Below are 57,671 nucleotides of genomic sequence, written 5' to 3'. Positions count from 1 at the left end.
GGCCCTGCGGGCCGGGGAAGAGGTCGGCTGCGGCCACCTGCAGGAGCTGATCGGCGAGGCGCCGCTCGTCCTCCCGGAGGACGGGGCGGTACAGCTCCGGCTCACCGTCGGCGGGGCGGACGACGACGGGCGGCGGTCCGTGCAGGTGCACAGCCGCCCGGAGACGGCCGAGAGCGACGGGGCGAACGCCGGGTCCTGGACCTGGTCCCGGCACGCCACCGGCTGCCTCACCGACAGCGAAGCCGGCAACATCGCCGACATCGCCGACAGTGGGGCCTGGCCGCCCGCCGACGCCGAGGAGGTCTCCGTCGAGACGGTCCGCGAGCGGCTCACGGCCGCCGGGCTCTACCACGGTCCGGCCCTGCGGACCCTGACCCAGGTCTGGGTGCGGGGCCAGGAGGTCTTCGCGCAGGCGCGTCTCACCGATGAACTGCGCGCCACTGCAAGAGGGTTCGCCCTTCACCCGGCGCTGCTCGACACCGCGGTACAGGCGTTGGCGGCGACAGGTGACACGGGACGGGAGTCGTTCGCCTGGCGCGGCGTACGGCTGCACGCGGTCGGCGCGGACGCCCTGCGCCTGCGCATCACCCCCGGTGATGCGGACACCGTGTCCGTCGAGCTGGCCGACGAGCAGGGCGTGCCCGTCGCGTCCGTTGAGGCCCTGGTCACCCGGGAGCTCGAGGTCGAGCGGTTCGCGGTGGCCCCGGCCGCCGGGGTGCACGACTCGCTGTTCCGGCTCGACTGGGTGCGTACGACGGTCCCGGCCCGGCCGGCCGCCACGACGCTCGCGGTCATAGGCGAGGGTCGGGAATTCCTCGCCGCTGCCCTGGGGCGTGTGGGCGTGCCCGTTGCGGCGTACGGGGATCTTGCCGCGCTGGACGAGGCCGTCCGCTCTGGTCGGCAGCCGGTGCCCGACACCGTGGTCGTGCCGTTCATGGCGGACTCCCTTCGCACGGAGGTCGGTTCCACGGCGCAGGAGGTGCGTGAGGTCACGCACCGGGCCCTCGCGACCGTGCAGGGCTGGCTGGACAACGGCCGGTTCGCCGGTGCGCGGCTCGCCGTCGTCACCCGCGGCGCGGTGGCCGCCCACACGGACACCGAGGCCAGGGATCTCGCCCACACCCCGGTATGGGGTCTGGTGCGGGCCGCACAGACGGAGCACCCGGACCGGTTCGTCCTCGTCGACCTCGACGCTGACGACGCTTCCGGTAGGGTCCTGCCCGCTGCTCTCGCCTCCGATGAGCCCGAACTGGCCGTACGAGGCGGGGCCTTGTACGTACCCCGGCTGGCCCGGGTAAGCGCCCGGGCGGAGGCCGCCGGGGGTGCGGAGAGCCGTATCGACACCCGCGGCACGGTCCTCGTCACCGGAGCCGGCGGCGGACTCGCCGGCCTCCTCGCCCGCCACCTGGTCGCCGAACACGGTGTGCAGCACTTGCTGCTGACCGGCCGCAGGGGCGCCGAGACGGACACCGCCGCCGAACTCACCGCACAGCTCACCGCGTTGGGAGCACAGGTCACCTGGGCTGCCTGCGACGTTGCGGACCGGGACGCGCTGGCCGCGCTCCTGGCGTCCGTACCCGCCGAGCGTCCGCTGACGGCGGTCGTCCACACCGCGGCCGTCCTGGACGACGGGGTCGTGGACCTGCTCACCCCCGACCGCGTCGACCGGGTCCTGCGGCCCAAGGTCGAAGGGGCGCTCCACCTGCACGAGCTGACCCGTCACCTCGACCTGTCCGCCTTTGTCCTCTTCTCCGCCGCCGCCGGTACCCTCGGTGCCGCGGGCCAGGCCAACTACGCGGCGGCGAACGTCTTCCTCGACGCCCTCGCCCGCCACCGGCGCGCCCACGGACTCACCGCCCTGTCCCTGGTGTGGGGCATGTGGGCGGAGGAGCGCGGCATGGCGGGCCGGCTCACCGAGGCGGAGCGGGAACGCGCCGCACGCGGCGGAGTCGCACCGCTGTCGGCGGCGGACGGCCTGGCGCTCTTCGACGCCGCCCTCGCGGCGGACGACGAGCCGGTGCTGCTGCCGGTCGCGGTCGACCTCCCGACCCTGCGGGCCCGGGCCGCGGACGGCGGGATCCTGCCCGTGTTCCGCGGCCTGGTCCGGACTCCGGTACGGCAGCAGCAGCGGCGGTCGGCGGCGATGACCTCCGGCGCGACCCGGGCGGAGGACACGGCCGCGACCGCCTCCGCCGGCGCGGGTGAGCAGCCGCTCGCGCAGCGGCTGGCCGACCTGTCGGCCGCCGATCGGGAGCGGACCGTACTGGACCTGGTGCGCGGCCAGGTGGCCGCCGTACTCGGGTACAAGTCGGCCGAACTCGTCGGCGAGGAGCAGGCGTTCAAGGAGCTGGGCTTCGACTCGCTGACCGCGGTCGAGCTCCGCAACCGGCTCGGCGCCGCCGCCGGGCTCCGGCTGCCCGCCACCTTGATCTACGACTACCCGAACCCGGCCGCGCTCGCCCGGCAACTGCTGAGCGAGGTGGCCCCGGAGGGCACGGCCGGGCGCACGTTCTCCGTACTGGAGGAACTGGACCGCATCGAGAGCACCTTCTCCGCGCTGGACCCGGCGGAACTGGCCGCCGCGGCCGGCGACGACGCGGCCCACGCACGCGTGGCGGTGCGCCTCCAGGCGCTGCTGGCGCAGTGGAACGAGGCGCGCCGGCCGGACGGCGAGACCGCGGCCGGCGAGATCGAGGACGCGAGCGACGACGAACTGTTCGCCCTCATCGACAAGAAGTTCGGCCAGGGCTGACCCCAACCCCGACCCCATCCCCAACCCCACCCACCCCCAGGCCGTACCGCCGGAACCCCTGTTCCGGCGGTACGGCCACCGTCTTCCCGGAATTGCTCAATATCCTCGGGTCCCCTTGAACTCCCCTGAACTCCCTTGAATTTCCCTGAGTCCCTCCGCGGTCTCGATCACGCGAATAGGTGAAGCGCCAGTGGCGACGAACGAAGCAAAGCTCCGCGAATACCTCAAGAAGGTCACAACGGATCTCGACGAGGCGTACGGACGTCTCCGGGACATCGAGAGCCAGGCCCACGAGCCCATCGCCATCACGGCCATGAGTTGCCGCTTCCCCGGCGGCGTACGGTCCCCCGAGGAACTGTGGGACCTGCTCGCCTCCGGCGGTGACGCCCTCACCGAATTCCCCACGGACCGGGGCTGGGACCTGGACCACCTGTTCTCGGACGACCCCGACGACCAGGGCACCTCCACCACCCGTGAGGGCGGCTTCCTCAGCGGCGCGTCCGCGTTCGACGCCCACTTCTTCGGGATCTCCCCGCGCGAGGCCATGGCGATGGACCCGCAGCAGCGGCTGCTGCTGGAGACCTCGTGGGAGGCGTTCGAGCGCGCCGGAATCGACCCGCACGTCCTCCGCGGCAGCCAGTGCGGGGTGTTCGTCGGCATGAACGGCTCGGACTACCTCACCCCGCTGCTGGAGGCCGCCGAGGACTACGCGGGCCACCTCGGCACCGGCAACGCGTCCAGCGTGCTGTCCGGCCGGCTGTCCTACACCTTCGGCCTCGAAGGCCCCGCCGTCACCGTCGACACCGCCTGCTCGGCCTCGCTCGTCGCCCTCCACCTGGCGGTGCAGGCCCTACGGGCCGGGGAATGCGCGCTGGCCGTCGCCGGCGGCGTGCACGTGATGTCCACCCCCGGGCTCTTCGTGGAGTTCAGCAAGCAGCGCGGCCTGTCCGCCGACGGCCGGTGCAAGGCATTCGCGGCCGGAGCCGACGGCTTCGGCCCGGCGGAAGGCGTGGGCGTCCTGCTCCTGGAGCGGCTGTCGGACGCGCGGCGGAACGGGCGTCCGGTGCTGGCCGTGGTCCGGGGCTCGGCGATCAACCAGGACGGTGCGAGCAACGGGCTGACCGCCCCGAACGGGCCGTCGCAGCAGCGCGTCATCCGGCAGGCCCTGGCCAACGCCCGGCTCTCCACCGACCAGGTCGACGTGGTGGAGGCACACGGTACGGGTACGTCGCTGGGCGACCCGATCGAGGCGCAGGCGCTGCTGGCGACGTACGGCCAGGAGCGGGCGGCCGGGCAGCCGCTGCTGCTGGGATCGGTCAAGTCCAACATCGGGCACACCCAGGCCGCCGCCGGTGTCGCCGGCGTGATGAAGATGGTGCTGGCCATGCAGCACGGGGTGCTGCCGGCCTCGCTGCACATCGACGAGCCGTCGCCGCACGTGGACTGGGAGTCGGGCGCGGTCGCCCTGCTCACGGAGCAGACGGCATGGCCCGAGACGGCGCACCCGCGTCGTGCGGGTGTGTCGTCGTTCGGGTTCAGTGGGACGAACGCGCACGTGATCGTGGAGCAGGCGCCGGAGGCGGAGGCTTCTGCGGCCGAGTCTGACGTGCGCTCTGGCATGCCGGTGGTGCCGTGGGTGTTGTCGGGCAAGAGCGCGGGGGCGTTGCGGGCGCAGGCGGAGCGGCTGGCGGGCTGGTCGGCGGATGCGGATCCGCTGGATGTGGGCTGGTCGCTGGCGTCGACGCGGGCGGGTCTGGAGCACCGGGCGGTGGTGTTCGGTGATCACGCGGCGGGTGTGGCTGCGGTGGCGTCGGGTGCGCTCGCCGCGGGTGTGGTGACCGGGTCCGTGGTGGGTGGCAAGACCGCCTTCGTGTTCCCGGGCCAGGGCTCGCAGTGGGTGGGGATGGCTGCGGCGCTGTTGGAGTCGTCTCCTGCGTTTGCTGCGCGGGTTGATGAGTGTGCGAAGGCGTTGGAGGCGTTCACCGACTGGTCGTTGGTGGATGTGCTGCGTGGTGCCGATGGCGCGCCGTCGCTGGAGCGGGTGGATGTGGTTCAGCCTGCGCTGTTTGCGGTGATGGTGTCGTTGGCGGAGGTGTGGCGGGGCGCGGGTGTGCGTCCGGGTGCGGTGATCGGTCATTCGCAGGGCGAGATTGCCGCCGCGTGCGTGGCGGGGATCCTGTCGCTGGAGGACGCGGCCCGGGTGGTGGCGTTGCGGAGTCAGGCCATCGGCCGAGTCCTGGCGGGTCTGGGCGGAATGGTGTCCGTACCGCTGCCCGCGGAGGAGGTCCGGGAGCGGATCGCGGTGTGGGGTGAGGAGCGGATCTCCGTCGCCGCCGTCAACGGCCCGTCCTCTGTGGTCGTCTCGGGCGAGGTCCAGGCCCTCGAAGAGCTCCTGGTCACCTGTGAGGCGGACGGAGTTCGGGCCCGGCGGATCGCGGTGGACTACGCCTCCCACTCCGCGCAGGTCGATCTGCTGCGGCAGGAGCTGGCCGAGCTTCTCGCGCCGATCGTTCCGCGGGCGGCCGAGGTGCCGTTCTTGTCCACCGTCACGGGTGAGTGGGTGAAGGGGCCTGAGCTGGATGCCGGTTACTGGTTCCGGAACCTGCGGCAGACCGTGGAGCTGGAGCAGGCCACCCGCAGCCTCCTCGACCAGGGCTTCGGTGTGTTCATCGAGTCCAGCCCGCACCCGGTCCTGACCGTCGGCATGCAGGAGACCGTCGAGGACGCAGGCCGCGAGGCCGCCGTTCTGGGGTCGTTGCGTCGTAATGAGGGCGGGCTGGAGCGTTTCTGGCTCTCCCTGGGTGAGGCTTACGTCCGGGGCGCGACTGTCGACTGGGATGCGGTGTTCGCGGGTACGGGTGCTCGGCGTGTGGATCTGCCGACCTACGCCTTCCAGTCGCAGCGGTACTGGCCTGAGGCCGCGCTGGTCGAGGCGGATGTGCTGCCGGCGGAGAGCGCGGTCGATGCCCGTTTCTGGGACGCGGTCGAACGTGAGGATCTCGCCGCGCTCACAGCCGAGCTGCGTATTGAGGGCGACCAGCCGCTGACCGCCCTGCTTCCCGCGTTGTCCTCGTGGCGGCGGCAGAGCCGCGAGCAGTCAACGGTCGATGGCTGGCGCTACCGGGTCACCTGGAAGCCCCAAGCCGAAGCCACCACCGCCACTCGTCTCTCCGGAACTTGGCTGGTCGTCGTGCCCGAGGCCCTGGAGGGCCCGGCCGGTGACACAGCTACCGCCGTCCTGCGGGTGCTCGCCGACCGCGGTGCGGACGTCCGTACCGTCACCGTGACCCCGGACATGGCCGACCGTGACGCGCTCACCGCCACCCTGACGGCGGCCACCGATGACGGGACTGCCCCCGCCGGCGTCCTCTCCCTCCTCGCCTTCGCCGCCGGGCTCGCGCTGTCTCAGGCACTCGGTGACGCCGGCGTGGCCGCACCCCTGTGGTGTGTCACCCAGGGCGCGGTCGCCGTCGGGCGGTCCGAGCGGGTCGAGGACCCGGAGCAGGCGCTGATCTGGGGTCTCGGCCGCGTCGCCTCCATGGAGCAGGGGGGCCGTTGGGGCGGTCTGGTCGATCTGCCCCCGCAGGCCGACGACCGGACCCTCGACCGGCTCGTGGGAGTCCTCGCCGGTGACGGAGCCGAGGACCAGGTCGCAGTCCGCGCCTCCGGGGTCTTCGTACGGAGGCTCGTCCGCGCCCGCCTGGCCGAGACGCCAGCGGTGCGGGAGTGGCGTCCGCGCGGGACGACGCTGGTCACCGGCGGTACGGGCGCCCTCGGCGCGCACGTGGCCCGCTGGCTGGCCGAGAACGGCGCCGAGCACCTGATCCTCACCAGCCGGCGCGGCCCCGACGCCCCCGGCGCAGACGGGCTGCGCGACGAACTGACCGCGCTCGGCGCCCAGGTCACCCTCACCGCCTGCGACGTCAGCGACCGCGATGCCCTCGCCGCGCTCATCGCCTCCGTACCCGCCGACCAGCCGCTCACCGCGGTCGTGCACACGGCGGCCGTCCTCGACGACGGCGTCATCGAGGCGCTCACCCCCGAGCAGATCGAGCGGGTCCTGCGCGTCAAGGTCGACGCGACACGCCACCTGCACGAGCTGACCCAGGACCTCGACCTGTCCGCGTTCGTCCTCTTCTCCTCCTTCGCCGCCACCTTCGGCGCTCCCGGCCAGGGGAACCAAGCGCCCGGCAATGCCTTCCTCGACGCCTTCGCCGAGTACCGGCGCGCCTCTGGCCTGCCCGCGACCTCAATCGCCTGGGGCCCTTGGGGCAGCGCGGATGGGGACGACAGTGCGGCGGGCGACCGCATGCGCCGCCACGGCATTCTCGCCATGGCGCCCGAGCGGACCCTGGCGTCGCTGCGGCACGCCCTCGACCGCGACGAGACCACCCTGACCGTGGTCGACATGGACTGGAAGCGGTTCACCCTCGCCTTCACCGCCGACCGGCCCCGGCCGCTGCTCCTGGAGCTGCCCGAGGCCCGGCGGATCATCGAGAGCGCGGAACGGGACTCCGCCGAGGACCTGGCCGGGGGAGTGCCGCTCACCCAGCAGCTGGCCGGGCTGCCCGACGTCGAGCGGGAACGCCTGCTGCTGGACCTGGTCCGGACGGCTGTCGCCGCCGTTCTCGGCCATGCCGACCTCGCGGCGGTGGAGGCCGGCCGGGCCTTCAAGGAACTGGGCTTCGACTCCCTCACCTCCGTCGAGCTGCGCAACCGGCTCGGCGCGGTGACCGGGCTGAAGCTGCCGGCCAGCCTGGTCTTCGACCACCCCACCCCCGCCGCCGTCGCCGCGTACCTGCTGGCCGGGATCGTGCCCGACGCGGTGGCGGGCGGGGCCCCGCTGCTGGAGGAGATCGACAAGCTGGAGACCGTACTGGAACGGGGCACCTCCGACAGCGTCGTACGGGCCCGGGTGACGATGCGGCTGCAGTCGCTGCTGGCGAAGTGGAACGACAGCGAGGACCCGGCCGGGAGGCAGGCCGGCCCGGGTGCCGGGGACGGCTCCGTGGCCGGCCTCGGGCTCGGTGGGGCGGCAGCCGCACCGGACGCCGTGCTCGACGAGGTCGAGCAGCTCCAGGACGCCAGCGACGAGGAGCTGTTCGCCTTTATCAACAAGGGCCTCGGGCGTTATTGACGGCTTGCCGATTATTGGTGAAGATGGCCAGCCCCCTGAGTAATTCCCTGGGGGTCACTGCCCCCTATGAACTGCCCCCTACGCATTCCTCCACCCAGGGGTGCGTAGGGGGCAGTTAGGGGTTGTCGGGGGGATTGAGCGCGAAATAGCCTGCCGCCGAGCAGTCGCTTCGCCCGACGGATGAAGCGATCGCATTTCCCGATGTCAATTCTCGGCTCTGCACACAGTTTTCCGATGCCGTCTGCTGCAAATGGGTGGTTGCGTTAAATGGCGAATGAAGAGACGCTGCGGGACTACCTGAAGCTGGTGACGGCGGATCTGCACCAGACGCGTCAGCGGCTTCGCGACGTAGAGGCGAAGAACCAGGACCCCATTGCCATCGTCGGCATGGGCTGCCGCTACCCCGGAGGCGCAACCTCTCCCGAGGAACTGTGGCAGCTGGTCGTCGACGGCGTCGACGCCATCACCGGATTCCCCGCCGAGCGCGGCTGGGACATGGAGACCGTCTACCACCCCGACCCCGAGCATCCGGGCACCAGCTACGCCAACCAGGGCGGCTTCGTACGGGACTTCGCGCGGTTCGACCCCTCGCTCTTCGGGATCTCCCCGCGCGAGGCCCTCGCCATGGACCCCCAGCAGCGGCTGCTCCTGGAGACCTCCTGGGAGGCGTTCGAGCGCGCCGGCATCGACCCGACCTCGATGCGCGGCAAGCAGGTCGGCGTGTTCGTGGGCACCAGCAACCACGACTACCTGACGGCGCTGCTGAGCTCCTCCGAGAACGTCGAGGGCTACCTCGGCACCGGAAACGCGGCGAGCGTGGCCTCGGGCCGGCTGTCGTACACCTTCGGTCTCGAGGGCCCGGCCGTCACCGTCGACACCGCCTGCTCGTCCTCGCTCGTCGCCCTGCACCTGGCCGTGCAGGCGCTGCGCAACGGCGAGTGCTCGCTCGCCCTCGCCGGCGGCGCCACCCTGATGGCGGCGCCCGGCACCTTCATCGACTACAGCAAGCAGCGCGGCCTCGCCGTAGACGGCCGCTGCAAGGCGTTCTCGCCGGACGCCGACGGCTTCAGCCTCGCCGAAGGCGTCGGTGTCCTCCTCGTGGAGCGGCTCTCCGACGCCCGCCGCAAGGGCCACCCCGTCCTCGCCGTCATCCGCGGTACCGCCGTCAACCAGGACGGTGCCAGCAACGGCCTGACCGCCCCCAACGGCCCGTCGCAGCAGCGCGTCATCCTCCAGGCACTGTCCAATGCCCGGCTCACGCCCGACCAGGTGGACGCCGTGGAGGCGCACGGTACGGGAACCGGCCTCGGTGACCCCATCGAGGCGCAGGCGATCATCGCCACCTACGGCCAGGACCGCCCCGACGGGCGGCCGTTGTGGCTGGGCTCCCTCAAGACCAACATCGGCCACGCGCAGGCCGCCGCCGGCGTTGCCGGAGTCATCAAGAGCGTCATGGCGATGCGGCACGCGGTGCTGCCGCGCACCCTGCACGTGGCCGAGCCGACCCCGCACGTCGACTGGTCGGCGGGCGACGTGTCCCTGCTCACCGAGGCGCGGCCCTGGCCGCAGCACGACGGGCCCCGCCGGATCGGAGTCTCCTCCTTCGGCATGAGCGGCACCAACGCGCACATCATCCTGGAGAGCGCCGAGGAACCCGCCGAGAATTCGGCCGAGGAACCCGCCGCCGAACCGGCTGCCGTCCTGCCGGTCGTCCTGTCCGGCAAGACCGAGGCTGCGCTGCGGGCCCAGGCTGCCGCGCTGCACGCCCACCTCACGGCCCGTCCCGAGTACCGCATCGCGGACGTTGCCTACGCGCAGGCGCTCACCCGGGCCGCCCTGGACCGTCGTGCGGCGGTCGTCGCCGAGGGCCGGGAAGGCCTGATGGCGGGACTCGCGGCGGTCGCGGAGGGCCGCCCGTCGGCCGACGTGGTCGAAGGCGCCGCCACGGAGGGCAAGCTGGCGTTCCTGTTCACGGGACAGGGGAGCCAGCGCCTGGGCATGGGCCGGGAGTTGTACGAGACGTACCCGGTGTTCGCGGACGCGCTGGACGCGGTGTGCGAGCGGCTTGACCTCGAACTCCCCTTGAAGGACGTGCTGTTCGCGGCGGACGCGGAGCTGCTGGACCGGACGGAGTTCACCCAGCCGGCGCTGTTCGCGGTCGAGGTGGCGCTGTTCCGGCTGGTGGAGAGCTGGGGTCTGCGGCCGGACTTCCTGGCCGGGCACTCCATCGGTGAGATCGCCGCCGCGCACGTTGCGGGTGTGCTGTCCCTGGAGGACGCGTGCACCCTGGTCGCTGCCCGTGGCCGGCTGATGCAGGCGCTGCCCGCCGGTGGTGTGATGATCGCGGTGGAGGCCTCGGAGGACGAGGTTCTGCCGCTGCTGACCGACCGGGTGAGCATCGCGGCCGTCAACGGTCCGCGGGCCGTCGTCGTGGCCGGTGACGAGGACGCGGCGGTCGCCGTTGCGGAGGCCTTCCCGGATCGGAAGACCAAGCGCCTCACCGTCAGTCACGCCTTCCACTCCCCGCACATGGACGGCATGCTGGACGCCTTCCGCGAGGTCGCGCAGGGGCTGACGTACGAGGCCCCCCGCATCCCGGTCGTCTCCAACCTGACCGGCGCCCTCGTCACCGACGAGATGGCCTCGGCCGAGTTCTGGGTCCGGCACGTCCGCGAGGCCGTCCGCTTCCTCGACGGCATCCGTTGGCTGGAGAGCCGCGGAGTCACCGCGTACGTCGAACTCGGCCCCGGCGGCGTCCTCTCCGCCCTCGGCCAGGACTGCCAGACCGCGGCCGGCCCCCGCGCTGCCGCCTTCCTGCCCGCGCTCCGCACCGGCCGCCCCGAGGCGTGGTCCCTGACCGCCGCCGTCGCCGGTGCACATGTCCGGGGGCACTCCCCGGACTGGGCCGGCCGCTTCGCCGGGACCGGCGCACGCCGTGTCGAGCTGCCGACGTACGCCTTCCAGCGCGAGCTGTACTGGCCGCGCGACCCCTTCACCGATCTGACCGACCCCGCCGACGGCCGCGAACTCGGCGCCACCGACGCCAAGTTCTGGGAGGTCGTCGACAGCGAGGACCTGGCCGCGCTCGCCGACACCCTCGGTGTCGACGGCGACGAGCCGCTCAGCAGCGTGCTCCCCGCGCTCTCGGCCTGGCACCGCCGGCACCGCGACCGCGACACCGTGGGTGGCTGGCGCTACCGCGTCACCTGGAAACCGCTCACCGACGCCGCCCCCGGGCCCCTGGCCGGGCACTGGCTCCTGGCCGTGCCCGCCGGATACGAGGACGCCCTCTGGGCCGTCGCCGCTGCCGAGGCCCTGGCCGCCCGCGGCACCACTGTCAGCACCCTGGCCGTCAACACGACGGCCGACGACCGGGCCGCCCTCGCCCACCGGATCGCCGAGACCCTGGCCGGGGCGGACGCGCCCGCCGGGGTGCTCTCGCTGCTCGCCCTCGACGAGCGTCCGCACCCCGAGGACCCGGCGCTGCCCGCCGGCCTCGCCGCCACCCTGGCCCTCGTCCAGGCGCTGGGCGACGCGGACGTGGACGCCCCGCTCTGGGCCGCCACCCAGGGCGCGGTGTCCACCGGCCGTTCCGACCGGCTCACCGGCCTCGCCCAGGCCCCGCTCTGGGGCCTCGGCCGTACCGCCGCCCTCGAACTGCCCGGCCGCTGGGGCGGCCTCGTCGACCTGCCGCCGACCCCCGACGACCGCTCCGCCGCACGGCTCGCGGACGTCCTGGGCGGGCTGGGCGCCGAGGACCACCTCGCCGTGCGTTCCACCGGCATCTTCGTCCGCAGGCTGGCCCGCGGCGTCCAGGAGCAGGCCCCCGCCGCCGAGTGGACCACCTCCGGCACCGCCCTGGTCACCGGCGCCACCGGCGCGCTCGGCCGCCACGTGTCCCGCTGGCTCGCCCGTACCGGCGCCGAGCACCTGCTGCTGGTGAGCAGGCGCGGCCCCGAAGCCGACGGGGCGCACGAACTCGCCGCCGAACTGCGTGCTCTGGGCGCCGAGGTCACCCTCGCGGCCTGCGACGTCGCCGACCGCGACGCCGTGGCCGCGCTGCTCGCCGCGATCCCGGCCGAACTCCCCCTGACCACCGTCGTCCACGCCGCCGGCGTGCTCGACGACGGGGTCCTCGACGCGCAGACCCCGCAGCGTCTGGCGGCCGTCATGCGCCCCAAGGCCCACGCGGCACAGATCCTGCACGAGCTGACCCGCGAGCTGGACCTGGACCTCTCGGCGTTCGTTCTCTTCTCCTCCCTCGCCGCCGCGTTCGGCGCCGCGGGGCAGGCCAACTACGCCGCCGCGAACGCCTCCCTGGACGCACTCGCCGAGCAGCGCCGCGCCGACGGCCTGCCCGCCACCGTGATCTCCTGGGGCGCCTGGGCGGAGGGCGGCATGGCCACCGACGAACTCGTCGCCGAGCGCCTGCGGTCCGCCGGCCTCCCGGCCCTGGCCCCCGAACTGGCCCTGTCGGCCATGCACATGGCGCTCACCCTGGACGAGACCGCTTCCCTCGTCGCCGACATCGACTGGGACCGCCTGGCACCCGGCCTCACCGCCGTACGCCCCTGCCCGCTGATCGCCGACCTCCCCGAGGCCGTGCACGCCCTCGCCGCGGCCGACGCACCCGACGCGGCTGCCGGGACCGCCGACTCCTTCGCTCGGCAGCTCGCGCAGGCATCGGCGGCCGAACGGGATGAGCTCGCCCTGGAGTTCGTCCGTACCCAGATTGCCGCCGTGCTCGGCTACCCGGGCCCCGGTTCCGTCGACCCGGCCATCGCCTTCCGGGACCTCGGCTTCGACTCCCTGACCGCGGTGGAGATCCGCAACCTCCTCACCTCCCGGACGGGGCTGCGGCTGCCCGCGACCCTGATCTTCGACTACCCCAATTCCCTGTCCCTGGCCTCCTTCCTCCAGGGCGAACTCCTGGGCGCACAGCCCGCGCAGCCCGCGGAGCCGGCTCCGGTCCGGAGCACCGCCGACGCCGATGACGACCCCATTGCGATCGTCGCCATGAGCTGCCGCTTCCCCGGCGGCGTGGACACTCCGGAGCAGCTGTGGGAGCTGCTCGTCAACGGGCGCGACGCCGTCTCCGGCTTCCCCGCCGACCGCGGCTGGGACCTCGACGGCCTGTACGACCCGGAGTCCGTCGCCGAGAACACCACCTATGTCCGCGAGGGCGGCTTCCTCGCCGACGCCACCGAGTTCGACCCCGCCTTCTTCGGCATCTCGCCGCGCGAGGCCCTCGCCATGGACCCGCAGCAGCGGCTGCTCCTGGAAACCTCGTGGGAGGTCTTCGAGCGGGCCGGCATCGACCCCGCCACCGTGCGCGGTGACCGGATCGGCGTGTTCACCGGCACCAACGGCCAGGACTACCTCGACGTCATCCTCGCCGCCCCCGACGGCACCGAGGGCTTCCTCGGCACCGGCAACGCGGCAAGCGTCGTCTCCGGGCGCGTCAGCTACGTCCTGGGCCTGGAAGGCCCGGCCGTCACCGTCGACACCGCCTGCTCGTCCTCGCTGGTGGCCCTGCACTGGGCGATCCAGGCCCTGCGGGCCGGCGAGTGCACCATGGCACTCGCGGGCGGCGTGACCGTCATGTCCACCCCCGCCTCCTTCATCGACTTCAGCCGCCAGCGCGGCCTGGCGGAGGACGGCCGCATCAAGGCCTTCGCCGCCGCCGCCGACGGCACCGGCTGGGGCGAGGGCCTCGGCATGCTGCTCGTCGAGCGGCTCTCCGACGCCCGCCGCAACGGCCACCCGGTCCTCGCCCTGGTCCGCGGCTCGGCCGTGAACCAGGACGGCGCGAGCAACGGCCTGACCGCGCCCAACGGCCCGTCGCAGCAGCGGGTCATCCGCCAGGCCCTGGCCAGTGCCGGCCTGTCCGCCGCCGAGGTGGACGCGGTCGAGGCCCACGGTACGGGCACCCGGCTCGGCGACCCCATCGAGGCGCAGGCCCTGCTGGCCACGTACGGCCAGGACCGCCCCGACGGCCGGCCCCTGCTGCTCGGTTCGATCAAGTCGAACATGGGCCACACGCAGGCCGCCGCCGGTGTCGCCGGCGTGATGAAGATGGTGCTGGCCATGCAGCACGGGGTGCTGCCGCAGACCCTGCACGTGGACGAGCCCACCCCGCACGTCGACTGGACGGCCGGTGACATCACCCTGCTGGCCGAGCAGGTGGAATGGCCCGAGACCGGGCGCCCCCGCCGGGCCGGCATCTCCTCGTTCGGCATCAGCGGCACCAACGCCCACACCATCATCGAACAGGCCCCGGAATCCCAGCCTGCCGAACCGGCGTCGGCGGACGGACCGCTGCCGTGGATCCTCTCGGCCAAGACCCCGGAGGCCCTGCGCGACCAGGCCCGCGGCCTGCACATCCACGCCGCCCGGCACCCCGAGCTGCACCCCGCCGACCTCGGCCTCTCCCTGGCCCTCGGCCGCTCCGCGTTCGAACACCGCGCCGCCGTGGTGGCCGCGGACCGTGCCGGGCTGCTCGACGGACTGGCCGCGCTCGCCGAGGGTGCGCCGACCGCCGGGCTCGTGGCGGGATCGCCGACGGCCGGCAAGGTCGCCTTCCTGTTCACCGGGCAGGGCAGCCAGCGGCTCGGCATGGGCCGCGAACTGTACGACTCCCACCCGGTGTTCGCGGACGCGCTGGACGCGGCCTGCGCCCACCTGGATGCGCTGCTCGAACTGCCCCTGAAGGACGTGCTGTTCGGGGACGATGGCGGCCTGCTGGACGAGACGCGCTTCACCCAGCCGGCGCTGTTCGCGGTCGAGGTGGCGCTGTTCCGGCTGCTGGAGAGCTGGGGTGTTCGGCCGGACTTCCTGTCCGGTCACTCCATCGGTGAGATCGCCGCCGCGCATGTGGCGGGTGTCCTGTCGCTGGAGGACGCCTGTGCGCTGGTCGCGGCGCGTGGCCGGTTGATGCAGGCACTGCCCGGCGGTGGCGTGATGATCGCCGTCCAGGCGTCGGAGGAGGAGATCCTGCCGCTGCTGACGGGCGGCCGGGTGAGCATCGCGGCGGTCAACGGTCCGGAGTCGGTGGTCATCGCCGGTGACGAGGACGCCGCCGTCGCGGTCGTGGAGGTGCTCCACGACCGGAAGAGCAAGCGACTGACGGTCAGTCATGCATTCCACTCGCCGCACATGGACGGCATGCTGGACGAGTTCCGCCGTGTGGTGGAAGGGCTGTCGTTCGAGGCTCCACGGATCCCGATCGTGTCCAACCTGACCGGCGCCCTGGTCACCGGCGGCGAGATGGCTTCGGCCGGGTTCTGGGTGCGGCATGTCCGGGAGGCCGTCCGCTTCCTCGACGGCGTCCGCGCCCTGGAGGCGGCCGGCGTGACGACGTACGTCGAGCTCGGCCCCGACGGCGTGCTGTCGGCCCTCGCACAGGAATGCACCGAGGCGGACGCTGCCTTCGTGCCGGTCCTCCGCGCGGGCCGTCCTGAGGCCGAGGCGCTGGTCACCGCCCTCGCACGGGCCCATGTGCACGGAGTCGGCGTCGACTGGACGCGGTACTTCTCCGGGACCGGCGCCCGGCGCGTCGACCTGCCCACCTACCCCTTCCAGCGGCAGCGCTACTGGCCGGCCGTCTCCGCCCTCTACCTCGGGGACGTCGCGGCGATCGGACTCGAGGACACGGCCCACCCGCTCCTCAGTGCAGGCGTCGCCCTGCCCGAGTCGGACGGCATGGTGTTCGCCGCCCGCCTCGCCCTGTCCACCCACCCCTGGCTGGCCGACCACGCCATCCTCGGCAGCGTCCTGCTGCCCGGTACGGCCTTCGTGGAGCTCGCGATCCGCGCCGGTGACCAGCTCGGCTGCGACCACCTCGAGGAGCTCACCCTCGAGGCGCCCCTCGTGCTGCCCGAACGGGGCGGCGTCCAGCTGCGCGTGTGGGTCGGCGCCGCCGACGGAACCGGCCGCCGGCCGTTCGCCCTGCACTCTCGGGCCGAGGGCCTGGCGGCCGAGGAGCCCTGGACGCGGCACGCCGCCGGCGTGCTCGCCGAAGACGGCCGCCCGGCGGCCGGCTTCGACCTGACCGCCTGGCCCCCGGCCGGCGCCACCGAAGTACCGCTCGACGGCCGCTACGACGCGCTCGACGGCATCGGCTTCGCCTACGGCCCCACCTTCCGGGGCCTGCGTACGGCATGGCAGCTCGACGGCGCGGTGTACGCCGAGGTCAGGCTCCCCGAGGGGACCGAGGACCAGGCGGGCCGCTTCGGCCTGCACCCCGCGCTGCTCGACGCGGCCCTGCACGCCATTGGGCTGGACGGCATCGGGGCCGACGACGGCCGGGGCCGACTGCCCTTCGCCTGGTCCGGGGTGTCGCTGTACGCGGGCGGGGCGAGCACGCTGCGTGTCCGCCTCACCCCGGCCGGGGCCGAGGGCGTCCGACTGGAGATCGCCGACGCAGCCGGCGCGCCCGTCGCGGCCGTCGAGTCGCTCGGGTTGCGCCCGGTGACCGCCGACCAGCTGCGCGCCGTGCGCGCCACGTACCACGAGTCCGTGTTCCGCCAGCAGTGGACGGAACTCTCCGGCCTCGCCGCCCCGGACCCGGCCCCCGCGGTCCGGTACGCCGTCCTCGGCGACACCCGCCACGCCGGCCTCCACACCGACCGTTACGCGGACCTGGCAGCGCTGGCCGCCGCAGTCGACGCCGGGGCGGCCGTACCGGACGAGGTCCTCGTCCACCTCGCCCCGGCGCCCGCTCCTCTGTCCGCGCCGGCCGTGCACGGTGCCGCGCACGACGCGCTCGCCCTCACCCAGGCATGGCTGGCGGACGAGCGGTTCGCCGCCGCCCGGCTGGTGTTCGTCACCCGTGGCGCGGTGGCCGCCGCGCCGGACGAGGACGTCACCGACCTCGCCGCCGCCACGGTGTGGGGTCTGCTGCGGTCCGCGCAGACCGAGAACCCCGGCCGTATCGCGCTCGTGGACGCCGACCCCGCCGTCGACCTCGCCGCCGCCCTGCGCGCAGCGCTCACCTCCGACGAGGAGCGCTTCGCGCTGCGCGCCGACACCGTGCTCGTCCCGCGCCTGGCCCGGGTCGAAACGGGGGAGCAGGACGACCAGGCCGGCACCGCTGGCACCGGGCGCGGCCCCGCCTTCGGGCCCGATGGCACGGTGCTGATCACCGGAGCCACCGGTGCGCTGGGCGGGCTGATCGCCCGGCACCTGGCCACCGCCCACGGCGTGCGCCGCCTGCTGCTCGTCGGCCGGCGCGGCGCCGACGCACCCGGCGCGGCCGAACTCGTCCTCGAACTCGCCGAGTCGGGCGCCACGGCGAGCTGGGCGGCCTGCGACGTGGCCGACCGGGACGCCCTCGCCGCACTGCTCGCGACCGTCCCCGCCGAGCACCCGCTCACGGCGGTCGTCCACACCGCCGGCGTCCTCGACGACGGGATCATCTCCTCCCTCACCCCCGACCGGCTCTCGGCGGTGCTGCGCCCCAAGGTGGACGCGGCCTGGAACCTGCACGAGCTGACCCGGGACCTGGACCTCTCCGCCTTCGTGCTCTTCTCCTCCACCTCCGGCCTGTTCGGCGGCCCCGGCCAGGGCAACTACGCCGCCGCCAACTCCTTCCTGGACGCCCTCGCCCAGCACCGCCGGGCCCAGGGCCTGCCGGCCGCCGCGCTCGCCTGGGGCCTGTGGTCCGTGGCCGACGGCATGGCCGGCGCCCTGGACGCCGCCGACGTCAACCGCATGCGCCGGGCCGGACTGCCCCCGCTGACGGCGACCGACGGCCTGCGGCTGTTCGACACCGCAGTCGCCCTCGACGACGCGTCCATGGCCCTCATGCGCGTGGACACCGACGCCCTGCGCCCCCAGGCCGCCGCGGGCACCATCGCCCCGCTGCTGCGCGGCCTCGTACGGGGCGTCGCCCGCCGGTCCGTCGACACCGCGGCTGGCGCCGCCGGCACCGAGTCGGAGCTGCGGGCCCGCCTGGCCGGGCTGTCCGCCGCCGAACAGGACCGCGCGCTGCTGGACCTGGTCCGTGCGCAGGTGGCGGCCGTGCTCGGACACGCCGGCCCCGCCGCCGTCGAGTCGGGGCGGGCCTTCAAGGAGCTGGGCTTCGACTCGCTCACCGCGGTGGAACTCCGCAACCGGCTGTCCGCCGCCACCGCCCTGCGACTGCCCGCCACCCTGATCTTCGACTATCCGGACCCGACGGTCCTCGCCCGCCACCTGCGCACCGAGCTGATCGGCGACACGGACGCGGCCACGGCCACGGACACCGGGCTCGCGGCTCCTGCGAGCACCATCGCCACCGCCGCTGCCGACGACGAGCCCATCGCCATCGTCGCCATGAGCTGCCGCTACCCCGGAGACATCCGCACTCCCGAGGACCTCTGGCAGCTCCTGACGGCCGGCGAGGACGGCATCACCCGCCTCCCCGAGAACCGCGGCTGGGACACCGAGGCCCTCTACCACCCCGACCCCGAGCACCCGGGCACCTCGTACGCCCGAGAGGGCGGCTTCCTGCACGACGCCGCCGAGTTCGACGCCTCCTTCTTCGGGATCTCCCCGCGCGAGGCCCTCGCCATGGACCCCCAGCAGCGCCTGCTGCTGGAGACCACCTGGGAGGTCTTCGAACGCGCCGGAATCGCCCCGTCCGCGGTGCGCGGCAGCCGTACGGGCGTCTTCGCGGGCGTCATGTACCACGACTACGGCGCACGCCTGCACGCCGTGCCCGACGGGGTCGAGGGCTACCTCGGCACGGGCAGCTCCAGCAGCATCGTCTCGGGCCGCGTCGCCTATACCTTCGGCCTGGAGGGCCCGGCGGTCACCGTCGACACGGCCTGCTCCTCCTCGCTGGTCGCCCTGCACCTCGCGGCGCAGGCGCTGCGCAACGGCGAGTGCTCGCTCGCCCTGGCGGGCGGTGTCACCGTGATGTTCACGCCCGGCACCTTCATCGAGTTCAGCCGCCAGCGCGGACTGGCCGCGGACGGACGCTGCAAGTCCTTCGCTGCCGCCGCCGACGGCACCGGCTGGGGCGAGGGGGCGGGCATGCTCCTGCTGGAGCGGCTCTCCGACGCCCGTCGCAACGGCCACCAGGTCCTGGCGGTCGTACGGGGCTCCGCCGTCAACCAGGACGGCGCCAGCAACGGCCTCACCGCCCCCAACGGCCCCTCCCAGCAGCGCGTCATCCGCCAGGCCCTCGCCAACGCCCGCCTGACCGCCGCCGAGGTGGACGCCGTTGAGGCGCACGGCACCGGCACCACTCTCGGCGACCCGATCGAGGCACAGGCGCTGCTGGCCACCTACGGCCGCGAACACGCCGAAGAACGGCCGCTGTTGCTCGGTTCGGTGAAGTCCAACCTCGGGCACACCCAGGCTGCCGCCGGTGTCGCCGGTGTCATCAAGATGGTCATGGCCATGCGGCACGGGGTGCTGCCCAAGACCCTGCACGTGGACGAGCCGACCCCGCACGTCGACTGGTCGGCGGGCGCCGTGTCCCTCCTCACCGAGCAGGTGGAGTGGCCCGACAGCGGCCGGCCGCGGCGCGCGGGTGTCTCCTCGTTCGGCATCAGCGGTACGAACGCGCATGCCATCATCGAGCAGGCCCCGCAGCCCACCGCCCTCCCGGACCCGGCCCCGGAGCCCGAAGGCGCCCGCCCGCCGGTCGTCCCCGTGGTCCTGTCGGCCCGCGGCGAGGACGCGCTGCGCGCCCAGGCCCGCCGCCTGCACACCCACCTCCACACCGGCCCCGCCGTCCGCACCGCCGACCTCGCCCTGTCCCTGGCGACCACCCGCTCGGCCCTGGAACAGCGCGCCGCGCTGGTGGCCGCGGACCGTACGGAGCTGCTCCGCGGTCTGGACGCGCTGGCCCGCGGCGAGGACGCGGCCGGGCTGGTGCGCGGTATCGCACGCGAGGGCCGGACGGCGTTCCTGTTCACCGGGCAGGGCAGCCAGCGGCTGGGGATGGGGCGTGAACTGTACGAGGCCCACCCCGCGTTCGCGGACGCCCTCGACGAGGTCTGCGCCGAACTGGACCGGCACCTCGAACTGCCCCTGAAGGACGTGCTGTTCGGCTCCGACCGCACCCTGCTGGACCGGACCGGGTGCACCCAGCCCGCCCTCTTCGCGGTCGAGGTGGCACTGTTCCGGCTCCTGGCGAGCTGGGGCCTGCACCCCGACGTCCTGGCCGGACACTCCATCGGTGAGATCTCGGCCGCCCATGTCGCGGGTGTCCTCTCCCTCCAGGACGCAGCCGAACTGGTCGCGGCCCGCGGCCGGTTGATGCAGGCGCTGCCCGCCGGTGGCGTGATGATCGCGGTGCAGGCCTCGGAGGGCGAGGTCCGGCCGCTGCTGACCGACCGGGTCGACATCGCGGCGGTCAATGGTCCGCGGTCGGTCGTGATCGCGGGTGACGAGGATGCGGCGGTCGCTGTTGCGGAGGCGTTCCCCGACCGCAAGACCAAGCGCCTCACCGTCAGTCACGCCTTCCACTCCCCGCACATGGACGGCATGCTCGACGACTTCCGCAAGGTGGCGGAGGAGCTCAGCTACCAGGCCCCGCGCATCCCGGTCGTCTCCCTCCTCAACGGCGCGCTCGTCACCGACGAGATGGGCTCCGCCGACTTCTGGGTCCGGCACGTCCGGGAGGCCGTCCGCTTCCTCGACGGCGTCCGCGCCCTGGAGGCGGCCGGCGTGACGACGTACGTCGAACTCGGCCCCGACGGGACCCTGTCCGCACTCGTCCAGGACTGCCTGACCGGCGAGGCCGAGAACGCGGTCTGCCTGCCCGTGCTCCGCAAGGGCCGCCCCGAGGCCGAAACCGTCACCGCCGCCCTGGCGCAGGCCCACGTCCACGGTGTCGCCGTGGACTGGCCCGCGTACTTCTCCGGCACCGGAGCCCTCCGTGTCGACCTGCCCACCTACGCCTTCCAGCGCAAGCGCTACTGGCTCGACGTGGGTGTCTCCGTCGAGGATGTGCTGGCGGCCGGCCTCGATACGGCAGGCCACCCGCTCCTCGGCGCCACCGTGCCCCTGCCCGCCTCCGACGGCCTGGTCCTCACCGGACGCCTCGCCCTCTCCACCCACCCCTGGCTGACCGACCACACGGTCATGGACACGGTCCTGCTGCCCGGCACCGCCTTCGTCGAACTTGCCCTGCGGGCCGGTGCGGAGGTCGGCTGCGACACCGTCGAGGAGCTGGCCATCGAGGCCCCGCTCACCCTTGCCGAGCAGGGCGCCGTTCAGCTCCAGCTGGCCGTCGACGCGGCCGACGAGGCCGGACGGCGCACCCTGACCCTGCACTCCCGCCCCGCCGACGCGCCGGCGCCGGAGCCGTGGACGCGGCACGCCACAGGTGTGCTCGCCCCGGCCGCGCCGGCGCGCGCCTTCGACCTGGCGCAGTGGCCGCCGGCCGGTGCCGAACCCGTCCCCACCGACGGCTTCTACCCGGCCGCCGCCGCGGCCGGCCTCGGCTACGGCCCGGTGTTCCAAGGCCTGCGCGCCGCCTGGCGGCGCGAGGGCGAACTGTTCGCCGAAGTCGCGCTCGACGAGGCGTACGCGGGCGACGCCGACGCCTATGGCGTGCACCCGGCGCTCCTCGACGCCGCCCTGCAGGCCATCGGGCTCGGCGTGCCCGGCACCACCGATACCGACGACGCTACTGAGGGTGCCCGGCTGCCCTTCGCCTGGACCGGCGTACGGCTGTACGCGGCCGGTGCGGCCGGCCTCCGGGTCCGGATCACCACCGGCCCGTCCGGCGGCGTGGCCCTGGACGTCGCCGACTCCACCGGTGCCCCGGTGGCCTCGGTCGACTCCCTGATCCTGCGCCCGGTGTCCGCGGCACAGCTCGGCGCCGACCGCACCGCCCACCACGAGTCCCTGTTCGGCGTGGAGTGGGCGAAGCTGCCCCTCACCGGCGGCGCACTCCCCGCCGGTCAGCGGTGGGCCGTACTGGGCGAGGACCAGGCGGACTTCCGCATCGGCGGCGAACCGCTCGATGTCCACCCCCACCTCACCGCGCTGCGCAAGCAACTCGCCGCCGGTGCCCCGGCACCCGAGGTCGTGATCGTTCCGCTGTCCGGCACGGCCTCCGCCGGCGGCCGGGCAGCCGCCGCCCGGACCGCCGCGCACCACGCGCTCGCCCTGGTCAAGGAGTGGCTGGCCGAGGAGCGCCTCGACGACTCCCGGCTGGTCCTGCTCACCGAGGGCACGGTGGCCGCCCTGCCCGGCGAACACGTCACCGACCTGTCCCACGCCCCGGTGTGGGGCCTGGTGCGGTCCGCACAGTCGGAGAACCCCGGCCGGTTCGTCCTCGCCGACACCGACGGCTCCGACGCCTCCCTCGGGGCGCTGGCCGCCGTCCTGGCGGGCGACGAGCCGCAGGTCGCCCTGCGGGCGGGCGAGGCGTACGCCTTCCGCCTGAGCCGCATCGCCCGGACCGCCGCCGAGACCGGCCGCCCGGAGACCGACGGCACCGAGACCGGCCCGCTGGAGATCGACACCGCCGGCACGGTCCTCGTCACCGGCGCGAGCGGCACCCTCGGCCGGCTCTTCGCCCGCCACCTGGCCGAAGCCCACGGCGTACGGAACCTGCTGCTGCTCAGCCGCCGCGGCGACGCCGCACCCGGAGCGGCCGACCTGACGCGCGACCTGCGCGCGGCCGGCGCGGAGGTGACCTGGGCGGCCTGCGACGCGGCCGACCGGGACGCCCTCGCCGCCGTACTGGCCGCCGTCCCGGCCGACCGGCCGCTCACCGCGGTGGTCCACACGGCCGGGGTACTCGACGACGGCATCATCGACTCCCTCACCCCCGAACGCCTCGACACCGTCCTGCGGCCCAAGGTCGACGCCGCCTGGAACCTGCACGAGCTGACCGAGGGCCACCGGCTCTCCGCCTTCGTGCTGTTCTCCTCGGTCGCCGGCTGCTTCGGCGCCGCCGGCCAGGGCAACTACGCCGCCGCGAACGCCTTCCTGGACGCCCTCGCCCAGCACCGCGCGGCCCGCGGCCTCGCCGCGAGCTCCCTCGCCTGGGGCCTGTGGGCCGCCACGGACGGCATGGCGGGCGCCCTCGACGAGGCCGACCTGACCCGGATGGCCCGCGCCGGTGTCGGCGCGCTCGCCCCCGAGGAGGGGCTGGCCCTGTTCGACACCTCCCGCACCCTGGACGAGGCCGTCCTCGTCCCCATGCGGGTGGAGCCGGCCGCGCTGCGCGCCCAGGCCGCCGACGGCACCCTGCCGCCGCTGCTCCGCGGGCTGGTACGCACCCCCGCGCGCCGGGCCGCCGACACCGCGGCCCGGGCCGCCACCCGCCCCGCCACCGAACCGGCGGACAGCCTCCAGGAGCGGCTGGCGGGCCTGCCCGCCGCCGAACGCGGCCAGGCGCTCAACGAACTGGTCCGCACCCAGGTGGCCGCGGTCCTCGGCCACGGCACGGCCGACGAGGTCGACGCCGGCCGCGGCTTCCTCGACCTGGGCTTCGACTCGCTGACCGCGGTCGACCTGCGCAACCGGCTCACCGCGGCCTCCGGGCTGCGGCTGCCCGTCACGCTGATCTTCGACTACCCGTCGCCGGCCGCCCTTGCCGCGTACATCGGGGAGCGGCTCGGCCAGGACGGCCCCGGCAGCCGGCCCGTCCATGCGGAACTCGACAAGCTCGAATCCCTCCTCTCGGCGGTCACCCCTGACGACGCCGACCGCGCGGGCATCAGCGCCCGGCTCCGAGACCTCCTGGCGAAGTGGAATGACACGCACAGTGCACCTGACAGCGCCGCCGAAGAGCGGGACATCCAGGCCGCCACGGCCGACGAGCTCTTCGATCTCCTCGACGACGAACTCGGACTGTCCTGACCGTCGGCTCGGGACGACCACACCGACCACATCGACCACATCGACCACGGGGATGGCGTAAAGAATGGTGAACGAGGAGAAGTACCTCGATTACCTCAAGCGGGCGACGGCCGATCTCCGCGAGGCGCGGCGGCGGCTGCGCGAGGTGGAGGAGCGGGACCAGGAGCCGATCGCGGTCGTGGCGATGAGCTGCCGCTACCCCGGTGGCATCGACACCCCCGAACGTCTGTGGGAGCTCGTCGCCCGCGGTGCGGACGCCGTCTCGCCGTACCCCACGGACCGGGGATGGCCCGCCGAGGTCCTCTTCGACCCCGATCCGGAGAGCGGCATCGAGGCGTACGAGCAGGTCGGCGGATTCCTGCACGACGCCCACCACTTCGACCCCGCGTTCTTCGGCATCTCCCCGCGCGAAGCCCTCGCCATGGACCCGCAGCAGCGGCTGCTCCTGGAAACCTCGTGGGAGGCGTTCGAGCGGGCCGGCATCGACCCGGCCTCGCTGCGCGGCAGCCGTACCGGCGTCTTCGCGGGCCTGATGTACCACGACTACGCCGCCCGGCTGTTCAGCGTCCCCGAGGAGATCGAGGGCTTCCTCGGCAACGGCAGCTCCGGCAGCATCGCCTCCGGCCGGATCGCCTACACCCTCGGCCTGGAAGGCCCGGCGGTCACCGTCGACACGGCCTGCTCGTCCTCGCTGGTCGCGGTCCACCTCGCCGCCCAGGCCCTGCGCAGCGGCGAGTGCACCCTCGCCCTCGCCGGCGGTGTCACCGTGATGTCGACCCCCGGCACCTTCACCGAGTTCAGCCGCCACCGCGGGCTGGCCGGTGACGGCCGCTGCAAGTCCTTCGCCGCCGCTGCCGACGGCACCGGCTGGGGCGAGGGCGCCGGCATGCTCGTCCTGGAACGGCTCTCCGCCGCCCGCGAGAACGGCCACCCCGTCCTCGCCGTCATCCGTGGCACCGCCGTCAACCAGGACGGCGCCAGCAGCGGCCTGACCGCCCCCAACGGACCTTCCCAGCAGCGCGTCATCCGCGACGCGCTCGCCGGAGCCCGGCTCTCACCCACCCAGATCGACGCCGTGGAGGCCCACGGCACGGGAACCACCCTGGGCGACCCGATCGAAGCCCAGGCGCTGCTGGCCACGTACGGCCAAGGCCGCCCGGAGGACCGTCCGCTGCTGCTCGGCTCCGTCAAGTCCAACCTCGGGCACACCCAGGCCGCCGCCGGCGTCGCCGGGATCATCAAGATGGTCATGGCGATGCGTCACGGCATCCTGCCCCAGACCCTGCACGTGGACGAGCCCACACCGAACGTCGACTGGTCGGAGGGCGCCGTCCGGCTGCTCACCGAGTCCGTCCCGTGGCCCGAGACCGGCGCGCCCCGGCGCGCGGGCGTCTCCTCGTTCGGTATCAGCGGCACCAACGCCCACACCATCCTCGAACAGGCTCCCGAGCCCGCCGCCACCGCGGAGTCCACCGCGGAGTCCACCGCGCCCAAGGAGTCCACCGCAGCCGCGGCCCCCGTGCCGCCGCTGTGGAACCTCTCCGCCAAGTCACCGGCCGCCCTGCGCGCCCAGGCCGAGAAGCTGCACGCCCACCTGACCGCCCACCCCGGCCTGCGCGCCGGGGACGTCGCCCACTCCCTCGCGAGCGGACGGACCGACTTCGAACACCGGGCGGTCCTGACAGCCGCCGGCGGGCCCGGACTCGTCCGCGCGCTGGAGTCCCTCGCCACCACGGGTCCGGAGGAACCTGCCCCGGGCGTCACCCGTGGCCGACCGGCGGCCGGCAAACTGGCCTTCCTCTTCACGGGGCAGGGCAGCCAGCGCCTCGGCATGGGGCGCGAACTGTACGAGACCCGGCCGGTGTTCGCCGCCGCACTGGACGAGGTGTGTGAACACTTCGAACTTCCGCTGCGGGATGTGCTGTTCGGGGCGGATGCGGATCTGCTGGACCGTACGGAGTACGCCCAGCCGGCGCTGTTCGCGGTCGAGGTGGCGCTGTTCCGGCTGCTCGAATCGTGGGGTGTGAAGCCGGACTTCGTGTCCGGTCACTCCATCGGCGAGATCGCCGCCGCGCATGTGGCGGGCGTCTTCTCGTTGGAGGATGCCTGTGCGCTGGTGGCGGCGCGGGGCCGGCTGATGCAGGCGTTGCCGGCCGGTGGTGTGATGATCGCCGTGCAGGCCTCGGAGGACGAGGTTCGGCCGCTGCTGACCGACCGTGTCGACATTGCGGCAGTCAATGGCCCGCAGTCGGTCGTGATCGCGGGTGACGAGGACGCGGCGGTCGCCGTTGCGGAGGCCTTCCCCGACCGCAAGACCAAGCGTCTCACCGTCAGTCACGCGTTCCACTCCCCGCACATGGACGGCATGCTGGACGCCTTCCGCGAGGTCGTGCAGGGGCTGACCTACCAGGCTCCCCGCATTCCGGTCGTGTCCAACCTGACCGGCGCGCTTGTCTCCGACGGTGAGATGGGCTCGGCGGACTTCTGGGTCCGGCACGTCCGCGAAGCCGTCCGCTTCCTCGACGGCATCCGCGCCCTCGCCGCCCGCAACGTCGTGCACTTCGTCGAGATCGGCCCGGACGCCGTCCTCTCCGCCCTCGCGCCCGAATGCCTGCCCGCGGACGCCGACACGGCCGCCTTCGTGCCCGTACTGCGTGCCGGTCGCCCCGAGACCGAGACGCTGACCGGCGCCCTCGCGCGGCTGCACGTGCGGGGCGCGGCCGTCGACTGGGACGCGTACTACGCCGGGACCGGCCTCGAGCGCGTCGACCTGCCCACCTATGCCTTCCAGCGCGAGCCGTACTGGCTCGATGCCGGACGCCCCCCGGGCGACGTCTCCGCGGCCGGCCTGGGCACGGCCGGTCACCCGCTGCTCGGCGCCGCCGTCGCCCTCGCCGACCTCGACGGATTCCTGTACACCGGCCGGTTGTCGCTGGACACCCACCCCTGGCTCGCGGACCACGCCGTCATGGGTTCGGCCGTGCTGCCCGGGAGCGCCTTCGTGGAGCTGGCGATCCGGGCCGGCGACCAGGTCGGCTGCGACCTCCTGGAGGAACTCACCCTCCACGCCCCGCTCGTCCTGCCCCAGGACGGCGGTGTCCAGCTGCAGCTGTGGGTCGGCGCGCCGGATGCCACCGGCCGCCGCACCCTCGGCGTGCACTCCCGCCCCGAGCCCGCGGCCGACGGACCCGACGCCGATACGGCGGAGCTGCCGTGGACCCGGCACGCGGACGGCGTCCTCGCCGTCGGTGCCCCGCAGCCGTCCTTCGCCCCCGAGACCTGGCCGCCGGCCGGTGCCACCCCGCTCCCGGTCGACGAGCTGTACGCCGGGCTCGCGGAGGCCGGACTCCACTACGGCCCCGCCTTCCAGGGCGTCCGCGCCGCCTGGGTGACCGACGAGGCGACCTATGTGGAGATCGAGTCCGCCGACGAACAGCGGGCCGAAGCCTCCCTGTTCGGCCTGCACCCTGCACTCCTCGACGCTGCCCTCCACACCATCGGCCTCGCCGGCCTGGTCGAGGACGCTGGCAGCGGCCGGCTGCCGTTCTCCTGGACCGGCGTGGCCCTGCACGCCGTCGGCGCCGCCACCCTCCGCGTACGACTGGCGAAGGCCGGACCGGACGCGGTGTCGCTGGCCCTCGCCGACGGCGCCGGTCAGCCCGTCGCCGACATCGCCGCGCTCACGCTGCGCGCCGTCTCGGCCGAGCACCTGAACGCCGGAACGGGCGGCCCACACGACTCCCTGTTCCAGGTGGCATGGACCCCGCTGCCCCTCCCCGGTACGGCCGGCACGGCCGTCGAGCACCCGCTGGTGCTCGACGGGCCGGCAGCCGCCGAGGCCCTCGATGCGGCCCTCGACACCGGCGGGCCCGTGCCCGGAACCGTCCTCGTACGTCTCCCCGCGGCGCCGGAGCTCACCCCCGAGGCCGTCCACACCGCCACCCACGGCACGCTCCACCTGCTGCGGCGCTGGCTCGCCGACGACCGGCTCACCAACAGCCGGCTCGTCCTCCTGACCCGGGGCTCGGTCGCCGTCCGCACCGGCGACCGAGTTCCGGACCCTGTCCATGCCGCCGTCTGGGGCCTGGTGCGCTCCGCGCAGTCCGAACACCCGGGCCGCTTCGTCCTCGTGGACACCGACGCGCCACTGGACGGGCCCGACGGGACGGCCCTCGACGCCGCCCTCGCCTCCCAGGAGCCGCAGCTCGCCCTGCGCGAGGACTCCGCATACGCGCCCCGGCTGGCCAGGGTCCCCGCCGACACCGGCACCCCGGCCGAGGCGCCCCTGTACGACGCAGACGGCACCGTCCTGGTCACCGGAGCGGCAGGCACCCTAGGCCGGCTCGTCGCCCGGCACCTCGTGGCCGAGCGCGGCGTACGACACCTGCTGCTGCTCAGCCGCCGCGGGGACGCGGCACCCGGTGCGGCGGACCTGACGCGCGAACTGACCGAACTGGGCGCAGAGGTGACCTGGACGGCGTGCGACGCGGCCGACCGGGAGGCACTCGCCGTCGCCCTGACCGCGATCCCCGCGGCCCACCCGCTGCGCGGGGTCGTCCACACCGCCGGTGTCCTCGACGACGGCGTGATCGAGTCGCTCACCCCCGAACGCCTCGACGCCGTCCTGCGGCCCAAGGCCGACGCCGCCCTTCACCTCCACGAACTCACCCGCGACCTCGGCCTGTCGGCGTTCGTCCTCTTCTCCTCGGCCGCCGGCGTGTTCGGCGCACCCGGCCAGGGCAACTACGCGGCGGCCAACTCCTTCCTGGACGCCCTCGCCCAGCACCGGCGTGCCCAGGGCCTCGCGGGCATCTCCCTGGCGTGGGGCCTGTGGGAGGACTCCGACGGCATGGCCGGCGGCCTGGACCAGGCCGGCCTCGACCGGATGAAGCGCGGCGGCGTCCAAGGGCTCACCGCCTCCGACGGCCTCGCCCTCCTCGACCTGTCCGACGCCGTACACGCCACCGCCACTGATGGCGTGGCCCTGCTGGTGCCCATGCGCCTGACCCTGCCCGCCGCCGGGGCGGGCGTGCCCCCGCTGCTGCGCGGGCTGGTCCGTACCCCCGTACGGCGTACCGCGGCAGCCGCCGCAGGCGGTACCGGGACGGAGCTGTCCGCCCTCGAACAGCGCCTCCTCGGGCTCGACGCCGCCGGCCGGGAACGGCTGCTCCTCGACCTCGTCCGCGGCCACGTCGCCGACGTGCTCGGCCACGGCACCCCGGACGCCGTCGAACCCGGACAGGCCTTCAACGAGCTGGGCTTCGACTCCCTCACCGCGGTCGAACTCCGCAACAGGCTCGGCGCGGCGGTCGGCCGCCGCCTGCCCGCCACGCTGGTCTTCGACCACCCCACCTCGCTCACCCTGGCCCGCCACCTCTCCGCCGAACTCGGCGGGGACGAGACCCCTCACGCATCCCCCGCATCCCTCACCTCCATCCCCGCGCACGGCGCCGATGAGCCGATCGCGATCGTGGCCATGAGCTGCCGCTACCCGGGCGGCGTGACCACTCCCGAGGAGCTGTGGCGGCTGCTGGAGAGCGGCGGCGACGCCATCACGGGCTTCCCGGCCGACCGCGGCTGGGACGTCGAGTCGCTGTACCACCCCGACCCCGACCACCCGGGAACCTCCTACACCCGCCATGGCGGCTTCCTGCACGACGCCGCCGGGTTCGATCCGGCGTTCTTCGGGATCAGCCCGCGCGAGGCCGTCGGCACCGACCCCCAGCAGCGCCTGCTGCTGGAAACCACCTGGGAGGCGTTCGAGCGGGCCGGTATCGACCCGGCCACCGTGCGGGGCAGCCGAACCGGCGTCTTCGCCGGGGTGATGTACCACGACTACGCCGCTCTGCTGGAACGTTCGCCCGATGGGGCGGACGGCTCGCTCGGCTCCGGCAGCACGGGCAGCATCGCCTCGGGACGCGTCTCGTACGCCTTCGGACTCGAAGGCCCCGCCGTCACCATCGACACCGCCTGCTCGTCCTCGCTGGTCGCCCTCCACATGGCGATCCAGGCCCTGCGCACCGGCGAATGCGACCTGGCCCTGGCCGGCGGTGTCACCGTCATGGCCACGCCGGGCACCTTCGTCGGCTTCAGCCGCCAGCGCGGCCTCTCCGCCGACGGACGCTGCCGCGCCTTCTCGGCCGACGCCGACGGCACCGGCTGGGGCGAGGGCGTGGGCATGCTGCTCGTCGAGCGGCTCTCGGACGCCCGCCGCAACGGTCACCCGGTGCTGGCCGTGGTCCGGGCCTCGGCCGTCAACCAGGACGGTGCCAGTAATGGTCTGACGGCGCCCAATGGTCCCTCCCAGCAGCGCGTCATCCGTGCCGCCCTCGCGAGCGCCGGACTGTCGGCCGCCGACGTGGACGCGGTCGAGGCGCACGGTACGGGTACGACCCTGGGCGACCCGATCGAGGCGCAGGCGCTGCTGGCCACGTACGGCCGGGAGCACACCGAGGACCGTCCGCTGTGGCTGGGCTCGGTCAAGTCGAACCTCGGACACACGCAGGCCGCCGCCGGTGTCGCGGGCGTCATCAAGATGGTCATGGCGATGCGCCACGGCGTACTGCCCCCCACCCTGCACGCGGAGCGGCCGTCACCGCACGTGGACTGGTCGGAAGGCGCCGTCAGCCTGCTGACGGAGTCGGTTCCGTGGCCGGAAACGGGTCGACCGCGCCGCGCCGGCGTGTCGTCGTTCGGCATCAGCGGCACCAACGCGCACACGATCATCGAGCAGGCGCCGGACGAGGTCATCGCCCCCGCCGTGCCGGTACCCGGCGTGCTGTCCCTGCGGCTCTCGGGCCGCACGGCGAACGCCCTGTCGGCCCAGGCCCGCGCCCTGCACGCGCACCTGCACGCCCACCCCGACCTTGCGCTCGCGGACGTCGCCTACTCCCTGGCCACGACCCGCTCCCTCTTCGACCACCGCGCGGTGGTCGTGGCCCGGGACCGCGACACGGCCGCCACCGCCCTCGACGCGCTCGCCTCCGGACGGACGGCCCCCGGCCTGACCCGGGGCACGGTCACCAAGGGTGGCCGGACCGCCTTCCTGTTCACGGGGCAGGGGAGCCAGCGCCTCGGGATGGGGCGTGAGTTGTATGACGCCTATCCGGTGTTCGCGGAGGCGCTGGACGCGGTCTGTGCGCGGCTGGAACTGCCGCTGAAGGACGTGCTGTTCGGTTCCGATGCGGAGCTGCTGGACCGGACGGAGTACACGCAGCCGGCGCTGTTCGCGGTCGAGGTGGCGCTGTTCCGGCTGGTCGAGTCCTGGGGTCTGCGGCCGGACTTCCTGGCCGGTCACTCCATCGGTGAGATCGCCGCCGCGCACGTCGCGGGGGTGCTGTCGCTGGACGATGCGTGCACCCTGGTCGCCGCCCGTGGCCGTCTGATGCAGGCGCTGCCGGCCGGTGGCGTGATGGTGGCGCTGGAGGCTTCGGAGGATGAGGTTCTTCCGCTGCTGACCGACCGGGTGAGCATTGCGGCGGTCAACGGTCCGCGGTCCGTCGTCATCGCCGGTGACGAGGACGCGGCGGTCACGATCGCCGAGTCCTTCTCCGGCCGCAAGACCAAGCGCCTGACGGTGAGCCACGCCTTCCATTCGCCGCACATGGACGGCATGTTGGACGCGTTCCGCGAGGTGGTGGCGGGGCTCACCTTCGCCGCCCCGAGCATCCCGATCGTGTCGAACTTGACCGGTGCCCTCGTGTCCGACGAGATGGGTTCGGCGGAGTTCTGGGTGCGGCACGTCCGGGAGGCGGTGCGCTTCCTGGACGGCGTACGCGCCCTGGAGGCCGCCGGGGTGACGACGTACGTCGAACTCGGCCCCGGCGGGGTGCTGTCCGCCCTCGCCCAGGACTGCGTCACCGACGGGACCGCCGCCGCCTTCGTTCCGACGCTGCGCGCGGACCGCTCCGAAGCGGACACCGTCGCCACCGCCTTCGCCCAGGCCCACGTCCGTGGCGCCGAGACCGACTGGCACGCGTACTTCGCCGGGACGGGCGCGCGACGCGTCGACCTGCCCACGTACGCCTTCCAGCGCGAGCGCTTCTGGCCGGAGACCGGCACCCCGCTGCCCGGTGACGCCACCGGTCTCGGCCTCGCCGCCGCCGGACATCCGCTGCTGGGCGCGGCGGTGTCCCTGGCGGACGCCGACGGGTGCATCCTCACCGGCCGGCTCTCGCTGCGCACCCATCCCTGGCTCGCGGACCACACCGTCATGGGCTCGGTGCTTGTGCCGGGTACGGCCTTCGTCGAGCTGGCCCTGCACGCCGGCGAACGCGTCGGAGCCGCGGCCCTCGACGAACTGACCCTCCGGACACCGCTGGTCCTGCCGGACGACGGCGAGGCCGTGGACGTCCAGCTCACGGTCGGGGCGCCCGACGCCTCGGGCCGCCGCCCGGTGGCCGTGTACTCCCGCCCGGCCCACGCCGACGCCGACGCCGAGCCGTGGCTGCAGCACGCCGCCGGACTGCTCGTGGACGAGGTACGGGCCGCCACCGCAGACCTCGGTGTCTGGCCGCCGTCCGACGCCACTCCCGTACCGGTGGACGACGCGTACGAACTGCTCGACGCCTCCGGACTCCGCTACGGACCCCTGTTCCGCGGGCTGCGGGCGGCCTGGCGGCGCAACGGGGAACTCTTCGCCGAACTCGCCCTCGCCGGACGCGCACAGGCGGACGCCGACGCGTTCGGCCTCCACCCCGCTCTGCTCGACTCCGCCCTGCACACCCTGGCGCTCGGCGGCGACGTCCTGGCGGGCCCGGACACCGACACGGCCCGACTGCCCTTCGCCTGGAACGGCGTACGCCTGCACGCGACCGGCGCCTCGACGGCACGCGTCCGTCTGGCTCCCGCCGGGCACGGCGCGGTGTCGCTGGAACTGGCCGACCCTGACGGCCGGCCCGTCGCCTCGGTGGACTCACTGGCCCTGAGGGCGATGTCGCCCGAGCAGATCGGCGCGGCGGCGCGCGACGGCCGCCCGGAGTCCCTGTTCCAGGTCGACTGGACGGCGCTCCCCGCAGACCGGACGGCGGCAGCGCCTGAGGACATATCAGACGTCGTCTACGCCGCTTCGCGCACGGACGACTGCCCCGCGCTGCCGGAAGCGGTGCACGCGGAGACGGCCCGGGTGCTGGCGCTGCTGAAGGAGAGGCTGTCGGACGACCGGTTCGCGGACTCGCCTCTGGTGTTCGTGACGCGGGGCGCGGTGGAGGCCGTGCCGGGCGAGGGCGTGCGGGATCTGGTGCATGCCGCTGTGTGGGGTCTGGTGCGTTCGGCGCAGTCGGAGAACCCGGGCCGGTTCGTGCTGGTCGATGTCGAGGCCGACGGTGATGTGGAGGCTGCGCTGGCTTCGGGTGAGTCCGAGGTCGCGGTGCGCGGTGGCTCGGTGCTGGTGCCGAGGCTTGCGCGTGCGGCGATCGAGGCCGGCTCTTCGGAGTGGGACGCCGAGGGCACGGTCCTGGTGACGGGTGCGAGTGGTTCGCTGGGTGGGCTGTTCGCGCGTCATCTGGTGGCCGAGCACGGTGTCCGGCATCTGCTGCTCGTCAGTCGTCGTGGTGAGGGTCCGGAGCTGTCGGCTGAGCTGACTGCTCTGGGTGCTGAGGTGTCGTGGGCGGCGTGTGATGTGGCCGACCGGGAGGCGCTGGCGGCTGTCCTGGCCGGTATCCCGGCCGAGCACCCGCTGACCGCGGTCGTCCATACGGCCGGTGTCCTGGATGACGGCGTGGTCGGGTCGCTGACGGCCGAGCGGCTGTCGGCGGTCCTGCGTCCGAAGGTCGATGCGGCGTGGAACCTCCACGAGCTCACCCAGGACCTCGATCTCTCCGCGTTCGTCCTGTTCTCGTCCGCTGCTGGTGTGTTCGGTGGTGCGGGTCAGGCCAACTACGCGGCCGGGAATGTGTTCCTGGATGCGCTCGCTGCTCAGCGTCGGGCCCAGGGCCTGGCGGCTACCTCGCTCGCCTGGGGTCTGTGGTCCGAGGCCGGAGGCATGGGCGCCGCCCTGGATGCCGAGGACGTCTCCCGTCTCGGCCGGGGCGGCGTCAACGCCCTGACCGCCGCCGAGGGCGTGGCGCTGTTCGATGCCGCTTGCGCAGCCGACCGGCCGCCGCTACTGGTGCCGGTGAAGCTGGACCTGGCCGCGCTGCGGGCCCAGGCCGGCAGCGGGATGCTCCCGCCGCTGCTGTCCGGACTGGTCCGTACGCCCGTACGCCGGGCCGCCGCCGGCACCACCGGCCCCGGCCTCGCCGGCATGACGGCCGCCGAACAGCAGTCCTTCGTACTGGACTTGGTGTGCACCCAAGTTGCGGCGGTGCTCGGCCATGCCGGGCCCGAGACGGTCGAGGCCGACCGCTCCTTCCGCGAGTTGGGCTTCGATTCGCTGACTGCCGTCGAGCTGCGCAATCTGCTCGGCGCCGCCACCGGGCTGCGCCTGCCCGCCACCCTCGTCTTCGACTACCCGACGGCGACGGTCCTGGCCGATCACCTGCGGGTCGAGCTGCTCGGAGCGGCGCCCGCGGTGCCGTCCGCGCCGGCCGCCGTCGCCGTACGCGACGACGAGCCCATCGCGATCGTGGGCCTGGGCTGCCGCTACCCCGGCGGTGTGGAAAGCCCGGAGGCCCTGTGGCGGCTGGTCCTGGAGGGACAGGACGTCATCTCCGGGTTCCCCGACGACCGTGGCTGGGACCCCGACGGTCTCTTTGCCGACGACCCCGGCCAGGAGGGGACGAGCTACGCCCGTGAGGGCGGCTTCCTCTCCGACGCTTCCGCCTTCGACCCGGCATTCTTCGGGATCTCGCCGCGCGAGGCCGTGGCGATGGACCCGCAGCAGCGGCTGCTGCTGGAGACCTCCTGGGAGGCGTTCGAACGGGCCGGCATCGACCCGCGGTCCCTGCGCGGCACCCGGACCGGCGTCTTCGCGGGCGTCATGTACCAGGACTACGCCTCCCGGCTCCCGGCCCTGCCCGAAGGCGTCGAGGGCTTCCTCGGTACGGGCAATGCGGCCAGCGTCATCTCCGGCCGGCTGTCGTACACCTTCGGCCTCGAAGGGCCGGCGGTCACCGTCGACACCGCCTGCTCGTCCTCCCTGGTGGCCCTGCACCTGGCGGTGCAGGCGCTGCGCAGCGGGGAGTGCTCGCTCGCCCTCGCGGGCGGAGTGACCGTGATGGCGACCCCCGCGGCCTTCGTGGAGTTCAGCCGGCAGCGGGGCCTCGCGGCCGACGGGCGCTGCAAGGCGTTCTCCGCCGACGCCGACGGCACGGGCTGGTCCGAGGGCGCGGGTGTCCTGCTGGTGGAGCGGCTGTCGGACGCCCGGCGCAACGGGCACCCGGTGCTGGCCGTGGTCCGCGGTACGGCGATCAACCAGGACGGTGCCTCCAACGGCCTCACCGCGCCGAACGGCCCGTCCCAGCAGCGGGTGATCCGGCAGGCCCTGGCCAATGCCGGCCTGACCGCCGCCGAGGTGGACGCCGTCGAGGCGCACGGTACGGGTACGACCCTCGGCGACCCCATCGAGGCGCAGGCGCTCCTCGCGACCTACGGGCAGGACCGCCCGGCCGATCGCCCGCTGCTGCTCGGCTCGGTCAAGTCCAACATGGGCCACACCCAGGCCGCGGCCGGCGTCGCGGGCGTCATCAAGATGGTCATGGCGATGCGCCACGGGGTCCTGCCCAAGACCTTGCACGTGGCCGAGCCGACCCCGCACGTCGACTGGTCGGCAGGGGCCGTGACCCTCCTTGAGTCGGCCACGGACTGGCCGGAGACGGGCCGCCCGCGCCGGGCCGCGGTCTCGTCCTTCGGCTTTAGCGGTACGAACGCCCACGCCATCATCGAGGAGCCTCCCCAGCCGGCGGAGCCCGAGGCGCGGCCCGAGCCCGACCGGGTGCCCGGCAGCCTGCCGTGGCTCCTCTCGGCGAAGGATCCGCAGGCCCTGCGTGACCAGGCCGCGCGCCTGGCGGCGCACGTGGTCGAGCACCCCGGGCTGTCCGTCACGGACATCGGTTACGCCCTGGCCACGAGCAGGACCGCACTCGACCGGCGGGCCGCGGTGGTCGCGGAGGACCGTGAGGGGTTCCTGGCAGGTCTTGCCGCGCTCGCCGAAGGGGGCTGGACGGCCGGTCTGCTGGAAGGCTCGCCGGCCGCCGCGAAGCTTGCCTTCCTGTTCACCGGACAGGGCAGCCAGCGCCTGGGCATGGGACGTGAGCTCTACGAGACCCACCCCGTGTTTGCCGCCGCACTGGATGAAGTGTGTGCACACTTCGAACTTCCGCTGCGGGATGTGCTGTTCGGGGCGGATGCGGATCTGCTGGACCGTACGGAGTACACCCAGCCGGCGCTGTTCGCCGTCGAGGTGGCCCTGTTCCGGCTGCTCGAATCCTGGGGTGTGAAGCCGGACTTCGTCGCCGGCCACTCCATCGGCGAGATCGCCGCCGCATATGTGGCGGGCGTCTTCTCGCTGGAGGACGCATGCACCCTGGTCTCGGCCCGCGGCCGGCTGATGCAGGCGCTGCCCGCCGGTGGCGTGATGATCGCCGTGCAGGCCTCGGAGGACGAGGTCCGGCCGCTGCTGACCGACCGTGTCGACATCGCCGCGGTCAACGGTCCGCAGTCGGTCGTGATCGCGGGTGACGATGACGCGGCGGTCGCGGTCGCCGAGGCGTTCCCCGACCGCAAGACCAAGCGCCTCACCGTCAGTCACGCGTTCCACTCCCCGCACATGGACGGCATGCTCGACGCCTTCCGTGAAGTCGCGCAGGGGCTGACCTACCAGGCTCCCCGCATCCCGGTCGTCTCCAACCTGACCGGCGCGCTCGTCACCGACGGTGAGATGGGCTCGGCGGACTTCTGGGTCCGGCACGTCCGCGAAGCCGTCCGCTTCCTCGACGGCATCCGCGCCCTGGAGGACGCGGGTGCGGCCACCTACCTCGAACTCGGCCCCGACGGTGTCCTCTCCGCGCTCGCCCAGGACTGCACGACCCGCGACGACACCGCCTTCCTTCCCGTCCTGCGCCCGGACCGGCCCGAAGGGGCCGCCCTCACCGCAGCCCTCGCCCAGGCGCACCTGCGCGGCATCGCCGTCGACTGGGAGGCGTACTACGCCGGCACCGGCGCCCGCCGGGTCGACCTGCCCACCTACGCCTTCCAGCGGCAGCGGTACTGGCTGGAGGCGCCCGCCCACTCCCTCGCGGGCGACGTCGCCTCCGCCGGACTCGGCGCCACCGCGCACCCGCTCCTGGGGGCCGCGGTCGACCTCCCCGACTCGGACGGGTTCCTGTTCACCGGCCGGCTCTCGCTGCGCACCCACCCCTGGCTGGCCGACCACCGGGTCGCGGGCACCGTCCTGCTGCCGGGCGCCGCGCTGGTCGAACTGGCCGTCCGTGCGGGCGACCACGCCGGCTGCGGCCGGCTGGACGACCTCACCCTCGAAGCGCCACTGGTGCTGCCCGAGACGGGCGGGGTGCAGCTGCGGCTCGCCGTGGCCGCCCCCGACGCGCACGGGCGCAGGCCCTTCCAGGTCTACTCGCGCCCCGAGCAGGCCGCCCCCGACGAGCCGTGGACCCGGCACGCCGACGGCGTCCTCGCCCCCGACCCCCAGGAATCCGACGCCCACGCCCTCCAGGAGTGGCCGCCGGCCGGAGCCGTCGCCTGCCCCATGCAGGACCTGGACGAGCTGTACCCCGGCTTCGACGCCATCGGACTCGGCTACGGGCCCGCCTTCCGCAACCTGCGCCGGGCCTACCGGCTCGGCGACGAGGTGTTCGCCGAGGTGGCCCTCGCCGAGGACCGCCTCCCGGAAGCCGCCCTGTACGGGCTCCACCCGGCGCTCCTCGACGCCGCCCTGCACGCCGTCGGGTTCGGGGAGTTCTTCCCCGAGGGCCCCGAGGGCGCGCGGATGCCCTTCTCCTGGGACGGCGTACGGCTGCACGCAGCCGGCGCCCCGGCGCTGCGCGTACGGATGGCACCGGCCGGCCGGGACACGGTGGCGCTGACCCTGTGGGACGGCACGGGGCAACCCGTCCTGACCGTCGACTCGCTCGTCCTGCGCCCCTTCGCCGCCGACGGCATTGCTGCCGCTGCCGGTTCCGGCACCGGACCGGTCCGCGAGGCGCTGTTCCAGGTCGACTGGACCTCCCTGACGCTGCCCGAAGCCGCGCCGGAGTCCGGTGCCGGCTGGGCGCTGCTCGGCGCGGACCCGCTCAAGACCGGCGCCGGCCTGGAACGGGCCGGGATCCTCGACGACCCCTACGGATCGGCGTATCCGGACCTGAACGCCCTGGGCGAGGCCTTCGACATGGCCGAGGCCCTGGGAGAGCCGGCACCGGAGACGGTCCTCGTCTCCCTGGCGCCCGACCTGGCGGCACCGGCCGCGGCCTCGGCCGCGCACGCCGCGACCGCGCATGCCCTGGGCCTCGTCCAGGGGTGGCTGGCGGACGAGCGGTTCGCGGCCTCGTGGCTCGTGGTCCTCACCCGCGGAGCCGTCGCCACCGCCGACCCCGACGAGGACGTCACGGACCTCGCGCACGCCGCGGTGTGGGGTCTGGTGCGGTCCGCCCAGGCCGAGCACCCCGGCCGGTTCGTCCTGATCGACCTCGACGGCGAGGATCCCTCCTACCGGGCCCTGCCCGCCGCGCTCGCCACCGACGAGACCCAGCTCGCCCTGCGCGAGGGGACCGTACGGGCGCCCCGCCTGGCCCGCGCGGCCCTCACCCCGCCCGAGGCCTCGCCCGCGGTCCCGGCCGAGGACGCCACCAGCGCCGTCGACCCCGAGGGCACGGTCCTGATCACCGGAGCCACCGGCACCCTGGGCGGCCTGCTCGCCCGCCACCTCGTCACCGAGCACGGCGTACGTCACCTGCTGCTCACCAGTCGGCGGGGCGCGGCGGCGGACGGCGCCACCGAACTCGCCGATCAGCTGGTCGCGTCGGGTGCCCGGGTCACCTGGGCGGCCTGCGACGCGGCCGACCGGGACGCGCTGGCCACCGTACTCAAGGCCATCCCGGCCGAACACCCGCTGACGGCCGTCGTGCACACCGCCGGTGTGCTCGACGACGGCACCGTCACCTCGCTCACCCCCGAGCGGGTCGCGAAGGTGCTGCGGCCCAAGGCCGACGCGGCATGGAACCTGCACGAGCTGACCCGGGACTTCGACCTGGCGGCGTTCGTACTGTTCTCCTCCGCGGCCGGCGTGTTCGGCAACGCCGGACAGGCCAACTACGCCGCCGGCAACACCTTCCTCGACGCCCTCGCCCAGCACCGTCGAGCCCAGGGCCTCGCGGGCCTCTCGCTCGCCTGGGGCCTGTGGGACGACGAGGCCGGCATGGCCGCGACCCTCGACGACCAGGACCGGCGGCGCCTCGGCCGCGGCAGCATGGACGCGCTGTCGGCCGCCGACGGGCTGGCCCTCTTCGACGCGGCCCTGCGGGCGTCCGCCGAGCCGGCGACCACGAGCCTGCTCGTGCCCGCCCGGCTCGACCTGGCCGCACTCCAGGCCCAGGTGGGCGACACCGTCGCGCCGCTGCTGCGCGGCCTGCTCCGTACGCCCGTACGACGCAGGACGAGCGGCGGCGCGCCGGCGGACGCCCCGGGATCGCTGGCGGAACGGCTGGCCCAACTGCCGCCCGCCGAACGGGACCGGGTGCTGCTCGACACGGTCTGCACTCACGTCGCCCAGGTACTGGGCCACAGCGGCGCCGCCGCCATCGAACCGGGCAGCGCGTTCAAGGAGCTTGGCTTCGACTCGCTGACCGCGGTCGAGCTGCGCAACCGGCTCGGCGCGGCCACCGGGCTGCGGCTCCCGGCCACGCTCATCTTCGACTACCCGACCCCCGAACAGCTCAGCGGATACCTGCGCTCCGCCCTGCCCCTCGACGCCGACGGACCCACCGTCTTCGGCGAACTCGACCGGCTGGAAGCCGCGTTGGGTGCGGCGGAGGCGGCGGACGCGGACAGCGTCACCCGCTCGCGGATCACGATGCGCCTCCAGGCCCTCATGGCCCGGTGGAACGCCGGCCAGGACACCGGACGGCGTACCGGCACCGACGAGAACACCGACGAGGACCTCGGCTCGGTCACCGACGACGAGCTCTTCGACCTGCTCGACGACGAACTCGGCACTTCCTGAGCACGCCGGGCGGGGCCGCCACGCGCCCCCGCCCGGCACCGCGACCCACCCCACCCGGAACCACCCCGGTCAGACCCGTACGACCGCCTCTCTGGCATGGAGCCACGCACATGGTGAACGAGGAAAAGCTTCGCGACTACCTCAAGCGGGCGACCGCGGATCTGCGCCAGGCCCGCAGGCGGTTGCGCGAGGTAGAGGAGCAGAACCAGGAACCCATCGCGATCGTCGCGATGAGCTGCCGCTACCCGGGCGGTGTCCGCACCCCCGAGGACCTGTGGCGGCTCGTCGCCAACGGCGAGGACGCGATCTCCGCCTTCCCCGTCGACCGGGGCTGGGACGTGGAATCGCTGTACGACGCCGACCCCGACAGCGCCGGATCCAGCTACGTTAGCGAGGGCGGCTTCCTCTATGACGCGGCCCGCTTTGACCCGGCCCCCTTCGGGATCTCCCCGCGCGAGGCCATGGCGATGGACCCGCAGCAGCGGCTGCTGCTGGAGACCTCCTGGGAAGCGTTCGAGCGCGCCGGTATCGACCCGACCTCCATGCGCGGCAGCCGCACCGCCGTCTTCGCCGGCGTGATGTACCACGACTACACCGCCCGCCTGGACTCCGTCCCCGAGGGCGTCGAGGGCTTCCTCGGCACCGGCAGCTCCGGAAGCATCGCCTCCGGCCGCGTGGCCTACACCTTCGGCCTCGAAGGCCCGGCAGTCACCGTCGACACGGCCTGCTCGTCCTCCCTGGTCACCCTGCACCTGGCGGTGCAGGCCCTGCGGGCGGGGGAGTGCTCCATGGCCCTCGCCGGCGGTGTCACCGTGATGGCGACCCCGGCCACCTTCACCGAGTTCAGCCGCCAGCGCGGGCTGGCCTCCGACGGCCGGTGCAAGCCCTTCGCCGCCGCGGCCGACGGCACCGGATGGGGCGAGGGCGTCGGCATGCTGCTCGTGGAGCGGCTGGCGGACGCGCAGCGCAACGGACACCCGGTGCTCGCCGTCATCCGCGGCAGCGCGATCAACCAGGACGGCGCGAGCAACGGGCTGACCGCCCCTAACGGCCCCTCGCAGCAGCGCGTCATCCACCAGGCGCTCACCAACGCCCGCCTGTCAGCCGCCGATGTGGACGTGGTCGAGGCGCACGGTACGGGTACCCGGCTCGGGGACCCGATCGAGGCGCAGGCGCTGCTGGCGACGTACGGCCAGGACCGGCCGGACGACCGCCCGCTGCTCCTCGGCTCCATCAAGTCCAACATCGGACACACCCAGGCCGCCGCCGGTGTCGCGAGCATCATCAAGATGGTGGAGGCGATGCGCCACGGCGTGGTGCCGAAGACCCTCCACCTCGACGAGCCGACCCCGCACGTGGACTGGGAGGCGGGCGCCGTCGCCCTGATCGGCGAGACGGTCGATTGGCCGCAGACCGGTGCCCCGCGTCGTGCGGGTGTGTCGTCCTTCGGGTTCAGCGGGACGAACGCGCACGTGATCGTGGAGCAGGCGCCGGAGGCGGAGGCGGAGTCGGCCGAGGTCGAAGTCCGTTCGGACATGCCGGTGGTGCCGTGGGTGCTGTCGGGCAAGAGCGTGGCGGCACTGAGGTCCCAGGCGGAGCGGCTTGCCGGCCGACTTGCCGGCCGGCTCGCTGGTGCGTCCGACGATGTGGATCGGCTCGATCCGGTGGACGTGGGCTGGTCCCTCGCGTCCACGCGTGCCGGGCTGGAGCACCGTGCGGTCGTCCTGGGCGAGCACGCCGCCGGTGTCGACGCGGTGGCAGCGGGCGTCCCGGCGCCGGGTGTGGTGACCGGGTCCGTGGTCGGTGGCAAGACCGCCTTCGTCTTCCCCGGGCAGGGCTCGCAGTGGGTGGGCATGGCCGCGGAACTGCTGCGGACCACGCCCGTGTTCGCCGCCCGCATCGAGGAGTGCGCGAAGGCGCTGGAACCCTTCACCGACTGGTCGCTGACGGAGGTGCTGCGCGGGGCCGAGGGAGCGCCCTCGCTGGACCGGGTGGACGTCGTCCAGCCCGCCCTGTTCTCCGTGATGGTGTCACTGGCCGAGGTGTGGCGCGCCGCCGGAGTCCGGCCGGGTGCGGTGATCGGCCATTCCCAGGGCGAGATCGCCGCCGCGTGCGTGGCGGGGATCCTGTCGCTGGAGGACGCGGCCCGGGTGGTGGCACTGCGCAGCCAGGCGATCGGCCGGGTGCTGGCCGGCCTGGGTGGCATGGTGTCCGTGCCGCTTCCGGCCGCCGAGGTCCGGGAGCGCATCGCGCCCTGGGGTGCGGAGCGGATCTCCGTAGCTGCCGCCAACGGCCCCTCCTCGGTGGTCATCTCGGGTGAGGCCGGAGCCCTGGACGAGTTCCTCGCCGCGTGTGAGGGCGACGGGCTCCGCGCCAAGCGGATCGCGGTGGACTACGCCTCCCACTCCGCCCAGGTCGACCTCCTGGAGCAGGAGCTGGCCGGGCTTCTCGCGCCGATCACCCCGCGGGCCGCCGAGGTCCCCTTCCTCTCCACCGTCACCGGCGAGTGGGTCAAGGGTCCCGAGCTGGATGCCGGCTACTGGTTCCGCAACCTCCGGCAGACCGTGGAGTTCGAGCAGGCCACCCGCATGCTCCTGGAGCACGGCTTCGGCGTCTTCATCGAGTCCAGCCCGCACCCCGTCCTGACCATCGGCATGCAGGAAACGATCGAGGACGCAGGCCGTGAGGCCGCCGTCCTCGGCTCGCTGCGGCGCGACGAGGGCGGCCCGGAGCGGGTCTGGCGCTCGCTCGCCGAGGCGTATGTGCACGGTGCGGCCGTCGACTGGGACGCGGTGTTCGCGGGTACGGGTGCCCAGCGTGTGGACCTGCCGACCTACGCCTTCCAGCAGGAGCACTTCTGGCTCGAAAGCGGCACCGCCCCGGACCCGGCCGCCGCCGTGTACGCGGCCGACACCGCCGACGCGCGGTTCTGGGAAGCCGTAGAGGCGTGCGACGTGGCCGCTCTCACCGCCGAGCTGGACATCGACGCCGACGACACGCTCACCGCGCTCCTCCCCGCGCTGTCCTCCTGGCGGCGGCAGAGCCGGGAGCGGTCCACCGTCGACGGCTGGCGCTACCGGATCACCTGGAAGCCGGTCCCCGAGCCCGCCGTCACTCGGCTCACCGGCACCTGGCTGGTCGCCGTCCCGGAGGCCCTGACCGGTCCCGGTCCCGTCGATGACAGCACCGAAGCCGTGCTGCGTACGCTCGCCGAACACGGCGCCGATGTACGGCAGATCGCCGTCCCCCGCGCCCACGACGCACGGGCCGAGCTGGTCGGACGGATCCGCGAGGTCCTCGCGGACGGCCCCGCCGTCGCGGGAGTGCTGTCCCTCCTGACCCCCGCCGGGACCGACACGGCCGCCGGTGTGATCGCCACGCTGACCCTCGTCCAGGCGCTCGGCGACACCGATGTGGCGGCTCCGCTGTGGTGCGCCACCCGTGGGGCCGTCTCCGTGGCCCGCTCCGAGCAGCAGACCGATCCCGCGCAGGCCCCGATCTGGGGCCTCGGCCGGGTGACGGCCCTGGAGCACGGCGAGCGCTGGGGCGGCCTGATCGACCTGCCCCCGCAGGCCGACGACCGAACCCTCGACCGGCTGGTGGGGGTCCTGGCCGGGGATGCGGCCGAGGACCAGGTGGCCGTCCGCGCCTCCGGGGTCTTCGTACGCCGCCTCGTCCGGGCCCGCCTGGCCGAGTCGCCGGCGGTACGGGAGTGGCGTCCGCGCGGCACGACGCTGGTCACCGGTGGTACGGGCGCGCTGGGCGCGCACGTGGCCCGCTGGCTGGCCGAGAACGGCGCCGAGCACCTGATCCTCACCAGCCGGCGCGGCCCCGACGCCCCCGGCGCAGACGGGCTGCGCGACGAACTGACCGCGCTCGGCGCCCAGGTCACCCTCGCCGCCTGCGACGTCAGTGACCGCGACGAACTCGCCGCGCTCATCGCCTCCGTACCCGCCGACCAGCCGCTCACCGCGGTGATCCACACGGCGGCCGTCCTCGACGACGGGGTCATCGAGGCGCTCACCCCCGAGCAGATCGAGCGGGTCCTGCGCGTCAAGGTGGATGCCACCCGGCACCTGCACGAGCTGACCCGGGACCTCGACCTGTCCGCGTTCGTCCTCTTCTCCTCCTTCGCCGCCACCTTCGGCGCCCCCGGCCAGGGGAACTACGCGCCCGGCAATGCCTTCCTCGACGCCTTCGCCGAGTACCGGCGCGCCTCCGGCCTGCCCGCGACCTCCATCGCCTGGGGCCCCTGGGGCGACGGAGGCATGGCCGAAGGCGCCGTCGGGGACCGGATGCGCCGCCACGGCGTCATCGAGATGGCCCCCGAGCGGGCGGTCAGTGCCCTCCAGCACGCACTGGACCGCGACGAAACCACCCTGACCGTCGCGGACATGGAGTGGAAGCGCTTCGTCCTGGCCTTCACCTCCGGCCGCGCCCGCCCCCTGCTGCACGACCTGCCCGAAGCACAACAGGCCATGGAGACCGCCCGTACCGACGCGGCAGACGACAGCGGCAGCGCCGCGGTGCTCGCCCGGCAGCTCGCCGGGCAGCCCGAGGCCGAGCAGGAACGGCTGCTGCTGGACCTGGTCCGGACGGCCGTCGCCGCCGTCCTCGGATACGCCGGGCCCGACGCCGTCGAGGCCGGCCGGGCCTTCAAGGAACTGGGCTTCGACTCCCTCACCTCCGTCGAGCTGCGCAACCGCCTGAACGCCGCCGCCGGCCTCAAGCTGCCGCCCACCCTCGTCTTCGACTACCCGACGCCCACCGTCCTTGCCCGGCACCTGCGGGCCGAGCTCGCCGGTCAGAGCGCGGCGGGCGCCGCGCTCGTACCCACGGCGGCCGTCCCCCTCTCCGACGCCGAACCGATCGCCGTCGTCGCGATGAGCTGCCGCTTCCCCGGCGGCGTCCGCAGCCCCGAGGACCTGTGGCAGCTGCTTGCCTCCGGCGGTGACGCGCTCTCGCAGTTCCCCGCCGACCGCGGCTGGGACGTGGAAGCGCTGTACGACCCCGACCCCAACGCCCAGGGCACCTCCTACACCCGCGAGGGCGGCTTCCTCACCGACGCGGCCTCCTTCGACCCGTCGTTCTTCGGGATCTCGCCGCGCGAGGCCCTGGCCATGGACCCGCAGCAGCGGCTGCTCCTGGAAGCCTCCTGGGAGGCGTTCGAACGGGCCGGCATCGATCCGGAGACCCTCCGCGGCAGCCAGTCCGGCGTCTTCGTCGGCACCAACGGCTCTGACTACTCCCACCTCGTGCACGGCGCCAACACCGAGGGCCTGGAAGGACACCTGGCCACCGGCAGCGCGGGAAGCGTCGTCTCCGGCCGTCTCTCCTACACCTTCGGTCTCGAGGGGCCGGCCGTCACCGTCGACACGGCCTGTTCGGCGTCGCTGGTCGCCCTCCACCTCGCGGTGCAGGCCGTGCGGGCCGGGGAGTGCTCGATGGCCCTGGCCGGCGGTGTGACGGTCATGTCCACGCCCGGCACCTTCATCGAGTTCAGCCGTCAGCGCGGCCTGTCCACCGACGGCCGGTGCAAGGCGTTCTCCGCCGATGCCGACGGCTTCAGCCCGGCCGAGGGCGTCGGCATGCTGCTCGTGGAGCGGCTGTCCGACGCCCGCCGCAACGGGCACCCGGTCCTGGCCGTGATCCGAGGCACGGCGATCAACCAGGACGGCGCCTCCAACGGCCTGACCGCCCCCAACGGACCCTCCCAGCAGCGCGTCATCCGGCAGGCCCTGGCCAATGCCCGGCTGTCGGCCGCCGATGTGGACGTGGTCGAGGCGCACGGTACGGGTACGACGCTCGGGGACCCGATCGAGGCGCAGGCGCTGCTGGCGACGTACGGCCAGGACCGGCCGGCCGGGCAGCCGCTGCTGCTCGGCTCCATCAAGTCCAACATCGGCCACGCGCAGGCCGCGGCCGGCGTCGCCGGCGTGATGAAGATGATGCTGGCCATGCAGCACGGGGTGCTGCCGCAGAGCCTCCACATCGCCGAGCCCACTCCGCACGTGGACTGGAGCGCGGGTGAGGTCGTCCTGCTGACCGAGCAGCGGGCATGGCCCGAGACCGGTGGCCGTCCCTGGCGCGCGGGTGTGTCGTCCTTCGGGTTCAGCGGAACCAACGCCCATGCCATCATCGAGCAGGCCCCGGCCGAACAGGGGTCCGACGGGCAGGGGACCCCTGTGCCGCCGGCCGGCCACCCCCTACTGACCGCGATGACCCCGGACGACACCGGCGCCGACCGGCTGACCCCGCTGCCCTGGCCGCTGACGGCCAAGACCGAAAAGGCGCTGTGCGGCCAGGCAGAACGACTGCTGAACCACCTCGACACCCGTCCTGACCTGCGGAGTGTCGACGTCGGCCACTCCCTGGCCACCACCCGCACGGCCCACGGCCGGCGCGCGGTACTGATCGGCCGGGACCGGGCGGAACACCTCGCGGGACTGGCCACCCTGGCCGCCGGAGGCACCGCACCCCTGCTCGTCCAGGGGTCGGTCATCGGGGGCAAGACCGCCTTCGTGTTCCCCGGACAGGGGTCGCAATGGGTGGGCATGGCCGAGGCGCTGTTGGACGCTTCACCCGTGTTTGCTACCCGGGTTGATGAGTGTGCGAAGGCGCTGGAGGCGTTCACCGACTGGTCGTTGGTGGACGTGCTCCGCGGTGCCGATGGCGCGCCTTCCCTCGACCGGGTGGATGTGGTCCAGCCTGCGCTGTTTGCGGTGATGGTGTCGCTGGCCGAGGTGTGGCGGGGCGCGGGTGTCCGTCCGGGTGCGGTGATCGGTCACTCGCAGGGCGAGATCGCCGCCGCGTGCGTGGCCGGGATCCTGTCTCTCGAAGACGCGGCCCGGGTGGTGGCCCTGCGGAGCCAGGCCATCGGCCGAGTCCTGGCGGGGCTGGGCGGGATGGTGTCCGTACCGCTGCCGGCTGCCGAGGTCCGGGAGCGGATCGCGGTGTGGGGTGAGGAGCGGATCTCCGTCGCCGCCGTCAACGGCCCGTCCTCGGTGGTCGTCTCGGGCGAGGTCCAGGCCCTCGAAGAGCTGCTGGCCGCGTGTGAGGCGGACGGAGTTCGGGCCCGGCGGATCGCGGTGGACTACGCCTCCCATTCCGCGCAGGTGGACCTGCTGCGGGACGAACTTGCTGAGCTTCTCGCGCCGATCGTCCCTCAGTCCGCAGAGGTGCCGTTCTTGTCCACCGTCACGGGTGAGTGGGTGAAGGGGCCTGAGCTGGATGCCGGTTACTGGTTCCGGAACCTGCGGCAGACCGTGGAGCTGGAACAGGCCACCCGCACGCTGTTGGAGCAGGGCTTCGGTGTGTTCATCGAGTCCAGCCCGCACCCGGTCCTGACGGTCGGCATGCAGGAGACCGTCGAGGACACCGGCCGGGAGGCCGCTGTCCTGGGTTCCCTGCGCCGTAACGAGGGCGGCCTGGAGCGTTTCTGGCTTTCCCTCGGCGAGGCCTACGTACGCGGTGTCGCCGTGGACTGGGACGCCGTCTTCGCAGGAGCCGGCGCCCAGCGGGTGGATCTGCCGACCTACGCCTTCCAGTCGCAGCGGTACTGGCCTGAGGCCGCGCTGGTCGAGGCGGATGTGCTGCCGGCGGAGAGCGCGGTCGATGCCCGCTTCTGGGACGCCGTCGAGCGCGAGGATCTCGCCGCACTCACTGCCGAGCTGCGTATCGAGGGCGACCAGCCGCTGACCGCTCTGCTTCCCGCGCTGTCCTCGTGGCGGCGGCAGAGCCGCGAGGCGTCCACGGTCGATGGCTGGCGCTACCGGGTCACCTGGAAGCCCCAGGCCGAAGCCACCACCAGCGCCCGTCTCTCCGGGACCTGGCTGGTCGTCGTGCCCGAGGCTTTGGAGGGCCCGGCCGCGGACACGGCCGCCGCTGTCCTGCGGGTGCTCGCCGACCGTGGTGCGGACGTCCGTACCGTCACCGTGGCCCCGGACATGGCCGACCGTGACGCGCTCAGCGCCACCCTGACGGCGGCGGCCACGGACGGTACGACCGTCCCCGCCGGCGTCCTCTCCCTCCTCGCCCTCGGCGGCGAAGACGTCGCGCTGCGTGCCCACACCGGGCTGCTCACCACCGCCGCGCTCGTTCAGGCCCTCGGTGACGCCGACGTGTCCGCGCCGCTGTGGTGCGTCACCCGTGGCGCCGTGTCGGTGGCCCCGTCCGAGCGGCTCCAGGATCCGGCCCAGGCACTCCTGTGGGGCTTCGGCCGGACCGCCGCGCTGGAGTTCCCCGACCGCTGGGGCGGTCTGGTCGACCTGCCCCCGCAGGCCGACGGCCGGACCCTCGAACGGCTCGTGGGAGTCCTCGCCGGTGACGGAGCCGAGGACCAGGTGGCCGTCCGGGCCTCCGGGCTGTACGGCCGGCGCCTGGCCCACGCCTCGCTCGCCGACTCGCCGTCCGTGCCGGCCTGGAAGCCTGGCGGCACGACGCTGGTCACCGGTGGTACGGGCGCGCTGGGCGCGCACGTGGCCCGCTGGCTGGCCGAGAACGGCGCCGAGCACCTGATCCTGACCAGCCGCCGCGGTGCCGAGGCGCCCGGCGCGGCCGAGCTGAGCGCGGAACTGACCGCGCTCGGCGCCCAGGTCACCGTCGCCGCCTGTGACATGGCCGACCGGGACGCCGTCGCCGGCCTCCTGGCCTCCGTCCCCGCCGACCGGCCGCTGACCGCCGTCGTGCACACCGCCGGCGTCCTGGACGACGGGGTCATCGACGGACTGACGCCCGAGCGGTTCGCGACCGTGCTCGCCCCCAAGGCGGACGCGGCACTCACCCTCCACGAGCTGACCCGCGACCTTGACCTGTCGGCATTCGTGCTGTTCTCCGGCGTCGCCGGCACCCTCGGTGACGCCGGGCAGGCCAACTACGCCGCCGCCAACTCCTACCTCGACGCCCTCGCCGAGCAGCGGCACGCCGACGGCCTGCCCGCGACCTCGGTGGCCTGGGGCCGGTGGGGTGACAGCGGACTGGCCGCGGGCGGCGCCATCGGGGAGCGGCTCGACCGCGGCGGGGTGCCCGCCATGGCGCCGCGCGCCGCGATCCGCGCCCTCCACCAGGCCCTTGACCACGCCGAGCCGGCCATCGCCGTCGCCGACATCCAGTGGGAACGCTTCACGCCCGGCTACACCGCCGTCCGGCCCAGCCCGTTCCTTGCTGACCTGCCCGCGGTACGCCGGCTCGCCCAGGCCGCCCCGGCCGCCGGTGAGGCGGACGGCGCGGCCGGGGAAGGGTCCCCGGGCGAGGCGCTGCGCCGCCGGCTGTCGGCGATGCCGCAGGCCGAACAGGGCCTGGCCGTACTGGAACTGGTCCGGTCCCACGCGGCGACCGCGCTCGGGCACCCCACCACCGACGAGGTGGGCGCGGGCCGCGCGTTCAAGGAGCTCGGCTTCGACTCCCTGATCGCGCTGGAGCTGCGCAACCGACTGAACGCCGCCACCGGGCTGAAGCTCCCGGCGACGCTGGTCTTCGACCACCCGACCCCCGCGGTCCTGGCCGAGTTCTTGCGGGCCGAGATCGTCCAGGACGGCAGCACCGCGACCGCGCCCGGCATCGCGGAACTCGAAAAGCTCGAATCCGCGCTGTCCGTCCTCGATCCGGACGGAGAGACGCGCGCCGACATCGCCTCGCGCCTGCAGGCACTCCTGGCGAAATGGGGTGAATCGCAAGTCGACCAGAGCGGCGGGGCCGTGGCCGAAAAACTTCAGGAAGCCACGCCTGACGAGCTCTTCGACTTCATCGAGAACGAGCTCGGCATCTAGCACAGCGGACAGCAGGCAGTAGTAGCACAAGGGTTTGTGACGAGCATGGGTGAGGTTCCAATGGCGGGTCAGGCGTCGGATCAGGAAAAGATCCTCGGCTACTTGAAGCGGGTGACGGCCGATCTGCACCAGACACGGCAGCGCCTGCGCGAGGTCGAGTCCCAGGAGCCGGAGCCGATCGCGATCGTCGGCATGGCCTGCAGGTTCCCCGGCGGCATCGAGTCGCCGGAGGGCCTGTGGGACCTGGTGGCGGGCGGCCGGGACGCCATCACCGACTTCCCCGCCGACCGCGGCTGGGACCTCGCGTCCCTGTACGACGCCGACCCCGACCAGCGGGGTACTTCGTACACCCGCGAGGGCGGATTCCTCGACGGGGTCGGCGAGTTCGATGCCGCCTTCTTCGGGATCAGCCCGCGCGAAACCCTCGGCATGGACCCGCAGCAGCGCCTGCTGCTCGAAACCTCCTGGGAGACCTTCGAGCGCGCCGGGATCGACCCGGCGGCCCTGCGCGGCAGCAAGGCCGGTGTCTTCATCGGCACCAACGGCCAGGACTACCCCGATCTGCTGCGCGACGGGGTCCCGCAGGGCGTCGAGCAGTACCTCCTCACCGGGAACGCCGCCAGCGTCATCTCCGGTCGGCTCTCCTACACCTTCGGCCTCGAAGGTCCCTCCGTCACCGTCGACACCGCCTGCTCGGCCTCGCTCGTCGCCCTCCACCTCGCGGTGCAGGCGCTGCGCAATGGCGAGTGCTCCCTGGCCCTGGCGGGCGGTGTCACGGTCATGTCCAGCCCGCGCGCCTTCGTGCAGTTCAGCCGGCAGCGCGGACTCGCCCCCGACGGCCGGTGCAAGCCGTTCGCCGACGGCGCCGACGGCACCGGCTGGGGCGAGGGCGTCGGCATGCTGCTTGTCGAGAAGCTGTCCGACGCCCGCCGCCTCGGCCACCCCGTCCTGGCCGTCGTCCGCGGCAGCGCGATCAACCAGGACGGCGCCTCCAACGGCCTGACCGCCCCCAACGGGCCCTCCCAGCAGCGTGTCATCCGGCAGGCCCTGACCAACGCCGGACTCACCCCGGCGCAGGTCGACGTCGTCGAGGCGCACGGCACCGGCACCACCCTCGGCGACCCCATCGAGGCGCAGGCCATCCTGGCCACCTACGGCCAGAACCGGCCCGAGGGCCGGCCGCTGTGGCTCGGATCGGTCAAATCCAACCTCGGGCACACCCAGGCCGCCGCCGGTGTCGCGGGCATCATCAAGATGATCCTGGCGATGCAGCATGGCGTCCTGCCCGAGTCCCTCCACATCGACCAGCCGTCCACCGCCGTCGACTGGACCACCGGCGACGTCGAGCTGCTCACCCGGGCCGTGCCATGGCCTGAGACCGGCCAGCCGCGCCGGGCCGGTATCTCCTCCTTCGGCGTCAGCGGCACCAACGCCCACACCGTCATCGAGCAGGCCCCGCCCGCCGACCCGGCCGGCCCCGCCCCCGCGACGGCCGAGCCCGCGGCGGGGGCGACGGCGACCGCGACGGCGACCGCGACGGCCGAGCCCACCGTGGCCGCCGCCGGGCCGGTGCCGCTCCTGGTGTCGGGCCACAGCGAGGAGGCCCTGCGCGCCCAGGCCGCCCGCCTCGCCGCCCACCTGCGCGCCCGCCCCGAACTCGCCGCGGCCCCCGCGGCCCTGACCGACCTCGGCTTCTCCCTCGCCACCAGCCGCTCCTCGCTGGACCGCAGGGCCGTCCTCTTCGCCGCGGACCGCGAGACGCTGCTCACCGACCTCGAGGCGCTCGCCGCCGGCGAACAGCCCGCGGGCCCGGTCCTCGGCGCCGTCGGCGACGGCAACACCGCCTTCCTGTTCACCGGCCAGGGCAGCCAGCGCCCGGGCATGGGGCGGGAGCTGTACGCCACCCACCCCGCCTTCGCCCGCGCCCTCGACGCGGTCCGCGACGAACTCGACCGGCACCTCGAACGCCCCCTGTACGACGTACTGTTCGCCACCGAAGGCACCCCGGAGGCGGCGCTCCTCGACGAGACCGCGTACACCCAGGCCGCCCTGTTCGCCGTGGAGGTCGCCCTCTACCGGCAGCTCGAACAGTGGGGCGTGACCGCCGACTTCCTCATCGGGCACTCCATCGGTGAACTCGCCGCCGCCCATGTCTCCGGCGTCCTCACGCTCCCCGACGCGGCAGCCCTCGTGGCCGCCCGTGGCCGCCTGATGCAGGCCCTGCCCGCCGGTGGCGCGATGATCGCCGTCGAGGCCACCGAGGACGAGGTCACCCCGCTGCTCACCGGCCGGGTGTCCATAGCCGCCGTCAACGGCCCCCGCTCCGTGGTCGTCTCCGGCGACGAGGACGCCGCCACCGCGGTCGCCGAAGCCCTGCGCGCCCGTGGCCGCCGCACCAAGCGGCTGACGGTCAGCCACGCCTTCCACTCGCCGCTCATGGACGGCATGCTCGACGCGTTCCGCGAGGCCGCCGAAGCCGTCTCCTACGCGCCGCCCGTCATCCCGATCGTCTCCAACCTCACCGGCGCCTCCGTCACCGCCGACGAGATCTGCACCGCCGACTACTGGGTCCGGCACGTCCGCGAGGCGGTCCGCTTCCTCGACGGGGTGCGCGGCCTGGCCGACCTCGGCGTCACCACCTTCGTCGAGGTCGGCCCCGGCGGGGTCCTCACCGCCCTCGCACAGGACTGCCTCACCGGCCAGGACGGCCGGGACGACGCCGTGTTCGTCCCCGTCCTGCGCGCCGACCGCCCCGAGCCGGCCGCGTTCGCCGCCGCCGTCGCCCAGGCCCACGTCCACGGCGTCCCCGTCGACTGGTCCGCCGTCTTCGCCGGCCGCGACGCCACCCGTGTCGACCTGCCCACGTACGCCTTCCAGCGCCGGCTGTACTGGCCCGAGCAGCCCACTGCCTGGACCGGCGACGTCACCGCCGCCGGCATCGGCTCCGCCGACCACCCCCTGCTCGGCGCGGCCATCGCCCTGGCCGACGGCGACGGCTACCTGTTCACGGGCCGGCTCTCCCTGGCCACCCACCCCTGGCTCGCCGACCACACGGTCATGGACACCGTGCTGCTGCCCGGCACCGCCTTCGTGGAACTCGCCCTCCGGGCCGGCGAGCACACCGGCTGCGAACTCCTCGACGAACTCACCCTCCAGGCACCCCTGGCCCTGCCCCCGCACGGCGGCGTACAGATCCAGCTCGCCGTCGGCGCCCCCGAGGCCGACGGACGGCGCTCCCTGACCCTGCACTCCCGGCCCGAGGATGCCGCCGACGACGCCTGGGGCGAAGGCGCCTGGACCCGGCACGCCACCGGCTTCCTCGCCCCCGCCGGCGCCCCCGCCGACCGGGGGACCGGCACCGACCTGGCCGTCTGGCCGCCGCAGGGCGCCACCCCCGTGCCCGTCGAGGGCCTCTACGACCACCTCACCGCCTCCGGCTTCGCCTACGGTCCCGTCTTCCAGGGCCTGACCGGCGCCTGGCAGCGCGCCGACGAGGTCTTCGCCGAGGTCCGCCTGCCCGAGCAGGCGCACCCCGAAGCGGCCCTGTTCGGCCTGCACCCCGCCCTGCTGGACGCCGCCCTGCACGCCGTCGGCATGGGCGCCCTGCTGGAGGACACCGAGCACGGCAGGCTGCCGTTCTCCTGGAGCGGAGTCGCCCTCCGGGCCGTCGGCGCCCGCGCCCTGCGGGTCCGGCTGGCACCCGCCGGCCAGGACACCGTCTCCGTGGACCTGGCCGACGAGACCGGCGCACCCGTCGCCTCCGTCGACGCGCTGCTGCTCCGCCCGGTCACCCCCGACCAGGTGCGGGCGGCCCGTACTGCCTTCCACGAGTCGCTGTTCCGCGTCGAGTGGAGCCCGCTGGCCCTGCCGGCCGCCACCACCGTCGCCCCCGGCCAGTGGGCCCTCCTCGGCGAGACCGGAACCGGGTCCCGCTTCACCACCGTGCTGCCGACCGCCGCCGCCCACACCGACCTCGCCGCCCTCGGCGCGGCGGTCGAGGCCGGCGGCCCCGTACCGCAGGCCGTCCTCGTGCCCCTGCCCGCCGCCGCGGATGCGGCGCGGACCCCCGTCGACGCCGCCCTGCCCGGCGCCGTCGCCGAGGCCCTGCACCACGCCCTGGACCTGGCCCGGGCCTGGCTCGCCGACGACCGCTTCGCCGGCTCCCACCTGGTGTTCGTCACCCGCGGCGCCATCGCCACCACCGCCGGCTCCGATGTGCCCGACCTGGCGCACGCCCCGCTGTGGGGCCTGCTGCGCTCGGCCCAGTCCGAGCACCCCGACCGGTTCGTCCTGCTCGACCTGGACGACCACGAGTCGTCCCTGCGCGCCCTGCCGGCCGCCCTGCCCGCCGCGCTGGCCACCGCCGAGCCGCAGCTCGCCCTCCGCGAGGGCCGCGCCGTCGTGCCCCGGCTCGCCCGCGTCCCCGCCGGCCCCGACCAGCAGGCTCCCGCGCTCGACCCGGACGGCACCGCCCTGGTCACCGGCGCCACCGGCACCCTCGGCGGGCTGGTCGCCCGTCATCTGGTCACCGAGCACGGCGTACGCCACCTGCTGCTGACCAGCCGCCGCGGCGAGGCCGCCGCCGGTGCCCCCGAACTCCTGGCCGAACTGCGCGGCCTGGGTGCCGAGGTGACCCTTGCCGCCTGCGACGCCGCCGACCGCGAGGCGCTCTCCGCGCTGCTGGCCGCCGTACCGGCCGACCGGCCGCTGACCGCCGTCGTCCACACCGCCGGCGTGCTCGACGACGGCATCCTCGAAGCCCTCACTCCCGAGCGGATCGACCACGTCCTGCCCGCCAAGGTCGACGCGGCTGTCCACCTGCACGAGCTGACCCGCGACCTCGACCTCGCGGCGTTCGTCCTGTTCTCCGCCGCCGCCGGTACCCTCGGCGCGGCCGGCCAGGCCAACTACGCCGCCGCCAACACCTTCCTCGACGCGCTCGCCCAGCGCCGCCGCGCCGAGGGCCTGCCCGCCACCGCGCTTGCCTGGGGCCTGTGGGCCGAACGCAGCGGTATGACCGGCGACCTCGCCGACGCCGACCTGGAGCGGATCTCCCGCGCCGGAGTCGCCGCGCTGTCCTCCGCCGAGGGCCTGGCCCTCATGGACACCGCCCGCGCCGTCGGCGACCCCACCGCCGTCCCCATGCACCTGGACCTGGCCGCGCTCCGCCAGGCCGACGCGAGCAGCGTCCCCGCCCTGCTGCGCGGTCTGGTCCGGCCCGCCGCGCGCCGGGCCGCCGCCGACCGGGGCGCCGCCCCCGCCGACGGTCTCACCGAGCGGCTGCTGCCGCTGACCGCCGCCGAACGCGACCGGCTGCTGCTGGCCACCGTCCGCGTCCAGGTCGCCGCCGTCCTCGGCTTCCCCGGCCCCGACGCCGTCGACCCCGGCCGCGCCTTCAAGGAGCTCGGCTTCGACTCGCTCACCGCCGTCGAACTGCGCAACCGCCTCGGCTCGGCCACCGGTGTCCGGCTGCCCGCCACCCTCGTCTTCGACTACCCCACCCCCAACGCCCTCGCGGTGTTCCTGCGCACCGAACTCCTCGGCGACCGGGCCGCCCCGGCCCCGGCCGGCACCGGCACCGGCGCCCGCGCCACCGCCGCCGACGAGCCCATCGCCATCGTCGCCATGAGCTGCCGCTACCCCGGCGGCGTCGCCACCCCCGAGGAGCTGTGGCAGCTCGTCGCCGGCTCCGTCGACGCGATCTCCCCGTTCCCCACCGACCGCGGCTGGAACCTCGACGCGCTGTACGACTCCGACCCCGGTCAGGCCGGGACCTCGTACACCCGCGAAGGCGGCTTCCTCCACGACGCCGCCGACTTCGACCCCGACGTCTTCGGCATCAATCCGCGCGAGGCCCTGGCCATGGACCCGCACCAGCGGCTCCTGCTGGAGACCTCCTGGGAGGCGTTCGAGCGGGCCGGCCTGGACCCCTCGTCGCTGCGCGGCAGCCGTACCGGCGTGTTCGCCGGCGTCATGTACCACGACTACCTGACCCGACTCCCCGCCGTACCCGAGGGCCTGGAGGGCTACCTCGGCACCGGCACCGCCGGCAGCGTCGCCTCCGGCCGCATCTCCTACACTTTCGGCCTCGAAGGCCCCGCCGTCACCATCGACACGGCCTGCTCCTCCTCCCTGGTCGCCCTGCACCTGGCCGCGCAGGCGCTGCGCAACGGCGAATGCGACATGGCACTCGCCGGCGGCGTCACCGTCATGTCCACCCCGGACACCTTCATCGACTTCAGCCGCCAGCGCGGACTGTCGACGGACGGCCGCTGCAAGTCCTTCTCCGGCGACGCCGACGGCACCGGCTGGGCCGAGGGCGCCGGCATGATCCTCGTCGAGCGGCTCTCCGACGCCCGCCGCAACGGCCACCCGGTGCTGGCCGTGGTCCGCGGTACCGCCGTCAACCAGGACGGCGCCTCCAACGGCCTGACCGCCCCGAACGGGCCCTCCCAGCAGCGCGTCATCCGGGAGGCCCTCGCCCACGCCGGCCTGACCCCCGCCGACGTCGACGCCGTCGAGGCGCACGGCACCGGCACCACCCTCGGCGACCCCATCGAGGCGCAGGCCCTGCTGGCCACCTACGGCCAGGGCCGCCCCGCGGACCGGCCGCTGCGCCTGGGCTCCATCAAGTCCAACATCGGCCACACCCAGGCCGCCGCCGGCGCCGCCGGCATTATCAAGATGGTCCAGGCGATGCGCCACGGCGTCCTGCCGGCCTCCCTGCACATCGGCGAGCCGTCCCCGCACATCGACTGGACCGCCGGCGCGGTCGAGCTGCTGACCGAGTCCGCCGCCTGGCCCGAAACGGGCCGCCCGCGCCGCGCGGGCATCTCCTCCTTCGGCGTCAGCGGCACCAACGCGCACGTCATCATCGAGCAGCCGCCCACCGAGGCGGACACCGAGGCACCCACCGAAGCGGACGCCGAGCCGGACCCCGAGACCGGCATGCCCGCCGGGACGCCGCTGCCGTTCGTCCTCTCCGGCCGTACCCCCGACGCACTGCGCGCCCAGGCCGCCCGGCTCGCCGCGCACCTCGCGGAACACCCCGACGCGGCCCCCGCCGACATCGCGTACTCCCTGGCCACCACCCGCACCGCCCTGGACCGCCGGGCCGCCGTCGTCGCCGGTGACCGCGAGGAACTCCTCGCCGGACTCACCGCCCTCGCCGAGGGCCGCGACGGCGCCCGGCTCGTCCAGCACGACACCGCCGACGGCAGGCTCGCCGTCCTCTTCACCGGACAGGGCAGCCAGCGCCCCGGCATGGGCCGCGAACTGTACGAGACCCACCCGGCGTTCGCCGCCGCCCTGGACGAGGTCTGCGCGGCCCTGGAGCCGCACCTCGAACAGCCCCTCAAGAACGTCCTGTTCGCCGAGGACGGTGCACTCCTCAACCGGACCGGCTACACCCAGCCCGCCCTGTTCGCCCTGGAGACCGCGCTCTACCGCCTCGTCGAATCCTGGGGCCTGCGCCCCGACTTCGTCGCAGGCCACTCCATCGGAGAGATCACCGCCGCGCACGTCGCGGGCGTCCTCTCGCTGCCCGACGCGGCCGTCCTGGTCGCCGCCCGGGGCCGCCTCATGGAGCAACTGCCCGAGGGCGGCGCGATGATCGCGCTGACCGCCACCGAGGACGAGGTTCGGCCGCTGCTGGCCGGCCACGAGGACCGGATCGGCATCGCCGCCGTCAACTCCGCCTCCGGTGTGGTGATTTCGGGCGAGGAGGCCCTGGCGCTGGAGATCGCCGCCGAGTTCGAGCGGCGCGGCCGGCAGACCAAGCGGCTCACCGTCAGCCACGCCTTCCACTCCCCGCTGATGGACGGCATGCTCAACGCCTTCCGCGACGTCGCCGCCTCCCTCACCTACCACGCGCCCGCCATCCCCGTCGTCACCCATCTCACCGGCGAGATCGCGGGCGAGGAACTGCGCACCCCCGAGCACTGGGTCTCCCACGTCCGCGAAGCCGTCCGCTTCCTCGACGGCATCCGCACCCTGGACGCCGAGCGCGTCACCACCTACCTGGAACTGGGCCCGCAGGGCGTGCTGTCCGGCCTGGGCCGCGACTGCCTCACCGACACCGACACCGACACC

At 74.1% G+C, this 57,671-nt stretch carries 6 protein-coding genes (2 of these 6 cut by a window edge); all 6 read left to right on the top strand.

The window, feature by feature from the left end; genetic code table 11:
- Window positions 1–2,752, top strand: the end of a protein-coding gene (locus ABT123_RS21875; RefSeq protein ID WP_351317158.1) for an SDR family NAD(P)-dependent oxidoreductase. 17,081 nt of this gene lie to the left of the window's left edge; only the last 2,752 of its 19,833 coding nucleotides appear in the window; its start codon lies beyond the left edge, outside the window; its stop codon occupies window positions 2,750–2,752.
- A gap of 190 nt (window positions 2,753–2,942) precedes the next feature.
- Window positions 2,943–7,889 carry a type I polyketide synthase gene (locus ABT123_RS21870; protein WP_351317155.1) on the top strand — a complete coding sequence of 1,649 codons (4,947 nt, stop codon included), beginning with the start codon at window positions 2,943–2,945 and terminating at the stop codon, window positions 7,887–7,889.
- Window positions 7,890–8,195: 306 nt separating this feature from the next.
- Entirely contained in the window at window positions 8,196–23,702 is a 15,507-nt protein-coding gene (locus ABT123_RS21865) for a type I polyketide synthase (RefSeq protein WP_502971013.1), read from the top strand.
- 64 nt (window positions 23,703–23,766) lie between these two features.
- Window positions 23,767–39,813 carry a type I polyketide synthase gene (locus tag ABT123_RS21860; protein WP_351317149.1) on the top strand — a complete coding sequence of 5,349 codons (16,047 nt, stop codon included), beginning with the start codon at window positions 23,767–23,769 and terminating at the stop codon, window positions 39,811–39,813.
- A gap of 110 nt (window positions 39,814–39,923) precedes the next feature.
- On the top strand, window positions 39,924–49,580 hold the full coding sequence (locus ABT123_RS21855; RefSeq protein ID WP_351317146.1) for a type I polyketide synthase: 9,657 nt from the start codon (window positions 39,924–39,926) through the stop codon (window positions 49,578–49,580).
- Window positions 49,581–49,625: 45 nt separating this feature from the next.
- A protein-coding gene (locus ABT123_RS21850; RefSeq protein ID WP_351317143.1) for an SDR family NAD(P)-dependent oxidoreductase crosses the window boundary here: on the top strand, window positions 49,626–57,671 show its 5' portion. The gene runs 14,583 nt beyond the window's last position; 8,046 of the gene's 22,629 nt are visible here — the first part of the coding sequence; it begins with the start codon at window positions 49,626–49,628; its stop codon lies beyond the right edge, outside the window.

It is taken from the genome of Streptomyces sp. NPDC002054 (assembly GCF_040296685.1).
Taxonomy (GTDB): Bacteria; Actinomycetota; Actinomycetes; order Streptomycetales; family Streptomycetaceae; genus Streptomyces.
This window is presented reverse-complemented; position numbering and strand designations above follow the sequence as displayed.

Bases quoted from the DNA above. Each gene is read 5' to 3' on its own strand.
- ABT123_RS21860 (WP_351317149.1), top strand. From the start codon at position 23,767: ATGGTGAACGAGGAGAAGTACCTCGATTACCTCAAGCGGGCGACGGCC.
- ABT123_RS21855 (WP_351317146.1), top strand. From the start codon at position 39,924: ATGGTGAACGAGGAAAAGCTTCGCGACTACCTCAAGCGGGCGACCGCG.